Origin of the sequence: Paraburkholderia phenoliruptrix, assembly GCF_902859825.1 — a bacterium.
GTDB lineage: Bacteria > Pseudomonadota > Gammaproteobacteria > Burkholderiales > Burkholderiaceae > Paraburkholderia > Paraburkholderia phenoliruptrix.
The window spans coordinates 1-56,970 of record NZ_CADIKB010000036.1 but is presented as its reverse complement, the minus strand read 5'-3'; the positions used below and the strand labels follow the sequence as shown (position 1 = coordinate 56,970).

Below are 56,970 nucleotides of genomic sequence, written 5' to 3'. Positions count from 1 at the left end.
AGTTCATCGGCTGCACGAATGTGCTGATGGAAAACTACTGCACGAACAACACCCCTTTCTGGCAGCACCATCCGACCGACTGCAAGAATGTGGTGATTCGCGGCGTGACGACCAACAGCATCGGTCCGAATAACGACGGCTTCGACCCCGACGCGTGCGATAACGTGCTGTGCGACGGCGTGACCTTCAACACCGGCGACGACTGCATCGCAATCAAATCCGGCAAGGACCTCGACACGCAATACGGCCCCGCGCAAAACCACGTCATCCAGAACTGCACGATGAACAGCGGCCACGGCGGCATCACGCTCGGCAGCGAAATGGGCGGCGGCGTGCAGAACATCTACGCGCGCAATCTGCAGATGCTGAATCAGAACTGGGCGACCAATCCGCTGAACATCGCGATCCGCATCAAGACGAACATGAATCGCGGCGGCTTCGTGAAGAACTTCTACGTCGACAAGGTCACGCTGCCGAACGGCGTCGCGCTGAAGGGCGGCGGCTACGGCAGCGCGCTGCTCGCCGGCAGCCCGATCAACAGCACCGTGCCGCTGGGCGTGGTGAGCGCAGCGGCGGCCAATCCGTCCGCGGCCCAGGGCGGCCTGATCACGTTCGACTGCGACTACCAGCCGGCCAACGACGCGATCAGAACGCGGCCCGCGGTCGTGCAGAACGTCAACATCTCGAACGTGCAGGCGAGCAACGTGACGCTCAACGGCGTCACCGGGTCGTGCTTCCAGGCAATCGTCGCGCAAGGCCCCGTCGCATTCGACTACAACGGGCCGACGCCCGCGCCGACGATTCCGCCCATCACCGGCGTGACCATCTCGAACTGCAATCTAGGCACGGCGGTGTGCGCCGGACCGGCCACGTCGACCACACCCGGGCAGATCTACGCGTACAACGTCAACGGCATTACGTTGAAGAACGTGGTGATCGGCTCGACGACGTACAACACGAACGTGGTGGATCTGCGGTAAGCGTGAAACGCGGCGGGGGTGCGCCCCGCCGCGTTTTCAGATGGCTGTCGCGGCTAACGCAGCGACAAAAAAACCGCTCCGGGGAGCGGCTTTTCTGACAACCAGAGCACGAAGCCCTGCGCAAGCATCAATCGTCGAGCAGCGACAGATCGCGCACCGCGCCTTTGTCGGCCGACATCACCAGCTTCGCATAAGCCTTGAGCGCCGCCGACACCTGGCGCGGACGCGGCTTGGCCGGCTTCCAGCCCTTCGCGTTCTGCTCTTCGCGGCGGCTTGCAAGCTCGGCGTCCGACAGCAGCACGTTGATCGTGCGGTTCGGAATGTCGATGCGGATCTTGTCGCCGTCGCGCACGAGGCCGATCGCGCCGCCCGCCGCCGCTTCCGGGGAGCAGTGGCCGATAGACAGGCCCGACGTGCCGCCGGAGAAGCGGCCGTCCGTCAGCAGCGCGCACGCTTTGCCGAGCCCCTGCGACTTGATGTAGCTCGTCGGGTAGAGCATTTCCTGCATGCCTGGTCCGCCCTTCGGACCTTCGTAACGCACGATCACGACGTCGCCCGCCTTCACCTTGCCCGCAAGGATGTTCTCGACTGCTTCGTCCTGCGACTCGGTCACATGCGCCGTGCCTTCGAACACCAGAATGCTCTCGTCGACACCGGCGGTTTTCACCACGCAGCCGTCGAGCGCGATGTTGCCCGTCAGCACTGCAAGGCCGCCTTCCTTCGAGAAGGCATGCTCGTACGAGCGGATGCAGCCTTCCGCACGGTCGAGGTCGAGGCTCGGCCAGCGCGTGTTCTGGCTGAACGCCACCTGCGTCGGAACGCCGGCGGGACCCGCCATGTAGAAGGTGCGGACGGCTTCGTCCTCAGTACGGACGATGTCCCAGTGATCCAGCGCGTCTTTCAGCGTGGGCGCGTGGACCGTCGGCACGTCGGTGTGCAGCTTGCCCGCGCGATCCAGCTCGCCGAGGATCGCCATGATGCCGCCCGCGCGATGCACGTCTTCGATGTGATACTTGTTCGTATTGGGCGCCACCTTGCACAACTGCGGCACCACGCGCGACAGCCGGTCGATGTCGGCCATCGTGAAGTCGATCCCGGCTTCCTGCGCAATGGCCAGCAAGTGAAGAATCGTGTTGGTGGAACCGCCCATCGCGATGTCGAGCGTCATGGCGTTTTCAAACGCCTTGAAGCCGACTGCGCGCGGCAGCACACTCGCTTTTTCCTGTTCGTAGTACTCGCGGGCCAGTTCGACAATGCGGCGACCGGCGCGCTTGAAAAGCTGCTCGCGGTCCGCGTGCGTGGCGACCACCGTGCCGTTGCCCGGCAACGAAAGGCCGAGCGCCTCGGTGAGGCAGTTCATCGAATTGGCCGTGAACATGCCCGAGCACGAGCCGCACGTCGGGCACGCGGAACGCTCGACTTCGGCGACGTCCGCGTCGGAATAGGCCTTGTCGGCGGCAATCACCATGGCGTCGACCAGGTCGAGCTTCTTGAATTCGATCGTGCCGGTTTTCGGATTTGCGAGGCGCGTCTTGCCCGCTTCCATCGGGCCGCCCGACACGAAGATCACGGGAATGTTCAGGCGCATTGCGGCCATCAGCATGCCGGGGGTGATCTTGTCGCAGTTCGAGATGCACACCATCGCGTCCGCGCAGTGCGCGTTGACCATGTATTCCACGGAGTCCGCGATGATGTCGCGGCTCGGCAGCGAATAGAGCATGCCGTCGTGGCCCATGGCGATGCCGTCGTCGACGGCAATGGTGTTGAATTCCTTGGCGACGCCGCCGGCAGCCTCGATCTCGCGCGCGACGAGCTGGCCGAGATCTTTCAGGTGCACGTGGCCGGGCACGAACTGGGTGAACGAATTGACCACCGCGATGATCGGCTTCGAGAAATCTTCGTCTTTCATGCCGGTGGCGCGCCACAGCGAGCGCGCCCCGGCCATGTTGCGGCCGGCGGTGGAGGTTTTGGAACGGTATGCGGGCATCGTGGTTGTTGAATGAATATCGCTTGAAAGAAGCGGGCCAAGGGAGTGACGGCCCCTCGAGCGCCCGTGCGAACAACCTTTTGAGCCGCGCCGCGGGCAAAGCACGCAATTATCCCACAGCGTATGAGGGTGTGCGGGTCCGTGCGTGCCGCGGCTGCGTGGTCGGGCAGTTGGGTAGTTCGCGCCGGATCATGCCGGCGCAACGCATCATCCTCTGCTACTTCGCGGCGACCGTGCCATTGGCCTGCGACCAGCGCGGCTGTGCGGTCTTGTCCGCGCTCTTCGCGAGCAGGCACACCACACAGGCCGCGATGATGTCGAACACCGCGAGCAGCACGAAGAGCGGGCTGTAGCCGACCTGCGTCACGAGCACGCCGAAGAGCGCAGTGAACGCCGCGGCGCCCAGATAACCGGCCATGCCGCCCATGCCCGTCGCGGTCGCGACTTCGTTCTTGCCGAACATGTCCGACGTGATCGCGTACAGCGCGCCCGACAGCGTCTGGTGCGCAAAACCGCCCACGCACAAGAGCGCCACCGCCACGTAGGGACTCGCGACGAGGCCCACGCACGCCGGTCCGATCATGCACAGCGCGCCGACCACGAACACCATCTTGCGCGACGTGAAAAGCGACACCTTCGCGTACTTGTGGAACAGCGGGCTCAGATAGCCGCCGAGCACGCAGCCGATATCCGCGGCGAGAAACGGCATCCACGCATAGAGCGCGATCTCCTTCAGGTTCATGTGACGCTCGGTCATCATGTAGAGCGGGATCCACGCGTTGAAGGTCTGCCATGCCGGCTCCGACAAAATGCGCGGAATGCCGATCGCCCAGAAGTCGCGGCTCTTCAGCATGGCGAACCAGTTGCGCCTCGGCGCGCCGTCGTCGCTGTGCTTCGCTTCCTGGCCGCTCAGAATGTAGTCGCGTTCGGCATCGCCGAGCATTTTCTGGTTGCGCGGATGCTTATAGAGCACCATCCACACCACGCTCCACACAATGCCCGCCACGCCGACGATCACGAAAGCCAGCTGCCACTGGCCGTGCAACAGCGCCCACACCACGAGCGGCGGCGCGAGCAATGCGCCGATCGACGACCCGATGTTGAACCAGCCGATCGCGACCGAACGCTCCTTGGCCGGAAACCACTCGCTCGTGGCCTTCACGCCGGCGGGAATGCCGGCCGCCTCGGCAATCCCGAGCAGGCCGCGAAAGAACGCGAGGCTGCGCCAGCCCGTCGACCAGGCCGCGGCCGCGCACGCGAGTGACCACGCCAGCGCGAAGGCGGCAAAACCGAGCTTGGTGCCGACCGTGTCGAGCAGAAAGCCCGCGACCGGCTGCATGAATGCATAGCAGAGCTGCCACGCGACCACCACGTGAGCGTATTGCTCGGTGGTGATGTGGAGGTCCTTCATCAACGTCGGTGCGGCCACCGACAGCGTATTGCGCGCCAGATAATTGATGATGAGCCCGGCGGCGACCAGACTGACCATCCACCAGCGGATGCCCTTGATCTTCATGCTACGTCTCCTGGTAATGCTTTGAACTGTCTTCAGACCGGCTGCGTGCCCGCTCCGCTGCGCACGCCGCCTTCTTCACGCGAATAGTCGATGCCGACAAAGCCGCCGCCCTGGAAGCGCTGGCCCAACGCATCGAGCGGATTGGGGCGGGCCAGAATTTCTTGGGCGTAGTCTTCGGCGTTCTGCTTCGGCTGATAGCCGAGGCGCGCGGCGCCGCTGTTGTCCCACCAGCTGCGCGTATTGGCCGAGACGCCCCACACGGTGATGAAGCCGAGCTCATCGGCTTCGATGCAGCGGTCGAGGAAATGCATCAGATCGGCATGGCCGAACCAGGTGCTCAGATGGCGCGGTTCGGTCGGGCGCTTGAGGCAACTGCCGATGCGCACGCACACGCTCTCGATGCCGTGCTTGTCCCAGTACATGCGCGCGAGCGCTTCGCCCCACACCTTGCTGAGGCCGTAAAAGCCGTCCGGGCGCAGTTCGCAGTCGAGGCTCAGACGCTCGGTCACCGGATACATGCCGATGGCGTGATTCGAACTCGCGAACACGATGCGCTTGACGCCGTGCCGCCGCGCGCCCTTGTACACCTCGACGAGACCGCGCAAATTGTTTTCGATGATCTCGGGCAGCGGGCGCTCCACGCTGGTGCCGGCGAAGTGGATCAGCACGTCGACGCCGTCGAGCAGCCGGTCGACGACCGCCGGATCGCGCAGGTCGCCGTGCATGACGTCCTCGCCATCGACGAGCGGCGTGAGCGGCTTCGAGCCGGCCGCCGAGCGCAGCGGCGTGCCGCGCGCAATGAACGCGGCGCGCACGACCGAGCCGAGCTGGCCGCCGGCGCCACTGAGGGCGATCTTTTTCATAGGGGTTCCTTTACTGCACCGGCTTCCGGGCGAGGTCGACACTTGTCGCAGCTGACCGAGAGGTTCGCGATAAAGCGTTAGTTGTACGATAACGTACTATCAACTACGCGCGAACGGATTTCAACTAGGCATTTACCCGAAGTCGAGTTCCGCATTTCAACCAGCCTCTGCCTAAATCCTGCGGCTGATGGCCTCCATAATTATGCGATGTCATATAACATCAGGCATCAAGCCCTGCCTCCGCGAGGCAGCGCGGCGCTCGGCTTGCAGCGACTGCGCGAATCGCCCTGCACAAGCCCCGTCGCCCGCCTCGACCAGCGTTTCCAAGCCTTGCTGCGACGCGGTCGATTGCCGCACTTGTCGCCTGCCGGGCCGTCATCGCGCTATCTCACGCAGTAAGCAAAAGCTGATACAGATCAGCTATTTGCGACGCAAAAATCCCGAATCGGCGCAAACAACGCGGTTTTTTGACGCACGTCGCGGCGCAGCATAAACGCCCGTCTTCCCCTAATCTTCGGCCATCTGCGAAACGCAGTGCGCACCGACACCGGTCGACGCGCGTAGTCCGCAACGAGCGGCATCACGCCTTCACGATCATGAACTCCGCAATATCGGCATTCGACCTCGCCCGCATCCAGTTTGCGTTCACCGTCTCCTTTCACATTGTTTTTCCCGCGCTGAGCATCGGCCTCGCGAGCTTCATCGCCGTGCTCGAATGGCGCTGGCTCAAAACCGGCAAGGCTTACTACAAGGACCTGTGCCTGTTCTGGTCGAAGATTTTCGCCGTCGCGTTCGGCATGGGCGTCGTCTCCGGCGTCGTGATGAGCTATCAGTTCGGCACCAACTGGTCGGGCTTCTCGAGCTTCGCCGGGCCCGTCACCGGACCTTTGCTGATGTACGAGGTCATGACCGCGTTCTTTCTGGAGGCCGGCTTCCTCGGCATCATGCTGTTCGGCTGGCAGCGCGTGAGCCCGCGCGCGCACTTCGGCGCGACGCTGATGGTCGCGATCGGCACGCTCATTTCCACTTTCTGGATTCTCGCGTCGAATAGCTGGATGCAGACGCCGCAAGGCTTCGAAGTCGTGAACGGCCAGGTCGTGCCGCTCGACTGGTTCAAGATCATCTTCAACCCGTCGTTCCCGTACCGGCTCGCGCATATGGCGCTCGCGGCGTTCATCGTCGCGGCGCTCGTCGTGGCGGCGGTGGGCGCGTGGCATCTGCTGCGCGGACGGCGCGATCCGGCCGTCAGGAAAATGTTCTCGATGGCGCTCTGGCTGCTGCTGATTCTCACGCCGATCCAGGCGTTCGTCGGCGATCAGCATGGTTTGAACACGCGCGAATATCAGCCGGCGAAGATCGCGGCCATCGAAGGTCTGTGGGACACCGAGAAAGGCGGCACTGCGCTGAACCTCTTCGGCATTCCCGACATGCAGGCGGAAACCACGCGCTACGCGGTCTCGATTCCGCACCTGGGCAGCTTGATCCTCACGCATAGCTGGGACGGCGAGATTCGCGGCCTGAAGGAGTTCCCGCCGCAAGACCGGCCGAATTCCACGGTGGTGTTCTGGAGCTTTCGCATCATGGCCGGCCTCGGCGTGCTGATGATCGCCATGTCGGTCGCCGCGTGGCTGCTGCGCCGCCGCGGCCGCCTGTTCGAATCGAAGGGGTTCCAGCGCTTTGCCCTCGCCATGGGCCCGAGCGGCTTCGTCTCGCTGCTGGCCGGCTGGGTCACCACGGAAGCCGGCCGCCAGCCGTGGGTCGTGTACGGCGTGATGCGCACGTCGCAAGCCGTGTCGCCGCTCACCGCGCAACAGGTCGGCATTTCGCTGATGGCCTTTGTGGTCGTGTACTTCCTCGTGTTCGGCACGGGCATCTATTACATGCTCAAGCTGATGCGCTCGGGTCCGGCGCTGCCCGGACAGACGCCGCACGGCGTGCCGGCCCCTACGCCGGACCAGACCGCGCGCCGCCCCTTCTCCGCCGCCGATCAGATGATCGACGCCGCCTAACCCAGCCCTCTCTCTTAGCCAGGTATCACCATGGACGTCACCGTAGTCTGGGCCGCGATCATCGCGCTAGGCCTTTTCATGTATGTCGTGCTGGACGGCTTCGACCTCGGCATCGGCATCGTCTTTCCGTTTTTTCCGGACGAGAAGGAACGCGACCTGATGATGAACACCGTCGCGCCCGTCTGGGACGGCAACGAAACCTGGCTCGTGCTGGGTGGCGCCGCGCTCTTCGCCGTGTTCCCGATGGTGTATTCGACGGTGCTCTCCGCGCTTTATCTGCCGCTCATTTTCATGCTGGTCTGCCTGATCTTTCGCGGCGTGTCGTTCGAGATTCGCGCGAAGGCCAATCGCACCAAGCACCTGTGGGACCTCGCGTTCATCGGCGGCTCGGCGGGCGCCGCGTTCTTCCAGGGTGTCGCGCTCGGCGCCTTTCTGCAGGGCATTCCGGTGATCGACGGTGCCTATGCCGGCGACGCCTTCGGCTGGCTCACGCCGTTCAGCCTGCTCTCGGGCCTCGGGCTGGTGGTGACCTATGCATTGCTCGGCTGCTGCTGGCTCGTCGCGAAGACCGAAGGCGACCTGCAGCGCCGTCTGCATCGCGTGGTGTGGCCGCTGACGGTCGTGCTGCTCGGCTTCATCGCGACGGTGAGCCTGTGGACGCCGCTGCAGGACGCGAACATCGCGCAACGCTGGTTCGACGACGGCCTCTTCTACCGGCTGCTGCCCGTGCCGTTCCTCGTGGCGGGCTGCGCGTTCTTCATGCGCCGCGCGGTGCGCGAGCGGCATCACAACACGCCGTTCGCGCTCGCGCTCCTGCTGGTGCTGCTCGGATATGCCGGCTTGCTGGTGAGCCTGTGGCCGTATGCGATTCCGTCGAGCGTCACGCTGTGGGAAGCAGCCGCGCCGCGCGCGAGCCAGACCTTCACGCTGGTCGGCGCGGCGGTGATTCTGCCGATTATCATCGCCTATACGACGATGGGTTACTGGGTCTTTCGCGGAAAGGTGCGCCATGGCGACCAACATCACTATCACTAAGTCCGCGCGCAAGCTGCCGGGCTGGCTCTGGTTCGTCGCGCTGTGGTGCTTCGGCGTGGGCTCGGCGATGTCGCTCGGTTACGCGTTCAAGCTTCTGATGAATGCGACGCTCTTTGCGGTGAAATAGCGGCAGGGCGGCCAGCGCGTGGACGCGCAGGCACAGATCAGGGGCGTTTCGATCCGCCCGGCATAACCTTTCGCGGCAGCCCCGCGCCCGCTTGAAAAACGGCGCGCGCGGCTCGTCTACGTAGCAAGCCGGAACGATGCGCGAGAGAGACCACTCTTCACACGACAGACAAAAAACGTGGCGCCGGCGATGCCACAAGCAGAGAATGACCGGCGCGGCAGCCGCAAGGCCCGCCGCGCCAACCGATCGGCTTAAGATCACGGGGTAGCCGGCAATGATGCGATTCACGACAATAGAAGCACAACGGGGCCTGGCAACGGCGGTAGTCCACAACACGCAAGCTCGACTCGTGGAGACATCATGAAGTTTCTTGTGGCGGACGACCATGAACTGATCCGGCAAGGCGTCAAGGGCATGCTCCGCGGCCTCGACGCCGACGCCCAATTCGACGAAGCCGACAGCTGGGAAACCCTGGCCGCGGCCGCGCGGCCCGACGCCGATCACGATCTCGCGATCGTCGATCTGCATATGCCGGGCATGAGCGGCGCGTCGTCGCTGGAAATACTGCTGAAGGCCAATCCCGCGCTGCCGGTGGTCGTCCTGTCCGCCGAGGAGTCGCCGGACGAGATGCGGGCGGTGCTGGCGGCGGGTGCGCTCGGCTTCGTGCCGAAGCGCCAGCCCGCCAGCGTGATGCTGAAGGCGATCGAACTCGTGCTGTCGGGCGGAGCCTATGTGCCGATGGAGGCGTTGAGCCTGCTCGGCTCGCGCGAGGCCCAATCCGCCGACGCCTGCGCCGGGCAGACCGGCGCAGGCTCGCCCCAGCAGGCCCCGACAGGCAGCGCAGGCGCCGTCACGCTCGCCGAACCCGTCGCGCAGCTGCAGGCGTTGCAGCCGCATCAGCAGCATCTGCTGGAAAACCTGTCGCCGCGTCAGCAGGACATCATGCGGCTCGTGCATCGCGGCTGGACCAACAAAATGATCGCGCGCGAACTCGGCGTGGCCGAGGGCACGGTCAAGGTGCATCTGTCCGTGATTTTTCGGGCGCTCGGCGTGCACAACCGGTCGACGGCCATCGCCGTGGTCAACGGCTGGCTCGAAGCAGGTAAAACGCTTTAGCGGCTGGGCAATGTGCAGTTGACTGCCTAGGGTGCTGCCGGTGGCGCAGGCTGCGGTGCTGCCTCCCGTGCTGCCTGGGCGGAAAGGCCACCGCCTAACCCGCACCCGCGCGCCTACGCCTCCCGTGGCGACGCGCTTTCCTGGCCATGCCGCGCTTCCCGTTGCGCCGCGAAAGGCGGCGCGCCCGCCACGTCGCGAGAAACGTCTTTTTCCATGCGGCCTGCTGCGCCGGCTGCGTCCGCCATCTGGGCGACGGAGCTTTCGGGCGCCGAAGCCACCCGTGTCTTGTCCCGCTCGGCCTGCTGCCACAGCATGTCGAGCGTGCGCCGCAAGCGCGCCGCCGTGACCGGCTTGTGCAGCACCGGAATGCCTTGCAACGCGAGCGCCGCCAGTTCCGCCGACGCCATATCGCCCGTAATCAGCAGCGTCACGACGCCCTCGTGGCCGGAGCGCGCGAGCTTGTTGCGCACCGCCGTCAGCGCCTGCGCGCCCGTGCGGTGATTGGCCAGCTGGTAATCGCAGAGCACGGCGTCGGGCAGGAAACCGTCGTCGAGCGCAGCCAGCGCGGCGGTTTCGTCGCGCGCGCCGCGCACCGTGCAGCCCCAGCGGCCGAGCAGGCTCGACAGACCTTCGAGAATCGACGGTTCGTCGTCGATGCACAGCACGCGCCGCCCTTGCGCCGCCGGAGCGCCCGCCACCGTTTCGTTCAGGCTCGCGACGACGCCGCTCGCCTCGCCGGCCTGCACCGGAAAGCGGAACACGGAGCCGCGCCCGGGCGCCGAGCGCAACTGCAGTTCGCCGCCGAGCAGGCCGACGAGGCGCTTCACCGTCGGCAGGCCGAGGCCGTGCCCCTGGCGCGCATCGCGCTGCGGGTTCGCGACCTGATAGAACTCTTCGAAAATACGCTCGTGCTCCTCAGGCGGTATGCCGATGCCCGAATCGCGCACCTCGATATAGCCGCCCGTGCTTCGTCCGGCGCGCCGGAAACCCAGCCAGATCGCGCCTTCCTCCGTATAGCGCACCGCGTTCGACAGCAGATTGCTCAGCACGCGCTCGAGCAGCACGGGATCGTCGTGCACCACAATCGACGTCGGGGCGATGCGCAGCGCCAGCCCCTTCGCCGCCGCCTGTGGACGATACTGGCTGCCGACGCGCTCGAACAGCTCCGAGAGCCGGAAATCCAAACGGATCACCTGCGTGACGCCGCTTTCGAGCCGCGCGAGATCGAGCACCTGGTTAAAGAGCTGATTCAACGCCTCGACGTTATAGACGATGTGTTCGGCCGTTTTCGCATGCTGCGCGGGCGTGGCGGCCGGCTCGTTGAGCGAGGCGGCCAAGAGGCCGATCGCATGCAACGGCTGGCGCAAATCATGACTTGCCGCCGCGAAAAAGCGTGTTTTCGCGAGGCTCGCCTCTTCCGCGACATGCTTTTGCACCGCGAGCGATTCCGCGAGGTATTGCTGATCGACGCGCGCCTGCACGACCTGCTGGAACAGCTTGCGGTAGCTGAGCGCGTAGACGTTGATTGCGCAGAAAAAGAATGCCAGCACAATGGCAAGAATCGTGCGGTCAAACGTATGTACACCGAAATGCAGCACGATCGACGGAAACAGCAGAAAGGGAATCGCCGTGGCGAAATTCAGGAGGTCGAAGCCATTCGACATGAACACGCCCGCTGCGAGCGTGACGAGCATCACCGTATGCAGCAGCGGCAAATCGCTTTGCGGGCTCTGGAACGCAAACCAGATCGCGAGGCCGGGCGCGCTGTACAGCAGCACGCCGCGCAGCGCGTGCAGATTGATCCAGCCGCGCGGCGACAGCAGATGCGGATAGCGGCGGTTGCATATCCATAGCGCGAGACCTGCGCAATTGGCGGCGGCATAGAAGCCGAAGCAGGCAATGAAGAGCGGCGGTGACGGAATGGCGGGCCAGTAAATGGCCAGCAGCACCGCAATCGAAAACCAGTGCGAGAAGAACGCGATCGGGTCTTGTGCGTACAGCACGCGCACCAGGTCTTCGTCGATTGCATGCTGGATCGGGTCAGCCCGCATCGCGCGGTCTCCTTGTCGGGCACGGCAAATTCGGTGATGGGGCGCGGGAGCCGGGCGCTGGCGCAAAGCGCGGCCCGGCGTAGTGCGCAAGAGCTTGCACGCTTTTACTGCAATGCGGCCGCGCGCGGCCGCCGTTCTCATCAGACGAATGACAGGCCTTATGCCGGATGGTTTACCCGGCAGTTTACCCATCAGCTAACACTTAATCCATATAGGCGAAGCCCACGCCCGCGACCATACTGCCTTCACGAACAGCGCGGCCACCACGTCTTCAGCTTCCACTCTTCGCCAGCAGTCCGGCTCGCCGCGCTTCCCACGCTACCGTCGCCTTACCCGAATGGAGGCTTTCATGGGCGCAGTTCCGAGCCACGAGTTCGTCCGCAATCTCGACGACGCGATCCTGCCCGATCTGTGGCGCCGCCGCACGCAGCTGTCGGCCGACGAAATGGTGTCGATGGTCGAACTCGTCAGACGGGCCTTGCGCACTTACCATCCGCTCGAATTGCAGGCGCTCGGCGAAGACAAGGAAGAACTGGTCGCGCAGTTCATTTATTCCAAGGTGCTGCGACTCGCCCCCGGCCACACGGAAACGCATGCATGCGCCGACAGCGCGCCGTCCAATGGCTACGCGCTCTGCGCGTACTTTCGCCGCTACCTGATCGACTGCCTGCGCAGCGCCGGGCATCAACGCAATGTGTCGATGGAAACCGACGGCATGGCGCAGGAAATCGATTTGCACGCCCAGGCATTGGAAGACCCCGTGCAAAGCGTGCTGCTGCAATATGGACTCGACGAACAGCGGGTGCGGCTCGCGGCGCGCGCATTTATCGAAAGTCTCGACGAGCCCGAACGCATCGTGCTGGCCGGCAGTCTCGGCTGGTGCTCGGAAGGCAAAGGCGGACTGTCGGCGGTTGCGGCTCAGCATCGGGTGCCCTCATATCACTATCGCGCCGTCAAACTCGGCGTCACCATGAAAAAGACGGCCACCGCCGAGGATTTTTCCAATACCAAGATCGGCCGCTGGCTCACGGACGTGCTCGGCATCGACATCGACATCGACAATCGCAGCGCCATTCTGCTCGCGCTGAATCTGCTCGCTGCCGAGTCGACCGATAGTGAAATGAATGAAGCGGCCGCGTAAGAACGCGCAAAACGACCCTGCCCAGCGATAAAAAACGCGAAAAGTCGCTCAACGCCGCAGCGCATCCTGTCGATGCGCCTTTTTTTGTTCCCGCCCACCGGCTAGGATAAAAAAGCCGCGGCAGCGCGCCGTCTTCCTTCCGACGCCCGGTCCCTTCCCTGCATCGATTCCTGACGAGGTGGTCGCGTATGAACCGCTTATCGAGCGCCGTGACGGCGATGAAATCGCACTATGAAGTGGTCGTAATCGGTTCAGGTTATGGCGGCGCCATTGCGGCGAGCCGCATGGCCCGCGCGGGCCGCAGCGTCTGCGTGCTGGAGCGCGGGCGCGAGTTCATGGCCGGCGAATACCCGCGCACCCCGTTTCAGGGCGCCGAGCAGATCCAGTACAACACGCCCGCCGCGCAGATCGGCTCGCCGCTCGCGCTGCTCGAAGTGCATGTGAACGACGACGTCAACGCGGTGGTCGGCTGCGGCCTCGGCGGCACCTCGCTGATCAACGCGAACGTTGCGTTGAAGGTGGATCCGCGCCTGTGGGACGACGCGCGCTGGCCCGCTGCGCTACGTGCGGACGAGGCGGGACGCGACACCGGTTATCAGCGCGCATGGGACATGTTGCAACCCTCGCCGGTACCGGCCCGATTCCGCGAATTGCCCAAGCTGCTTGCGCTCGCACGATCCGCCGAGGCGCTCGGCATGGCGGAGCGCTTCAGCACGCCGCCCATCACCGTCACTTTCGAGGATCGCACAAACGCGGCCGGCGTCGCGCAGAAAGCCTGCACCGGATGCGGCGACTGCAACTCGGGCTGCAACTACGACGCAAAGAATTCGACGCACATGAACTATCTGCCCGACGCCGTTGCGCACGGCGCGCAGATTTTCACGGGCGCCGCGGTGCATTCGGTGACGCGCAATGCCGCTACCCAAACGTGGCAAGTCGGCTATCAGCTGGTGCGCCTTGGCCGCGAGAGCTACGACGCGCCGGACCTGTTCGTGAGCGCGGACATCGTGATCGTATCCGCGGGAACGATCGGCTCGACCGCCTTGCTGCTGCGTTCGCGCAATGAAGGCCTGAGCGTGTCGGGCATGCTCGGCGAGCGCTTCACCGGCAACGGCGACGTGCTCGCGTTCGCGTACAACACCGACGACACCATCAACGGCGTCGGCTGGGGCGCGCATGTGGAGGGCGATATCCCGCCGGTGGGGCCGACCATCACGGGGTTGATCGATCATCGCAATACCGTCGACGTCAAAGACGGCTTCGTGATCGAAGAAGGGTCGCTCGCCGGGCCGGTCGGCGCCGCGCTCGTGGGCATGTTGGGCGCCGCTGCGCCGCTCGCCGGCGTGGACGTGTCGGGACCGCGCACGGCGGACCGGCAGCTCGCCTACGACGCCCGCGTCGTCGAAAGCTTCCTGCACGGTCCGTACCGCGGCGCGCTCAATCACACGCAAAGCTACCTCGTGATGGCGCACGACGACGAAAGCGGTCAGATCAGCGTCAACGACAAAGGACGGCCGCGCATCGCATGGGAGAACGCCGGCAAGCAGCCGATCTACGAAACGGTCGAAGAGACGCTGAAGAATGCGACGGTGCCGCTCGGCGGCAAATATCTGCGCGATCCCATTTCCAACGACATCTTCGGCAACCGCACCGTGACCGTGCATCCGCTCGGCGGTTGCCCGATGGGCGAAGACGCCGAACACGGCGTGGTCGATCATATGGGCCGCGTTTTCAGCGGCATGGCCGGCACGGCCGTGCACGACGGCATGTACGTGATGGACGGCGCAGTCATGCCGATGTCGCTCGGCGTCAATCCGCTGTGGACGATCTCGGCGCTCGCCGAGCGCAATTGCGCGCTGCTCGCCGCGTCGCGAGGCTGGACGATCGACTACGACTCGAAGGGCACCGCCGCCGCGCCGCCCCCACAAAAAATCGGCCTGCGCTTCACCGAAACGATGGTCGGGCATTACACGCCGACCGGGGCAAGCAAGGACGCGGCAAGCCCGATGGCGTTCACGCTGACCGTCGAGTCCGACGAGCTCGCCGATATGCTCAGTGATCCGAACCATCTGGCGCGAACCGCCGGCACACTCACCTGCCCCGCCCTTTCCGCGCAGCCGATGACGATCACCGACGGCACCTTCAATCTGTTCGTGGCCGACCCTCAGGATGTCGACGAGCGCAACATGAACTACCGGATGACGCTCAACTCAGCGGAAGGGAAAACCTACTATCTAAGCGGTCAGAAGATCATCACGCGCACGTCGCCGCTCGAACTGTGGGAGCAAACCAATACCCTTTATGCGCGCGTTTTCGACACGCCACACGCCGACGCGGCGCCGCTCGGCAGCGCGACGCTGATCATCACGCCGGAAAATTTTCTGAAGCAGCAGCGCACGCTGGAAGTCACGAACGCGCCGGATCTGGCAACGCGTCTCGAATGGACGCTCAAATTCGGCAAGTTCTTTGCGGGCGTGCTGTTCAGCGAGTACGGCGGCATTGCCGCGCCTTTGCAGTACTACGATCCCGACGCCAAGCCGCGCCTGAAGCGAGCCTTGCGTGCACCGGCGCCGCAGGTGTTCTTCTTCGACACGCCCGACGGCACGCGTTTGCGGCTTACGCGCTATGTCGATCCTGCGCGCAAGAACGCACGCCCCGTGTTGCTGATTCACGGCTCGGGCGTGTCGAGCCGCATCTACTCCACCGACCTGATCGACACCAACCTCGTCGAATATCTGTGCGCCGCGGGCTACGACGTCTGGCTCGTCGATCTGCGCGTGAGCATCGAAATGCCGAGCGTGCTGGTGCCGACCAACGTCGATAAAGTCGCGCTCGAGGACATTCCCGCGGCCGTCGCGAAGATTCGCGAAGTGACGGGCGCCGCCGCTATCCAGGCGCTCGGCCATTGCATGGGCGGCCTCGCGTTGAGCATGTCGTTGATGGCGGGACTGGAAGGCGTACGCTCGGCGGTGATCTCGCAGGTCGCCGTGCATCCGGTGCCGCCCACGCTCGGCCGTATCAAGGCGGGCCTGCACATTCCCGACATCATGCAGCACCTCGGCGTGACCGACCTCAACGCTTACACGCAGGACGAAAAGTGGCCGCACAATCTCTTCGACGAGGCGCTGCGGCTCTACCCTGTCGACCACGACGAGGGCTGCGGCAATCCGATCTGTCATCGCGCGACGTTCATGTACGGGCTGCTCTACGAGCATGCTCAGGTGAGCGAAACACTGCATTCGAACCTGCAGGAACTGCTCGGGGTGCATGACGTCGGCGTGTTCAGGCATCTGGCCGCGATGGTGCGTGCGGGCAACGTCGTCGACGTCGACGGAAACGATGTCTATCTGCGCGGAGGGCATGGCATGAAAGGCCTTGCCGGCATGCGCATTCCCATTGGCTTCATTCACGGCGACCGCAACGAAACCTATGTGCCGAAGAGCACCGCGCTCACCTATCAAATGCTCGTCGACGCCTTTCCCGAGCAACCTTACGAGCGCTATCTGATTCCGGGCTATGGACATATCGACTGCATTTTCGGCAAGAATGCGGCGGTCGATGTCTATCCGACTATCGCGCGCTATCTGAACGCGCATTGAACTCGCGCTCTTCAGAAGAGCTTGCCCGGGTTGAGGATGCCGCGCGGATCGAGCGCATGCTTGATGGCGGCCATCGCGGCCAGTTCGGCGGACGAGCGCGAGATCGGCAGGAATTCGCGCTTGAGCAAACCAATGCCGTGTTCCGCCGACACCGACCCGTGCAAGGGCCCGAGCATGTCATAGACGAACGCGTACACCGCATGATGATCGACGCCGGGAATCGAGTGGCCATCCACGGTGACATGCAGATTCGAATCGCCGATATGACCGAAGAAATACGATTCGTTGCCGGGCCAGCGCGCGTCGAGCGCCGCGCGGCAACGCTCGACGAAAGCACCGATCGCGCCAATCGGCAGACTCACGTCGAAGTTGATCGGGTCCAGCCGCACCGGAAACTCGGCCGTGCATTCGCGGATCGCCCATAACGCGCGCGCGTCCGCCACCGATTGCGCAATCACCGCGTCGCGCATCGCCCCTTCGTCGAGCGCGTCGGTGAGCGCCGCGGCAAAACGTTCGCCGCTGTCGCTCGCATCGAAGCTCGCGTGTTCGATCAGCGCGTAAAGCGGATGCGCGCCGTCGAACGGCGAGCGCGTGCCCGTCAGCTTCACGCCGAAATCGTAGAAGTCCGGCCACATGACTTCGAATGCGCCGATGTCGTTGCCGAAGCGCGTCGACAAACGCCGCAGCAGGTTCACTGCTGCATCGTAGCCGTCGAGCGCGACGAGCGCCGTATGACGCGCGGCGCGCTGCGGATGAAGCCGCAACACCGCGCGCGTGATGACGCCAAGCGTGCCTTCCGAACCGATGAACCAGTGCTTCAGGTCGTAGCCGGTGTTGTTCTTGACCATCTTGCCGAGCGAGCTCAGCACGTCGCCATTGGCGAGCACGACTTCGAGCCCGAGCACCTGGTCGCGCGCGGTGCCGGACTGGATCACCCGATTGCCGCCCGCATTGGTCGCGAGATTGCCGCCGATTTGGCACGAGCCGCGCGCGCCCAGGTCGAGCGCGAGTTCGAAGCCGGCTTCTGCAGCGGCTTCCTGCGCGGTTTGTAACGTGGTGCCGGCGCGCACCGTGAGCGTGGCCGAAGCGGAGTCGATTTCCTCGACACCGCTCAAGCGCTCGAGTGACAACGCGATGTCCGTGGCGCGCGCAATCGCACCGCCTGCGAGTCCCGTCATGCCGCCTTGCGGCACCACCGGCTGATAGGCCGCGTGGCAAACGGCGAGCGCACGCGCCACTTCGTCCGTCGTGCGCGGCAGCAGCAAGGCAGCGGGGCGCGTGGGCGCGTGGCGCGTCCAGTCGGTCATCGCGCGTTCGCCGATCTGCTCGCCGACGCGCACGGCATCGTCGCCGAGAGCATCGCGCAGCGCGTCGAGCGTGGCCGATAGCGGCGCCGTACAGGGTTGCGCGGTCGCGTCGTTGTGGAGCGTCATCCGATCTTCCTTGCTGGGTTCAGGTGGTTTGCGCGGCGTGCTTCTTTCGATAACCCATCGAATCGTTGATGCGCCCGAGAATATAGTCGCCGGCCGCCACCGGCTCATACTTCACGCTGTCAGCACTCGCGCCGAGATCGCGCGGGTCGACCATGGCGCCATAGGTCGGATCGTAGAACGTCGCAATCGAATAGCGCTCGCGCCCGGACGCATTGATCACGCGATGCAGCGTCGAGCGAAAGCGGTCGTTGGTCCAGCGCGCGAGCAGATCGCCGACGTTCACGACGAAACTGCCCTCCACGGGCGGCGCATCGACCCATGTATCGTTGGCGATTTCGCGCACCTGCAAACCGCCCACCTGATCCTGCCACAGCAACGTGATGCAGCCGTAATCGGTATGCGGCGCGACGCCGAACTGATCCTCGTCGGACTGGGGCGGTTGCGGCGGATAGTAGACCATTTGCGTTCGCTGCATCCGCTTCGTATAACGCGACGCGAAAAAATGCTCGTCGACCCCGAGACTCACCGCGACCGCGCGCAGCAGATCGGCGCCGCATGCACCCACCGCTTCATAGTAGCCGTACAACGCGGGACGCAGCTGCGGCATGAAATCCGGCCAGTTATTCGGCCCGCGCAGCGCTTGCCCTGCGAGCACGTCCGGATCGTCCTCCGGCAATTCGAGCCCGATGCTGAAAAACTCCTTGTAATCGGGCCGTTTTGCCTGATACATGGTGGCGTCGCCAAGTGCATTGAAACCGCGATGCCGGTGATTGACCGCCGCGCGGCGCTTGGTTTCCACCGGAAACGCGAAGAATGTCCGTGCGGCTTGCGCGGCGGCGTCGATGATTGACTGCGGCACGCCATGATTGACGATGTAGAAAAACCCGATGGTCGTGCACGCCTCGCGAATCTGCCGTGCCACGTCGTGCAGCGCCTGTGGATCGCCCGCGCGGACGCCGGCAAAGTCGATGAGCGGGATACGGGTCACAGGCATCGCAATACTCCGGTAAGAGAGTCCGACGGGTGGACGGGAGCGCCAGGTCATTGCAGTGGTATATACCGCCAAAAGCGCACTCGCAAGTGAACATGCGACGCCCGCATGTAAGGGCTTTTCTCTACCCGTGCGTTTATTTATTTCGCGGCAGATCTGCGGTATATACTGCCTCGCATGACTCGCGCCGAGCCGCCGCTTTAGCCGCCCGCGCTTCACGTGTGCGACCTCGCTTTGCCAACTGGAGAATCTCATGAGCATCCTTGCAGGCTGGAAGTGTCGTTTGGTCATGCTGGCGTTGTGCGCCGCAAGTGTCGGCGCCCATGCGGAAGACCAGCTCGCCAAAGTGAAGAAGGCCGGCGAACTGGTGGTCGGCACGGAGATGCAGTTCGCGCCTTTCGACTTCCTCGAAAACGGCCAGCAGGCGGGCTTCAACAAGGAGCTGTTCGCCGAAGTCGGCAAGGAACTCGGCGTGAAGGTGCGCTTCATCGACCTGCCGTGGCCGAGCGTGCTGCCGGGTCTCGAAGCAGGCAAGTTCGACATGGTGGGCGGTCCGCTTACCGTCACGAAGGCGCGCATGGAGCGCTACACGTACACGCTGCCCATCGCGGACGCGACAGACGCGCTCCTTAAACGCGCGAACGACTCGTCGCTCAAGCAATCGTCGGACATTGCGGGCAAGACCGTGGGCGCAGGCAAGGGCTCCGCGCAGCTCGACCAGCTGAAGGCGTATGTGGCCACCTTGCCGAAGCCGCCTGAAATCCGCGAATACGTCGACAACAATCAGGCATACGCCGACCTCGCCGCCGGCCGCATCGCCGCCGTTGCGAACTCGATGACCAACATCGCCTATGTGGCCAAGCAGCGCCCGGAAACCTTCGCGGTGGTGCAGCCACCGTTCGGCGCCAAGGTCTACTTCGCGTACTGCATGCGCAAGGACGCGGACAGCAAGCCGCTCGCCGACGCGTTCAATGCGGCGCTCGTGAAGATGCACAACGACGGGCGCCTCGCCGCGTTGCAGAAGAAATGGTTCGGCGTCGCGATGGACGCGCCCACCACCCTGCCCACGCCGAATTATTGACGCGCTCGACCGCGACGTCGAGCCCCTATTGACGCTTTCGACAGCACATCAGCGAGGGCGACGCTCATGTTTAGCACGACCGTCTTCCTGCAGGGCATGCCGCTGCTGTTGCACGCGGCGCTCGCCACGATCGGCGTGTCGCTGACCGGCCTTTTTATCGGCTTCTTCGTGGCGGTCGGCGTGTGTGCTGCACGGCTGTCTGGCAATCGCGCGGCGCGCCGGTTCGGCGGCGCGTATGTGTTCTTCTTTCGCGGCGTGCCGATGCTCGTGCAACTGCTGCTCGTGTACTACCTGCTGCCGTTTGCGGGCATCAACGTCTCCCCGCTTGTCGCGGCGGTCAGCGCGGTGTCCTTGTGCTCCGCGTCGTATATCGCCGAAATTCTGCGCGGCGGTTTTCTCAGCATTCCGCCGGGTCATATCGAAGCCGCGCGCATGCTCGGCCTCTCGCCCTTCGACACGCTGCGGCGCATTCTCGTGCCGCAGGCGTTTCGCCTGACGTTGCCGTCGCTCGTCAATGAAATGGTGCTGCTGATCAAGGCTTCGTCGCTGATTTCGGTGGTGGGCGTCGCGGAGTTGACGCGCACCGCGCAGAACATTGCAGCCAGCACGTATCGACCGCTCGAAGCGTATTTGGCGGCCGGCCTGATCTACTTCGTGATCTGCGGCGCGCTCGCGCTCATCGCGCATGCCGCCGAATACCGCCTGAAGCACGCCTGAAGCGCGCCTGATCGACCGGAGCCCCGCGATGCAACAGTTCGACCCCACCGTCATCACGCACAATCTTCAGCCGATTGCCGCCGGGCTCGCGACCACGCTCGGCACCTGGGCCGCGGGTGTCGCCATCGGCATGCTGATCGGCTTCGTCATTGCCGTGCTGCAGCTTTTTTGCGGACGCTGGGTGCGCGGCCTGTTGCGCTTCTATATCGAGCTCTTTCGCGGCACGCCGTTTCTCGTGCAGCTGTTCCTGCTCTACTACGGCGGTCCGTCGGTCGGCCTCACACTCGAGCCGATGACAGCCGGCGTGCTCGGACTCGGCATGTATGGCAGCGCCTATTTCGCGGAAGCTTTTCGCTCGGGATTTCAGTCGGTGCCGCCCGGTCATCTGGAAGCGGCGTCCTGCCTCGGCTTGACGCGCACGCAAGCGGTACTGCGCATTCAGATGCCGCAAATGCTCGTGCTGATTGTGCCCGCGCTTACGAATCTGATCATCGTGTTGAGCAAAGAGACCGCGGTGCTCTCGATCGTCACCGTGCCCGAGCTGACCTTCGTGCTGACCGGCATCGGTTCGGCGACCTTCGCTTTTGTCGAAACGCTGCTGATGCTGTGCGTGTGCTATCTCGCGCTCGTCGAACTGACTTCGCGCGCGGGCATGTGGGCCGAAGCGCGCATCGCCCGTTTCATGGCTTAAAGGAATCGGACCACATCATGAACGCCATTGCCGACATGCCCTCTTCCGCGTCCACCGTTGCCGACGGCGAGCGCGGCGCGCCGTTGATCGAGGTCCGCGATCTGCGCAAGCGTTTCGGCGATGTGGAGGTGCTGCGCGGCGTCGATCTGCAGATAGCGCGCTCCGAGGTCGTGTGCATCATCGGCCCTTCGGGCTCGGGCAAGAGCACCTTGCTGCGCTGCCTCGCCGCGCTCGAAACCTACGATCACGGCGACGTGCGCATCGAGGGCGAACTGCTCGGCTACAGCGAGCGCAACGGCCGCCGCGTGCGGGCGTCGCAGGCGGACATCAACCGGGTGCGGCGCAACATCGGCATGGTGTTTCAGCAATTCAACCTGTGGCCGCACATGACGGCGCTTGGCAACGTGATGGAAGCGCTGCTGCGCGTGCGGCATCTTTCGCACGACGAAGCGCGCCGGCGTGCCCATGCGATGCTGGAAACCGTGGGCCTGTCGCACAAGGGCGATGCGTATCCGGCGAAGCTCTCGGGCGGCCAGCAGCAGCGCGTCGCGATTGCGCGCGCGCTCGCCATGGAGCCGCACATCATGTTGTTCGACGAACCCACGTCCGCGCTCGATCCCGAGCTCGTCGGCGAAGTACTGCAAGTGATGAAGCAACTCGCGCGCGACGGCATGACCATGGCCGTCGTTACGCACGAAATGGGTTTTGCCGCGCAAGTGGCCGACAAGGTCGTATTCATCGACGAAGGACGCATTGCCGTGCAAGGCAAACCGCGCGAAGTCTTTCACGACGCCGGGCAGCCGCGCTTGCGGCAGTTCCTGCAGAACTACTTCGACCGCAATGCTTTCTGGGCGCGCGGCCCCGACGACGGGGCGCCCTGAGCGCGCCTTACGCTTCGCACTCCGCACGAACCGTGAAAAGGGGCCGCCGATGTCCGCCATGCTTCGCAGCAAAAGCCACCCTGCCGGCGAAAGGCCGCGAGCCGCCGCGGCTAAAAGCGTGCGCGCCGCGGCGCAGGCGCCGGCTGCGCGCTACGAGCAGGTCAAGCATCACATTCGCGGCATCATCGAATCCGGCGCGCGTCAGGCGGGCGATCGCCTGCCTTCCGAGCTCGATCTGGTCGCCACGCTCGGCGTGTCGCGCATGACGGTGAACCGCGCGCTGCGCGAGCTCTCGCACGAAGGGCTTGTCACGCGCGTATCGGGCGTCGGCACCTTCGTCGCGCAGGCAAGGCCGCAATCCACGCTTCTGATGATCGCGCATATCGGCGACGAAATCCGTTCGCGCGGCCACGAATACAGCTACCGCACCGTGCTGCTGCAGCGCGAGACCGCGTCCGTCGTGGTGTCGAATGCGCTGGGGCTCGCGCCCGGCGCCTCGGTCTTTCATGTGATTTGCGTGCACCGCGAAAACGGCTTGCCGGTGCAGCTGGAGGATCGCTACGTGAATCCGGCCGTCGCGCCTGAGTTCCTGCGACAGGATTTCTCGGCGATCCGGCCGTCGGAATATCTGTATGAAACAGTGCCCGCGCACGACGTCGAACATATTGTCGACGCTCACCTGCCCACTCAGGCCGAAGCCGAACTGCTCGACATTCGCGCGGACGAACCGTGCCTCACGCTCGTGCGCCGCACGTGGACGAGCGGCATTGCGGTGACCTTCGCGCGGTTTGTGCATCCCGGTTCGCGTTACCGGCTAGGTTGCCGCTTTTCGCCGGATCTGTCGCAACGGCAGGGCTGACGCCAACTAGCGAGCGGCGCGGCAGCCGCCTCGCCGGCCCGCTAGACATTTCCCGCCAGATGAAAACGCGACGCCGGATGCCACAACTGCACCGACGTCGCGACATCGTCACCCACCCACGTGCGACGCCAGAGCAACAGACACGGCTCGCCGATCTCCATCGACAGATGACGCCGCACGTACGCGTCCGGCTTTTGCGCATAGATGCGGAATTCCGCGCGCTGAATCGGCGCGAGGCGCACCATGTAGTGATTCGGTGTCTCGACCGTGAAGTCCTGTTGCAGATAGTCGGGAAACACCTTCGGATTGACGTAGCGATCTTCGTACTGGATCGGCTCGCCCTCTTCGCTGTGGACAATGCACGAATGAAACGCCGGGCCGCTCGCGAGGCCGAGCGCTTCGAGCGCGCGCGGATCGTCGCTCGGTTCGAGCATCAACACGCGCGCCGAATGACGATGGCCGCGCGCGGCAATTTCGTCGGCGATATTGCGGATTTCCAGCACCGTCGATTCGTAGCGCTGCGGCGCGACGAACGTTCCTGAACCTTGCACGCGCGTGAGCACGCGTTCGGCAGTCAGCTCGCGCAGCGCGCGCGACACCGTCATGCGCGCGACGCCGAATTCTTTCACCAGTTCGGCTTCGGACGGAATCAGCCCGCCCGGCTTCCAGTCGCCTTCGCTGATGCGGCGGATCACGTAGCGCTTGATCTGCTCGTACGCGGGCATGGCTTTCGCGGGCGTCTCCTTGCATGCGGCGCGCCGAGTCGCGCCCGCGCCGTGCTCGCCATCTGGCTGCGCCGGGTTGTGCCCCGCTTCGTGAGTCTCTGTAATTGTGTTCACTCCGACCTCGTGGGTGGGTTGGGTGTCGTAGCCGTCGTGCCGCTCGTCCACCCGCTGAAGTCCCGGCTCGCCGACGGATAGTCCGCGCACCGGCTCCATTCGAATCAGGCCGCGTGCGCCGCGCTGATCGTACTATTTGCGCTGTTCGCCGCTGCCGGGAAGGCCTCGGCAGCGCTCACGCCGGCGATGGATGCGCCCGCAACGAACTCTGCGCCGCTGTTCGTCGTGGCGTCAGGAGCAGCATGGCGAATGTCGTCAGGCGGCCCCATCTTACCCGGAGTAGGCAGCGGCGGCGGCGCCTCGCCCGCGATCATGCCGAACGCGACGCTCATGTCCTCGGCGAGAGGACGGTCATCGCGATAGGTCGGCACTTTCTGGCGGACGCGTTGCCACAAGGCATGCGTATGCGGCGCGCGCGGCGCATCGGTGGCTTGCAGATCGTACGCTTGCGCCGCGGCCAGCAGCTCGATCGCCACGATGCGTCCCGCGTTGTCGACGATCTCCAGCGCCTTGAGCGCGGCGGGCGTCGCGTGACACAAATGGTCTTCCTGCAAGCCGGACGTGATGCCGCCGTCGAGACTCGCGGGCAACGCGAGGCGCCGGTTCTGCGCAACAAGCGAAGCCGCCGTGTACTGCGCGATCATGAAGCCTGAGCAGGTGCCGCCCGGTTCCGCGAGAAACGCGGGCAAGCCGCTCACAAGCGGATTGACGAGGCGGTCGAGCCTGCGCTCGGCCATCGCGGCGACCTGCGCGATGGCGGTGGCAAGGCTGTCCATCGCCAGCGCAATGGATGCGCCCACCGCATGCGCCTGCGAATACACGCGCGGCTCCTCGGGCGTGCCGGCGACGATCGGATTGTCCGTGATCGACGCGAGTTCGCGATTGACCACGTCGGCGGTGGCGGCGAGCACGTCGCGCGCGGCGCCGTGCACATGAGGGATGGTGCGCATGGAAAGCGGGTCTTGCGTGCGCTGGCCGACCACCGCGGCAAGAATGCCGCTGTCGGCGAGCGCCGTGCGCATGCGCTCGCCCACCAGGTTGAGGCCCGGCGAAACGCGCAAGGCAAGCGAGTCTGCGTCGAATGCGGCAAGCTGGCCGCGCAGGTTCTCGAAGCTCATGGCCGCGACCACATCGGTCCAGTCGAAGAGGCGCACCGCACGCGCGAGCGCCAGCGCCGCGAGGCCCGTCACGCACGGCGTTCCGTTGATGAGGCTCAAGCCCTCTTTCGCCTCCAGCACGAGCGGCTCGCGGCCGAGCAGTCGCAAGGCGTCGCGGCCCTTCAGCCGTTCGCCGCGAAAGCGCACATAGCCCTCGCCGATGCACACGAGCGCGATATGCGCCATATGGCTCAGATAACCGACTGAACCGAACGCGGGCACTTCCGGCAGACAATCGGCATTGAGCAACGCGACGAGTTGATCCGCGACGTCAAGACGAACGCCCGAGTGACCATGCGCAAAATTGTTGACCGCCGCGGCCATGATCGCGCGCGTCTCCGCGACGCCGAGCGGCGCACCCACGCCGACCGCGTGACTCATCAGAATGTTGCGCGAAAGCGTGCGCTGTTCGGCCGGCGACACGATCACATCGCACAACGCGCCCACGCCGGTATTCACGCCATACGCGCGAATGCCGCGCTCGACGATCTGTTCGACGAGCACGCGCGCCGCCGCGATGCGCGCGCGGGCGTCGGCGGAAAGCTCGAGCGGCTCGCCGGCGGCGACCGCTGCCACCTGTGCCCAGTCGAGAGGACGATCGGAACGGATCACGGCCATGATGGTGCTCTACACGATTAGGGGTGTTAAACGCTGTGCGTCATAACGCGGCGTGCCGGGAAGGCGCGCGTCAGTTCGTCGTGCGGTCGTGATGACTCGACACGAATTGCCGGAAACGCTCCGACTTGCACTCGACGAAAACCTCGTCGGGCGAGCCGTCCGCTTCCACCTGGCCCTGATGCAGGAACATCACGCGATTCGACACGTGACGCGCGAAACCCATTTCATGCGTCACCACCAGCATCGTGCGGCCTTCCTCGGCAAGCGAGCGCATCACGCGCAAGACTTCGCCGACCAGTTCGGGATCGAGCGCGGAAGTCGGTTCGTCGAACAGCATGACCTTCGGATGCATGGCGAGCGCACGCGCGATCGCCACGCGCTGCTGCTGGCCGCCCGACAGATGCGCCGGATAGTGGCCGCGTTTTTCCGCGAGACCGACTTTGGCGAGCAGCGCCTCGGCTTCTTCCACCGACTCCGCGCGGCTACGCTTGAGCACGCGCATCGGCCCTTCGATCAGATTTTCGAGCACAGTCATATGCGACCAGAGATTGAAGTTCTGAAACACCATGCCGAGTTGCGAGCGCACGCGGTCCACCTGGCGGCGGTCGCTCGGTTGCAGCTTGCCGTCGCTGCGGCGCTTCATTTTCAGCTCTTCGCCGGCGAGCGCGACGGAACCGTCGTCGGGCGTTTCGAGCAGATTCAGGCAGCGCAGAAAGGTGCTCTTGCCCGAGCCGCTCGCGCCGAGAATCGAAATCACGTCGCCTTGATGCGCATCGAGCGAAATGCCTTTGAGCACGTGATGATCGCCGAACGATTTGTGAATGTTCTTGACCGACAGTGCAACGGGTGCCGTAGCGTTCATGGAATTCTCCAGGTTCATCCGGAATGGCCGGCGCTCAGGGCGCGGCACGGCGTGCTTCAGTGGTGGCGGACACCGGGCGGCTTGGCGCGGCCGGCCGCGGCGCCGCGCGCAGATGCCGCGACAGGCGCGCCTCCAGCAGGCCGAGCGCGCGCACGATCACGAAGTTCAGGAACAGATAGATCAGCGCGGCGCAGATGAAAACTTCCGTCGTGCGATAGGTTTGCTGAATGATCTGCTGCGCGACGCCGGTCACTTCCCACACGGTGACGAGACTCGCGAGCGCGGTGGATTTGACGAGCAGCACCGCTTCCGTCGAATACGCCGGCAAGCACTGGCGCAGCGCAATCGGGCCGATCACGCGGCGCAGCAGCGCGAAGCCCGAGAGGCCGATCGAATAGCCTGCCTCGATCTGCCCGACAGGCACGGCCATCAAACCGCCGCGAATGATTTCCGCGGTGTAGCCGGCCGTGCACAGCGCAAGCGACAACACCGCGCACAGGTACGGTTCGCGCAGCACCGGCCAGAGGAAGCTCTCGCGAATCAGGCCGAACTGGCCCATGCCGTAGTACACGAGGAACATCTGGATCAGCAGCGGCGAGCCGCGAAATACGAGGATATAAGCGCGTGCAAAGCGATTCGGCAGCCAGTGCGGCGACACCCGCATCGTGACGATGACGAGCGACAACAGTCCGCCGAGAATCAGCGAGCAGAAGAAAAGCCCAAGCGTGGTCGGCACGGCGGCGAGCAGTTGCTTCACCGTGTCGAGCAGAAAGTCGAAGTCGAAATTCATAATGCCGTCGCCGTCAGTTGCGCGCGAAGTTGCGCTTGAAAGACCGGCCCACGCGCGCCTCGGCGTGGTTGAAGACCCGGTTCGAGATGCTCGTCATCAGCAGATACAGCGCGCCGCCCACCACGAAGAACGTGAAGTACTGATGCGTGGAGCCCGCCGCCACCTGGCTCGTGCGCAGCAACTCCGCCAGACCCGTGACCGAGATCAGCGCGGAATCTTTCAGGCTCAGCTGCCAGACATTGCCGATGCCCGGCAACGCGAAGCGCAGCACTTGCGGAATCAGGATGCGGCGCGCCATCGTGAGGGTCGGCATGCCGATGGAACGGGCCGCTTCCAGTTCGCCGCGCGACACCGCGAGCACCGCCGAGCGATACACCTCGGCCTGATACGCGCCGGAAATCATGCCCACGGCGAGCGCCCCGATAACGAACGGCGGCACGCCGACAAAGCCCTCGGCGCCAAACCACTGGCCGACCGTGGTGACGAGCGTCGAGCCGCCGAAGTAGAACAGGTAGATGACGAGCAGTTCGGGCACGCCGCGAAACACCGTCGTGTAGATGTCGCCGACCACCCGCAACGCGCGCAGGCGCGACAGTTTGGCCGCCGCGACCAGCGCGCCGAACCCCGCGCCGACCGCGAGCGCGGCGAGCGTGAGCGCGACGGTCATCAACGCCGCGAGCAGCAACACGCCGCCCCAGCCTTCCGGCCCGAAGCCGAGCACCTGTATCAGAGCCATTGCCTACCTCTCATTCATGACGGCCGATGAAACAGCTGCACACGCAAGCTCGCGCCCGCACGTGCAGCGTGACTCCAACGCCGCGTAAGTCAGGGCGTGACGTCGGTCTTGAACCACTTGGCGGACAGCTTCTTGACGGTGCCGTCGGCGAGCGCCGCGCTGATCGCGGTGTCGAATTTCGCCTTCAGATCGGCGTCCTGTTTGCGGAATGCGAGGCCTTCGCCCGGGCCCCAGATCGGGCCGCCGATCTTCGGACCGGCCATGATGATCGACGAGGTTTCCTTCTTGTCGACGTTCGCTGCGTAGTACGTCACGTCGTCGAACGACGCGTCGATGCGGCCGTTCGCCAGATCGAGATCGCGCTCCGGCGAGGTCTTGTAGACGCGGATGGTGGCGATGTCCTTGAAGCCGTCGTTGATAAACTTCGTATAGACGGTGCCGGACTGAATGCCGATGGTCTTGCCCTTCAGCTGCTTGCGCAGCGCGTCGACAGTCGGCTGATCGGCTTTCGGGTCGCCGGAGAGCTTGACGACGGCGGCGCCGGGTGCGGCCTTCGGCAGCACCTTCGCGTCGGCGACGGCAAACGTGGCCGGCGTGGCGGCATACGGCTTCGAAAACGCGATGATCTTCTCGCGCTCCGGCGTGATCGAGATGGCGTCCATCAGCACGTCGAACTTGCCGGCTTGCAGCCCCGGGATCATGCCGTCCCAGTCTTGCGCAACCAGATTGCATTGCAGCTTGATGCGCTCGCACAGATTCGCGACCAGTTCGGGTTCAAAGCCGCCGAGCTTGCCGCCGGGCAAGGTCAGGTTCCACGGTGCATAGCCGCCTTCCAGCGCGATGGTCACCGTCTTCCATTCCTTTGCTTGCGCCGGCGCTGCGAGGATTGCCGCCGCGCCGAGCATGGCGCCGATCAATGCTTTTGCTGCCGTGGTGCGTTTCACTTTCACGTCGAAACTCCTTGATTGAGGAAACCGTCGAGCCGAATGTTTAATCGCCGCTTAATTTGTATAGACAAGTCTGCATGAGTCAAAAAGCCGTCGCAAGCAGATTCGTGCAAAATTGCGCCAATCATCGGGTAAGCCCCTAGGGATCGCGGCAGGACAAGGCTTTCAGGGAAGTTTCCGAACGCTGGCGAAGCACCGCGTACGTCGGCGCGATGCTTCGGCGCGGTGCATTTTGTCTAGACAGGTTCACGCATGCGCCGCTCGGGTGCAGGCGGCCCGGCGCGTCTACCAGATGAGAGGAATGAAGCGATAGCGCACACGCGCCATGTAACCCGTATAGCCGTCGAGCTGTTCGGCAAGCAGCCGTTCTTCGCGCACTGCGCGCCAGCCGAGCCCGAGCACCATGACCGGAACGAACGCGAGGCCCCACCGCGAACCCAGCAGCAGAGGCGTCCCGACGAAGAACAGCAGCGCCGCCGAATACATCGGATGACGCACGTAGGCGTAGAGACCGCTGTCGATCACCTTATGGCCGCGGCTCGCCTGAATCTTGACGACCGGCGCCGCATAGCTATTGGCCGCAAACACGAAGCGGCACATGACGATAGAGACGAGCACGCAAAGCGAGCCGAGGCTTACGAGGGCCACCGGCAGCGGTGCGGGAGCGCGAAAGCGCATCGCATCGAGCCCCATGACGACGAGCCAGCCGCACCAGACGCATGCCACGGCCGCCATGAAGAACCGGTCCCAACGGCTTTGCTGCTTCTGCACGAACGGCGCGAGACGCTCGGCGAGCAAGCCAGGATCGCGCCGTGCGAGCCACAGGCCGATCCACAGGCTCAGCGCGCCGAGCTCGATCAGATACCACCAGGCGGCCGGCCACGCGAGCGTGCCGGCCGCGCCGAACAGCAGCACGCCCATGCTCGCGAGCCACAGCACCGTTTGCACGACGAGGCGCGCGACCATGGCCGTTGCAGGTCAGGCCGGATCCGCCTGAGTGCGCACGCGGTTGAATATCTCCGCAACGTCGATGTCGCCGGTATCCAGACCGAAGCGATCGCGCAGACAGGCCGCGAGCTCCTCCGCGTTGGCGAGGCGCGCTTCGCAAAGCAGGCTGCCATTCGCCGCGCGTTCGCTCAACTGGTCGTTGAGCAGCGTGAGCCGCGCCTCGGCCAACACGCGGCACACGATCAGATTGCTTGCGAAAATCACATCCGGCGACGTGGACGTGTACCAGTTCGAGGTTTCGTTATCGATCCATTCGACCGGCTGCAAGTCGAGACGATAGACAGGCGACCACCTTTCATCACGTCCCTGCACTTCGAGGTAAACCGCGTTGTGCGAGGCGTCCGCGAGCCGGAAAGTGCCGAGATCCGTGCGTTGCGCAAGACCGGGAGACAGGCGCAGCGGCGAGGTCAGCGTGACGCTGCCGAAACCCACGTCGGCGATCCATGCTTCGTTATCCAGATCAATACGCAAAGCCAGGTGTGTGCGGGGCGTGACGGCGCTATGATCGCGGCCCCACAGCACGCGGCCGAGCAGCGGCGTGACCTGGAAGCCCAGTTCCATGAGCACGTGGGCGAGCAGCGTGTTGTGCTCGAAGCAGTAGCCGCCGCGACGATCGACGACGAGTTTTGTTTCGACGGATTCGAGGTCGAGCTTCACGGCCCGGCGCGCGAGCGGGCTCAGGTTTTCAAACGGAATGGCGCGTGGGTGCAGGCGATGAATGGTCTGCAGCACCTCGAGCGTCGGCGCGCGCGGTCCCGTGTAGCCAATGCGCCTGAAGTAGTTGTCCAGATTTAACGTATGTGACATCGGAATGGTCCATTGTTATGAATTTCGCCGTCTTACTGCGTTACTGCGTTACTGCGCGCCGCCGAGTGCCGACTTGGCAATAGACGGCACGCTGATACCGTGGCTCGATGCAAACTGTACCGCGGAACTGAGGGTGGACATGAGCGACTGCAACTGCCCCGGCGCCGACTGCGCGATATACGACGCGCTTTGCATGGTCTGCGGATTCATGCCGGCCTGCAGCAGCGACGAAGGATTCATCTGCCCGATACTGCCGAGCCCCGACTGCATGCTCGAATACTGGCTCACTCCCTTGGCGAGCGACGAGAGGCCCTCGCTGAACGCCTGCTTGTTCACCGGCGTTTGCGCGCCACCGCCCGCGCGGCTCGCGAAGGCCTGCGTCAACGTTTGCGACAGCGACTGCTGTGTGCTGCCTACCTGTGTCAACTGACTCACGGATGGCGTGCCGCCACCGGCGAGCAGGCCGGCCGCCTGTTGCGCCTGGCCGGCGGCGCTGCTCAGACCCATCGCCGAGGCAAGCGTCGACTGTCCGCTCAGCACCTGCTGATTTGCGCCCACGTAGGTTTGCAGCAGTTGCGACAGTCCGCCGGGCGACGCCGCGCCGCTCGCCTCTGCCGCACTATCGCCGCCGCCAATGCCGAACTGCTTGAGATTCAGTTGTGCGTTCGCGGTGCCGCTTGCGAACCCCGCAACAGCGCCGGCACTGGCCAGCAACGAAATGAGGAGGGCGCGCTTTTTCATGATGTAACTCCTTGTAAGGGGCTGCTAAAACTCGTGCGATTTCGACAAGCCGTATCGCCAGGCGTTCGCGCAAAAACACGAATTTGTCAGCTTGCAACGCGATGCGCGCGGTGTCGGTCCACTTCCGTTGACGCCCACAAGCCGCGTGGGTACGATCACGCGCATTCCGCAGTTCCTCGCGAACCCATCCCCGCCTATCCGCTTGCCCGCCCGTTAAACAGCCATTTAACGGCGCGAAATGCCCGGGCAGTCGATAACAACTTGAAAGGCTTTTCATGAAGCTCGTCCGATCCATTCGACGCGTCGCGCCGTTGCCTGCCGGTCGCGGCCTCACGTCGCAGAGCGGCAGGACCGCCCGGCACGCGCGCCTGCTGTCGCTGCGCCGCACGGCGCTATATACCGCGCTCGCATGGGCTTCGCTGTACGGCGCAGCCATGGCGCAGACCGGCGCCGGTTCGGCCGCCGACGGCAAGCCGGCGAACGACGCCGATGCGAACAGGACATCGGCGAGTGAAGCGGGCTTGTGGGGCCGCGAGCAGCTCTTCGGCGACATGGGCGGTCTGCGTCCATGGCTCGGCCAGTATGGCGTGACATTCGCGCTGACCGAAACGAGCGAACTGCTTGGCAACCTGCGCGGCGGCCTTGCGCGCGGCGTCGCATACGACGGCCTGACCACCGCGACGGTGCAACTGGATACGGACAAGGCATTCGGCTTGCCGGGCGGCCAGTTCAACGTCAGCGCCCTGCAGATTCATGGGCGCAATCTCAGCAGCGACAAACTGGGCACGTTGAACACCGCAAGCGGGATCGAAGCGGACGACGCGACGCGTCTTTGGGAGCTGTGGTATCAGCAGTCGTTCCTGAACAAACGCATCGACGTGAAGATCGGTCAGCAGAGTATCGATCAGGAGTTCATCTCCAGCACCTACTCCGCGCTTTTCCTCAACACGATGTTCGGCTGGCCCGCGCTGCCTTCGTACGACATGCCCTCGGGCGGCCCCGCGTATCCGCTGTCGGCGCTCGGCGTGCGCGTGCGCGGACAGATCACGCCTTCGTTGACGGCACTCGCGGGCGTGTTCGACGGCGATCCGCTCGGCAACAATCCGAACAACCGCAGCGGCACCAACTTCAATCTGCATAACGGCACGCTTTTCATCGGCGAGCTGCAGTATGCAATCAATCAACCTGCCGACAGCAGTGAAGGCGCGACGCAAGGGCCGGCCCGGGTTGGCCTGCCGGGCGCGTACAAGATCGGCATCTGGTACAACAACGGCCGCTTCGCAGATCCGCGCTACGACGGCAACGGTGTGTCGCTCGCGAGCCCCGCGTCGACGGGCGTGGCGGCGAACCATCGCGGTGACTACAGCTTCTACGCGGTGGCCGACCAGATGATCTGGCGCCCGAACCCCGGCGAGGCGCGCAGCCTCGGCGTATTCGCGCGGGTGATGGGCGCGCCCGGCGACCGCAACCTGGTGAGCCTCGCGGCCAATCTCGGCGTCGTGTTGAAAGCGCCGTTCGCCGGCCGCGACAATGACAGCGCCGGTCTTGCTCTGAGCTATATCAAGGTCGGCAGCCACGCGCGCGGAATCGATCAGGATAACCTGGCAATGAGCGGCGGCCCGTACGGCGTTCGCACCAGTGAAACGGCGCTCGAGGCGACGTACCAGTATCAGATCGCTCCCTGGTGGATGCTGCAAGCCGACGCGCAATACACGTTCAATGCGGGCGCCGGCCAAAATCCCAACGATCCGACGAAGCCGCTGCGCAACACGTTCGTGGTCGGCCTAAGAACGAATATCGCGTTCTGATGCCGCTCGCGGGGCCACCGCACGCGCGAGCGGCGCGAGCCGTCAAGAAGCCGCTGTCACGAAGCCACCGCCACGGATCCGCGCGGCTGGGCCCGCACCGATAGGTCCTGGACCATCTGGGCAGCCAGGTAATCGCAGGTGGGCCGGTCCGACTTCGCGCTGCGCGCCACCACGATTTCGAGCGGCTCGATGGCCGGCAAGCCCTGCGCCTCGCCGAGAATGGCCAGCCGCGACGGCACGCTGCAACGCGTGAGCGCAACCACCGACAACCCGGCATCCACCGTGGCCACGAGGCCCATCAGGCTCGCGCTGCTGAACGCCGCGCGATAGCGAATGCGGGCACCGTCGAGCGCGGCGAGCGTATGCTGACGCGCCACGCAACCGGGCTCGTACAAGCCGACCGGCAACGGCGACGCCGCGAGCACCGGCGTATCGACAGAAGCGCCCACCCAGACCATCGGCTCACTGCGCACGAATTCGCCGCGCATCTTGCGGTCGCGCGTGACAAACGCGAGATCGATCTTGTTGTCCGCGAGCATGGGCGCGAGCGACGTGCTTTGCGCACAGACGATTTCGATTTCCACGTGAGGATAGAGATTCGAAAAGCGCCGCAACACCGGTGACAGGAGCGACGACACATAGTCGTCCGGAGCGCCGAGCACCACGCGCCCCGTGACCTCGGGCCGCACGATCGCCGACCAGGCCTCTTCATGCAATGCGAGCACGCGCCTCGCGTATTCGAGCAGCGTGTTGCCCGGCCGCGTCAGCGAAAGATTGCGCGTATTGCGCGCGAAGAGCGTGGTGCCGAGCATGCTTTCGAGCCGTTTTATCTGCATGCTGACGGCCGCCTGCGAGCGATGCACGCTCGCCGATGCCTTCGTGAAGCTGCCCGTGTCCACGACCGCAACGAAAGTGCGCAGCAAATCCACGTCGAATTCGGGGTGCATGATTTATCAATTCCGCTGATGGAATTTCTAAATTTAATTCGTTTGTGCACGCACGGCAACCGGCGCAATACTGGGTGCAGTTCTTCGCTCACTCACTCAAGGAGACGCCCGGCATGTCCCTCACGCAACGTCAACAAGGCGCCATCACATTGGCGGCCGGCGGGCTGCTAATGGGTACGCTCGGCATGTTCGTCGAGGAAGCGCGGCTCGGCGCGTTGACGCTCGTGTTTTTCCGCTGTCTTTTCGGCTTCCTGTCGCTCGCTGCGTATTGCGCATGGAAAGGCTTCTTCACGCGGGCGCATTTCACGCGACGCACGCTCGCGCTTGCGCTCGTCTCCGGCGTGCTGATGGTCACGCAATGGGTCGGTTTTTTCGATGCCATCCACCGCACGAGCATCGCGGTGGCGACCGTGGTGTTTCATGTGCAGCCGTTCTGGGTCGTGCTGATGGGCGCCGCTCTTTTCCACGAGCGGCTCGGCGCGGACCGGCTCGGCTGGATTGCGACGGCCTTCGTCGGGCTCGTGCTCGCCTCGGGCGTGGCCGCTACAGCCAATCTGCAGGGCCACACGAGCTATCTGATCGGCGTCGGCGAAGCCCTCGCCGGCTCCGTGCTCTACGCGAGCGTCACTTTGATCGCCAAGGGACTCGGCGATTTACGCCCGCATCTGCTCACGCTCATGCAATGCGCGGTCGGCGTGGTCTGCCTGCCGTTCATCGCGCCGCTGGTGGCGCCGTTCAGCACCGCGCATATCGAGCCGATGCAGTGGTTCTGGATTGTCGGCATGGGCGTGCTGCACACCGGGCTTTCGTATGTGCTCATCTACGGGGCGTTGCCCAAGCTGACCACGCCCGTCATTGCGGTGCTGCTGTTCGTCTACCCGCTCACCGCCATTGCCGTGGATGCCATCGTGTACGGTCGCGCGCTTTCACTGCCGCAACTGGCCGGCATGGCATTGATCGTGACGGCGAGCCTCGGCGTCAATCTCGGCTGGCCGCTTCTTTCGCTGCTGATGCCGCGCGGGCGCGCACGACGCCACGCCGAGTAAGCCGCGGGCTGGGCTGGGCTGGGCTGGGCTGTGCGATAGCTCGCGGTCGCGCACCGTCCCCTTCACGAAGTGCCCGCGTTTTTCGGGTTTGCCCGCGTATAAATCGCGTCGTTTTATATATAATATTCTAACTATGAACGATGCAACGTCCCATCCCTCCGCCGTCGATACGCCTTCGCGCGCCCCGCTCCTGCCCGCTGCGGCGCCGCGAGAAAGCACATCGCGCGTCATCGCCGAGGCGCTGCGCGAGGCGATCATCGACGGCACGCTCGCGCCCGGCGCGCCGCTGCGCCAGGACGCGATCGCGCGCCATTTCTCGGTCAGCGCGATTCCGGTGCGCGAGGCGCTGCGCCTCCTGGAAACCGAAGGCTGGGCAAAAGTCGCCGTGCACAAGGGCGCGACGGTGGCGCCCTTATCGGCGGATGAAGCGCGCGAGATCTATGAGATTCGGTCGGCGCTCGAGAGCCTTGCCATCGGCCTCGCCATTCCCAGACACACGCCTGCCACGCTGCGCGAATGCGCGGCGCTCTGCGATGCGGCCGAACGCGAACCCGACCCGTCACTGTACGTCGCGCGCAATGCCGCGTTTCACATGAGCCTGTATGCACCGGCCGCGCGTCCCCAGCTCGAAGACCTGATTCGCGTGTTGCATCGCCGCGGCGAACGTTACCTGCGCCTGAAGTTCGGCCTGCCGTCGTACAAGGGCGAGTCCGATGATGAGCACACCGAACTGCTCGACGCCGTGCGACGCGGCGACGTGCCGACGGCTCAGGCGCTCGTCGCCGGGCATCTGCTCGGCACGGGCGAGTTGCTGCACCGTTTCCTGACCGAACGCGCGCAGGCGGAAGCCGCGCTCGCGAACCGACCCAAGCCGCGCGGCCGCCCCCCGCGCACCACCACCGGGAGTTGATGAGCCGATGAACGCACCCGCCGAAACATCCGCCGCACGTTCGTGGACCACGCGCCGTGACGAAAAAATGCGCCGCCTGGCCGCCATCGCGCCATGGCTCGAAGACGGCGTGCTGCCGTCGGCGCGCATCGTCGATGCGCTCGAAACGCTGATCCGGCCCGGCGACCGCGTCGCGCTCGAAGGCGACAACCAGAAGCAGGCCGATTTCCTGTCGCGCTCGCTCGCCAAGGTCGATCCGCAAAAGCTCCACGACGTGCATCTGCTCATCTCGAGCATCAGTCGTCCTGAACATCTGACGCTGTTCGAGCGAGGCATCGCGCACAAGGTGGACTTTGCGTTTGCCGGGCCCCAGAGCCTGCGCGTTGCGCAACTGCTTGAAGACGGGCAACTGGAGATCGGCGCGATTTATACCTATGTCGAGCTGTACGCGCGCATGTTCGTGGACCTGACGCCGCACGTCGCGCTGCTCTGCGCGGAAAAGGCCGACCGCCACGGCAATCTCTACACGGGTCCGAATACCGAGGACACGCCGACCATCGCCGAGGCGGCCGCGTTCCGTCATGGCATCGTGATCGTGCAGGTCAACGAAATCGTCGACGAATTGCCGCGCGTCGACATTCCCGGCTCGTGGGTCGACGTTGTCGTGCAGGCCGACCGGCCCTTTGCCGTTGAGCCGCTGTTCACACGCGATCCGCGCCATATCGGCGACCTGCAGGTGCTGACCGCGATGATGGTGATACGCGGCATTTACGAGCCGTATGGCGTGAGTTCGCTGAACCATGGTATCGGCTTCGACACGGCGGCGATCGAATTGCTGCTGCCCACCTACGGCGAGTCGCTCGGTCTCAAAGGCAAGATCTGCCGGAACTGGACGCTCAACCCGCATCCCACGATGATTCCGGCGATCGAATCCGGCTGGGTCGACAGCATCCATTGCTTCGGCAGCGAAGTCGGCATGGAAGCGTATATCGAGGCGCGCCCCGACGTGTTCTTCACCGGCAACGACGGCACGCTGCGCTCGAACCGCGTGCTGTGCCAACTGGCCGGGCAATATGGCGTCGACCTTTTCATCGGCTCGACGCTGCAGATCGACGCGGACGCGAATTCGTCGACGGTAACCCGCGGCCGCCTCGCGGGCTTCGGCGGTGCACCGAACATGGGGCACGATCCGCGTGGCCGGCGTCATTCGAGCGAGGCATGGCTCAAGCTGCTCAAAGACCAGGGGCCGGTCTCGCGCGGCCAGAAGTTGGTCGTGCAACTGGCGGAGACGTACAAGAAAGGCGGCGAGCCGACTTTCGTCGACGAACTCGACGCGGTCGCGGTCGGCGCCAAAAGCGGCATGCCGATTGCGCCCGTCATGATCTACGGCGACGACGTGAGTCACGTCGTGACGGAGGAAGGCATTGCGCATCTGCACAAGGCCGAGGGCGTCGACGAGCGGCGCGCGGCGATTGCGGCCGTGGCCGGCGTCACGCCGATCGGGCTGCGCGCGAAGCCGGAGAAGACGGCGGAGCTGCGCCGACGCGGCATCGTCGCGTATCCGGAAGATCTCGGCATTCGACGCGGCGAAGCGAAGCGTTCGCTGCTCGCGGCACGCAGCATTGACGATCTGGTCACGTGGTCAGGCGGTCTGTATGCGCCGCCGGCACGCTTCAGGAGCTGGTGATGAACGCCGCCGCCCTGCTGGAGCGCGATGAAGCGGCGTGCGCGGCAGACGACCATGCCGCGTCCGCGCCCACTTGCATCGCACCCCGCCCGCACCATCTGCCGACCGACGCGGAGCTTGCCGGCTACGCCGTCACCGCGCTGATCGAGGAAGCGGAGCTCACGCCCAAGCCCGCGCTCGTCGACCAGCGCGGCAGCGGCGCGCATTGCGACCTGGATCTGTCGATCATGCGGCGTTCCGCGCGTTCGCTCGAGCCGACCTTCGCGGCCCTCGCGCGCACGGGCCGCCGACGCGGCGAACCGTCAGCGCTGTTGCGTACCGAGCTCGCGCAGATCGGCCGCGCCGGCGAACAGGAGATGCTGCGCGCGACGGGCGGCAGCAACGCGCACCGCGGCGCCATCTGGATCGTCGGACTGCTGGTCGCGGGTGCGTCCTTGGCCGAGACCGCGCTGCAACTCGACGCCGCGTCGATCTGTCGGCGCGCAGCGCACATTGCCTGCTTCCCGGACCGCTTTGCCGCGGTCACCCACAGTCACGGCGAACGCGTGCGGCAGCGCTATCACGTGGGCGGTGCGCGCCGCGAAGCGCAAGAAGGTTTCCCGCATGTGATTGCGACCGGCTTGCCCGCATTGCTCGCGGCGCGCGCGCGCGGCATTGCCGAAGACGCCGCGCGCGTCGACGCCCTGCTCGCGATCATGACCTCGCTCGACGACACCTGCCTGCTGCATCGCGCGGGTCTGGCCGGCTTGCATGCCGGTCAGCACGGCGCGTGGCGCGTGCTGCAGGCCGGCGGCAGTTCGTCGCGAGCGGGCCAAGCAGCGCTTGCCGCGCTCGAGCACGAACTGCTGTCACTCAACGCATCGCCCGGCGGCGCAGCCGATCTGCTCGCCGCCACCCTTTTCCTCGACATGCTGGCGCGTCGCGGCGCCGGCGGGAGTTCAGCCACATGGAACATCTGACCTTCGACTATCCGGCGCAACGCGCCGTTACGACCCGCGCGCACGTCGGCGTGGTGGGTTCGGGCGATCTGGAAGTGCTGCTTTCGCCCGCCGTCAGCGCCGACACGTTGACGGCGCACGTGGTGGTGCGCACGAGCGTGGACGGCTACAGCCACATCTGGAAAAGCGTGCTGGACCGCTTTTTCACGCGCTACGACGGCGCTGCGCAGATCGAGATCAACGACTTCGGCGCGACGCCTGGCGTCGTCGCGTTGCGGCTCGCCGAAGCAGTGGAAGCCGCCGAGCAGGGAGACGACGCATGAGCACGCTCGCCACACCGCACGCTGCGCCGCTGCTGCGCGAGAGCTTCATCGAGTTGCCGGCGCGAGAGCGCGCCCGCTCGCTGCTGGACGCGGGCACCTTCCGCGAATTGCTCGGACCGTTCGACCGGATCGAGTCGCCGTGGCTGCCGTTGCAAGGCGTGGTGTGCCAGGCGGACGACGGCTGCGTGATCGCGCGCGGCACCATCGCCGGAGAACCCGCCGTGGTCGCGGCCATCGAATCGGCGTTCCAGGGCGGCAGCATCGGCGAAGTGTCGGGCAGCAAGATCGCCGCCGCGCTGGAAATGGCCTTGCGCGATTGCGAGCGCGGCAAGATCGTGCGCCCCGTCGTGCTGCTCGAAACCGGCGGGGTGCGGCTCCAGGAAGCCAACCTGGGTCTCGCGGTGATCGCGGAGATTCAGGCGGCCATCGTCGCACTGCGTCGACATGTGCCGGTGGTCGGTGTGATCGCGGGCATGGTGGGCTGCTTCGGCGGCATGTCGCTGGCGGCCGCGCTCTGTTCGTACCTTGTTGTGACGAAGCAGGGCCGGCTCGGCATGAACGGGCCGGAGGTGATCGAGCAGGAAGCGGGCATCGACGAACTGGACGCCAGCGACCGGCGCCGCGTGTGGCAACTGATCGGCGGCGAACAGCGCGTGGCGAGCTCGCTTGCGGACCGGCTCGTGGACGATGACGCGGAGGCGGTGCGCGCCGCCGTGCATGCCGCATTCGCGCAAGGTGTGCCGCCCGCGCATCGCAGCGAACAGGTCGACACGTTTTTGCAGCGGCTCGCGCGGATCGATCCGGCAAACGTCACGCCCGAGAGCATGCGCGAAGTCTATTCAGCACAAGCTGCCCACTCTCAGCCGCGTAAGGAGCAAGCATGAGCGACATTCCACTGAGCCGCGGCGCGCGCTGGTTTCATGCGCTCGCGGGCGAATCCCGCGGCGCGGCCCCCGTTTGGAGCGCCGACGCGCCGCTCGGCGGCGAGCGCGCACGCTTCATCACGGTCGTGCCCGATCCCGGCAACCGCTTTCCGCGCGCGACCGACAACGTGGTCGGGCTCGAGCAGGGCTGGCAGCTCGCGCGTGCCGTGCGCGAGGCCATCGTGGACGATGCGGGAAGCGCCACACGTCGTCCGATCGTCGCCATTGTCGATGTGAAGAGCCAGGCGTACGGTTATCGCGAGGAAATGCTCGGCATTCATCTCGCGTGCGCCGCGGCGGTCGACGCGTATGCGTCGGCGCGCGACGCGGGACATCCGGTCATCGCGTTGATTGTCGGCCCCGCGATGTCCGGTGCGTTCCTCGCGCACGGCTATCAGGCCAACCGCATCGTCGCGCTCGATGCGCCAGGCACGATGGTGCACGCGATGGGCAAGGAAGCCGCCGCGCGCGTCACGCGCCGCACGGTCGAGGCGCTCGACGCGCTCGGCGAGACCATCGTGCCGATGTCTTACTCGATGGCCTCGTTTGCGAAGCTCGGGCTGCTCGACCAACTGATCGAAGGGATCGACGCCGACGCGCCCGACGCGACGCAAATCGCGCGCGTGCAGCAGGTGTTGTGCGAGCAGATCGCGAGTGCGCGTGAGGGCAGCCGCAAGCTCGCGCGCCGGCTCGAATCGGCGGCCGCGCAGAAGAACCGCGCGGCGTCCATCGAAGTGCGGCGGCGTCTCGCCGAACAATGGGATGCCGTGTGATGCCCGTCTGCGCCGCACCGCCGTTTGCAAGCGAGCTGGCCGTGTCCTGCGACGAACGCTGGCGCGCGCATGATTTGCTGCGGCTGCGGCGCCTCGCTGCATTCGACGGCGACCCGGCGTGGGTTCGCGACGCGTTCGAGCGCGCGCCCTATGCCGTCGTGCGGCGTGCGCTCGTCGCCGAGGGCATCGTCGCAATCGGTGTGCGCGGCACGGGGCGCTCGCAACGGTACGGCACATGGGCGGCATCGACGGATGTTGCGGAAGTCGTTTCGCCCGAAGCGCTGGTGTGCAGCGCGCCACCCACCGGGCGTGCCGGGTTGCCCGCCTTCGCTGCGCTCGCCGCGTTGCAGCGCGACGCAGGCAGCATATTGAACACGATGGTATGGGGCCCCGCCGGCAGCGCCGGGTTTGAGCTGGCCACACGAACAGCCGCCGTGACGCCATCCAGTGATCTTGACCTGCTGATTCGGACACCACAACAGTTATCGCGTGACTGCGCTGCGGACTTGCTGACCCATCTGCAAGCGCTTGCGCGCGAAACCGGCACTCGCATCGACGCGCAGCTGGAAACGCCGGCAGGCGGCGTTGCGCTCGCCGAGTGGGCGTCAGGCAAGACACGCGTGATGGCGCGTCATGCAAGCGGTCCACGACTGCTTGCGGACCCCTGGTCCGCCACTCATCGCACGGCTAGCTGATGCTCGCGTTGCTCTTCCCCGGCCAGGGCGCTCAAACCGAAGGCTTTCTGCATAGGCTGCCGACGCATTCCGCCGTGCGGGCCACGTTGGACGAGGCGTCGCAAGTGCTCGGCACGGATGCGCTCGCACTCGACACCGCCGATGCATTGCGCTCGACGGTTGCCGTGCAATGCGGTCTGACGATTGCAGGCGTAGCCATCGCCCGTGCGCTGGCGGAGGAAGGACTCGCGCCGGACATGAGCGCCGGTTTGTCGGTAGGCGCGTACCCGGCAGCGGTAAGCTGCGGCGCCCTCGCCTTCGACGATGCGCTGAAGATGGTTCGCCGCCGCGCCGAACTAATGGAGGGCGCGTATCCATCGGGCTACGGGCTTGCGGCGGTCTCCGGCCTGACGGAGCACGAGGTCGCCACGCTGGCCGCGCGGCGTATCGAGGAAGGCGAGCCGCCCGTGTATATCGGCAATGTCAACGCGCCGCGCCAGATCGTGGTGGCGGGCGCAGACGCGGCGCTCGACAGTTTTATCGACCGAGCACTCGCGGCCGGTGCACGCAAGGCGACGCGCCTCGCGGTCAGCGTTCCTTCGCATTGCGAACTGCTCGCGCACGCGAGCGATGAACTCACCGTCTACGCGCGTTCCATTCCGTTTCGTGCGCCACACGGCGTGTATATCGGCAATCGCGGCGGCCGGCCGCTGTATACAGCCGATGCGATTCGCGACGACCTCGCGACCAACATGCGCTACACCGTGCGTTGGTTCGACGCGCTCACCGTGATGCAGGAAATGGGCGTGCGCGTCGCGATCGAGGCGCCGCCAGGCCAGGTGCTCACCGACATCGCCCGCGAGCACTATCCGGAGATGGTCGCGCTCGCCGCGAGCACGCTCGCGTTCGAACGCCTCACGGCGACGGCGCAGCGGCGCCTCCAAAGCGAATAGCCGGGGCGCGCTTTCTGTACCGGCTTTTCTAGCGCTTCGCGATCAACTGTCGCCCCATCGCTCGCGCATATTGCTCGCATGCGTTGCGCGCGACGCGCGCCGCCGCAAGCACGCCGACATCCGCGTCGTCGCGGTAATACATCGCCACGTTGATGGCAGGCGGCAGCGGTCGCACCTGCAAATGCCCCAACTCCCCGCTCGTCAGATACGGCTCGACAAAAAGCGCGGGCACTGCGGCGATGCCATAACCGTCGCGCAACAGTTTGACGATGACGGCGACTGACGGCATGCACGTGACCTGCGTGTCGGCGAGGGGCACGCCAGCGCGTCGCGCAAGCGTCTGCACGATGGCCTCGACCGCGATTTGCGGCGCAGTGCCGCGTCCGAACGTGAGCACGGGTTTGCTCAGCAGCACCCCGACATGTTTTGCGCGACTGGCGGGAATGAGGTCGCTGCGCGCGATCCAGCGCACCGGATAACTGGCGAGCAACGCCGACACCATCGACGTCTCCTCGTCCCCCGCTTCTTCCACCTGAATCACGAGGTCGAGTTCGCCCGCGCGCAAACGCGGCCCGAGCACCGCGCTCGAATCGACAGTCAGATCCACCACGATGCGGTGGTACTCGAGGTTCAGCATGCGAATGTAGTCGGGCAGCCAGCTATGCACGACCGTTTCGATCACGCCGAGGCGCAGCCGCGTCGCGAGTTGCGTCTCGTCCTGAGCGGCAAGTTGCAGCGAGCGCGTAGCCTGCACGACGGTGCGCGCGTGCGCGAGCAGCCGCTCGCCATTTGCTGTGAGCCGGAATTCGGGCGCGTCGCGCTCGATCAGTTCGACGCCCAGCTCCGATTCAAGGGTCTTGATACGCAGCGAGATCGCGGCGGGGGTGGCGTGCATCGCAGCCGCAGTCGCGCGAAAACTGCTGAGTCTCGCCAGCGTGAGAAACGTTTCTACAAAGCGGGTATTCATTGCATCAGGTCTCGCACGAGCGGACGGCGCGGGATTGTCGCCGGAAAAGCGCTAATTGGACGTTAAGTTTAATTTAACAAAACGCAAGAAAAACTCGCTGGATGGATATTTTTGGCGTTACTAACCTGCAAACGCATCACCGTTCGGTCTCCGTCAACGTCAATCGAGTCGTTCATGTCCTACACGCCATCCGAGTTCCGTCAGCAGATCCGCAGCGGCCGCTTGTCGGGCCCGACCGCGGGCTATTGCGGCGATTATGCGCAAGCCAATCTCGCCATTCTTCCGCAGCAATATGCTGATGATTTCCTGCGTTTCTGCACGCTCAACCCGAAGGCCTGCCCGCTGCTCGGCGTTGGCGAACCGGGCGACTGGCGCGTGCCCTCGCTCGGCGCGGATCTCGACATTCGCAACGATGTGCCGGCGTTTTACGTGTATCGCCATGGCGAACGAGCCGAGGAAGTGCGCAGCCTCAACGAACTGTGGCGTGAAGATCTCGTGGTGTTCGCGATCGGTTGCTCATTTTCATTCGAGGAGATGCTGCGCCGCGAAGGCATCGGCCTGCGTCACATCGAACAGCAGCTCAATGTGCCGATGTACCGGACGCGCGAGCCCAACGTGCGCGCCGGCGTGTTCGGCGGAAACCGCGTCGTCTCGATGCGGCCGATGAAGGCCGCCGACGCGATCCGTGCAATTCAGATCACGAGCCGCTTTCCCGCCGTGCACGGCGCGCCGGTGCATATCGGCGATCCTGCGCTCATCGGCATTCGCGATCTCTCGCGGCCCGATTTCGGCGATGCGGTGACAGTGCACAGCGATGAACTACCCGTGTTCTGGGCGTGCGGCGTCACACCACAAGCGGCGATAGAAAGCGCGCGCCTGCCGTTCGCAATTGCACACAAGCCGGGGCACATGCTCGTCACCGACATTCCGAACACCACGCTCGCCGTGATCTAACGCGGCGCCATTTCATACAGGTCGCGCGCCAGCACGCGCGTCATCACAAGACCGGAGCTCAAGCATGGAAACCGAAGCGCAATTGACCGCCGACGCCGAACGCTACGGCACACCCGACGCAGGAAAAGGTCCATTCGCATGGTATCGGCAGATCTCCGCTGCCGAGAAGCGCGCGTTCTGGAGTTGCAAGATCGGCTACGTGCTCGACGCAATGGACACGCAATTCCTGAGCTTCGTAATTCCGACGCTGATCGCGACGTGGGGCATCACGCGTGGCGACGCGGGGCTGATCGGCACGGTTACGCTATTGAGTTCCGCGGTGGGCGGATGGGCGGCGGGCGTGCTGTCGGATCGCGTCGGCCGGGTGAAGACCTTGCAGATCACGATTCTCTGGTTCGCAATATTCACGCTCGCCTGCGCACTCGCGCAGAACTTCTCGCAATTGCTGTGGGCGCGCGGCTTGATGGGACTCGGCTTCGGCGGCGAATGGACGGCAGGGGCCGTGCTTATCGGCGAAGTGATTCGCGCCCGCGACCGCGGCAAGGCGGTCGGGCTCGTGCAGGCCGGCTGGGCGATCGGCTGGGGCGTATCGACGCTGCTCTTCATGGCCGTGTTTTCGCTCGTCCCCGCCGACTATGCGTGGCGCGTGCTGTTTGCAATCGGCATCGCGCCTGCGCCGTTCGTGATCTGGATTCGACGTTTCGTTGACGAGCCCGAGGTGCATCGTCGGCAAAAGGAAGCGCAGGAGACGGCGCAGACGCGCCCTTCTCTATTCGATATTTTCCGCCGCGACATCGTGTGGACGACGTTGCGCGCGTCGATTCTCGCGACCGGCGTGCAAGGCGGCTACTACGCAGTGACCACCTGGCTGCCGACGTATCTGAAGACCGAACGCCACCTGAGCGTGATCGGCACCGGAGGTTACCTGGGCGTGGTGATCGTCGGATCGTATTGCGGCTATCTGACGGGCGCGTATGTGAGCGACCGTATTGGACGCAAGCGCGCATTCATCGCGTTCGCTCTGGCTTCATGCGCGATTGCCTCCATCTACACGCAGCTTCCGTTGGACAACGTGTCGATGCTCGTGCTCGGTTTCCCACTCGGCTTTTGCGCATCCGGCATTTTTTCCGGCATGGGCGCGTTTCTGACCGAACTGTTTCCCACGCGTATCCGCGGATCGGGCCAGGGCTTCTGCTACAACTTCGGGCGGGCCATAGGTGCAACGTTTCCGTTCCTCATCGGCTATGTGTCGCAAACCATGACGCTCGGCCACGCGATCGGCGCCTTCGCGGCGGCGGCATACGGGATCGTGATTCTCGCGGCGCTTACGCTGCCGGAGACGCGAGGCCGGGCGCTCGACCAGTAAAGCCCCCTCCGCGAGGGAAAGCGGCCCGCACAGTGCGTTCGGGCCGCCGTTGCGAAGCGCTGGTCACGCTTGTCCGGGGGCGCGGCCTATTACGTGCGAATCGGATGCTGTTGAAGGCTCGCCATGCGCGCGCTCGCGTCCCGAAGTCACCACAGCGCCTGTGCCGCCGGGACGCCTCACCGACTTCGCATGCCGTTCGATCAGCCGCTGCAGCAAACAGAAAGCGCACAGCAGCGCGCCGATCACAATGCGGGTCCACCACGAGCTCAGCGTGCCGTCGAACGTGATCAGCGTCTGGATCGTGCCGAGAATGCCGACGCCGAACAACGACCCGATCACATAACCGACGCCGCCCGTCAGGAGCGTCCCGCCGATCACGGTCGCGGCAATGGCGTCGAGCTCCATGCCCTGCCCTTGCAAACCATAACCGGACAGCACGTAGAAGGTGAAAACGGCACCACCGAGCGCCGAGCAGAAGCCGCTCAGTGCATACACACCAATGCGCGTATGCGCGACCGGGAGCCCCATCAGCAAGGCCGAGCGGGCATTGCCGCCCACCGCGTAGACATTGCGGCCAAAGCGCGTGAAGTGCGCGATGTAAATGGCGAGCACCAGCGCAACGAACGCGATCAGCACATTCGCGGTGACGGAGCCGACGCCGATATCGAGCCGGAATGCCGAGATGGCGCGAAAGGTCGGATCAGTGATGGTGATGGATTGCGTCGTGATCAGGAAGCACAGGCCGCGTGCGAAAAACATGCCGGCGAGCGTCACGATGAACGCCTGCAGCCGGAAGAAGTGGATCAGCGCGCCTTGCACGGCGCCGAATACGGTGCCCATCAGCAGGACGATCGGCAGGATGATCCACACCGACATATGCAGGCGCTCGGACAACACCGCTTCGACGATCGTTGTGAGTGCAACGATAGAGCCCACCGACAGATCGATGCCGCCCGACACGATCACGAACGTCATGCCGATCGCCACAATCAGCAGGAACGCATTGTCGACGAGCAGATCGAGCAGCACCTGCCATGAGAAAAAGCCGGTGTACATGACGGAGCCAAAGCCGAACAGCGCGCAGAACAGCAGGATCGTCACAGCAATGGGTAACGTGCGCGGGTCGACAATATGCGCGCACGCGGAAAAAAACCGTCTCATCGCGCCACCCCGCGTTGCCTGATGATATGCATACCGAACGAAACCGCTAGCGCTCTTGCCGCAGGCGATTGGATCACACTGACCGCCAGCACCACCGCTGCTTTCACGACCAGCGTCGCTTCGGGCGGCACGCCGATGGAATACGTCGTATAGGTGAGCGTCTGGATGATGAGCGCGCCGAGCACCGTTCCCGCCAGACTGAAGCGGCCGCCGAGGAGCGACGTTCCGCCGAGCGTCACGGCGAGAATCGCGTCGAGCTCCAATAACAGGCCCGCGTTGTTGCCGTCCGCGCTACGCACGTTCGAGCTGATGAGAATGCCGGCCATCGCCGCGGTCAGTCCCGAGAAGCCGTACACCGCAAAAACCAGTGCTTTCGAGCGCAAACCGACGAGGCGAGTCGCAACGGGATTGACGCCGATGGCTCGAATGAAGAGCCCCAGCGCCGTTCCTTCGACGAGCGCGGCCGTGGCCAGCACCGCAAGCGTCGCGATCCATACCGAGCACGGTACGCCGAGCCAGTATCCGCCACCGACGAACAGATAGCCGGGCGCGCCGATCGGAATGATTTGCCCTGCCGTCAGCAGTTGCGCGATGCCGCGGCCCGCGACCATCAGAATCAGGGTGGCAATGATCGGCTGCATGCCGACAAACGAGACCAGCAGGCCGTTCCACATGCCGCTCAGCACGCCGACGATCAACGCGGCCAGCAGCGCCTCTGCGATCAGGCTGCCGCTCGCCACCGACTGCGTGGCGAGGATCGTGGCCGCCGCCGCGCCGGCGATTGCAACCACTGCGCCGACAGAAATGTCGATGCCGCGCGTCGCGATGACGAGAGTCATGCCCGTCGCGACGAGCACGAGCGGCGCCGCACGGTTCAGCACGTCGATCGGCGCGCCGAACAGATGGCCGTCGAGCATGCGCAGCGACAGGAAATGCGGATTGACCCACAGATTCAGCGCGCACAGCAAGGCCAACGTCACGCATGGCCAGATCAGCGGACGCTCGACGCCGTCACGCGCGAGCCAGTTCGATAGCTTCATTCGCCGCTCCCCGCGATGAGTCGATAGATATTGTCTTCATTCGATGCCGTGCCTTTGACCTCAGCGATCTTGCGGCGGTCGCGCAGCACGGCCACGCGATGACTCACGCGCAGCACTTCGCTGATCTCAGAGGAAATGAACAGAATGCTGAGCCCGTTCGCGCACAACGCGAGCAGGCGATCCATGATGTCGAACTTCGCTGCGACGTCGATGCCGCGCGTGGGCTCGTCGAGAATTAGCAGTTTTGGATCTGTCGCCAGCCAGCGCGCGAGCAGCGCCTTTTGCTGATTGCCGCCTGAGAGCAGGCCAATAGGCTGCTCTGCATCGGAGGCCTTGATGCCGAGCCGCTCGATCCACACATCGGCCAGTTCGCGCGCGCGCTGCCGGCTGATCTTGCGCCACCAGCCACGCCTTGCCTGCAGCGCCAGCAGGATGTTCTCGCGAATCGACAGGTCCGCGACGATGCCCTCTTTCTTGCGATCTTCGGCGCAGTAGGCAATGCCGTGGCGCACTGCGTCGTGCGGCGAGCGTAGCCGCACGGGCTTGCCGTCGACGAGCATCGTGCCGCTGTCCGCCCGGTCGGCGCCGAACAGCAGCCGTGCGGTTTCGGTGCGCCCCGAGCCAAGGAGGCCCGCGAGTCCAAGTATCTGACCACGCTGCACGTCGAGATCGATTGGCTGCAGCGTGCCGCGCTTGCCGACACCGCGCAGTTCGATAAACGCGGGCGCCGTGCTTTCGCTTTGCGCTTCTTCGCCGGCATCGGATGCTTCATGAGCGGCTTCGCGCAGCCGCTCGCTCATGCGCTCGTGACCGACCATCTTCGAGACCAGCAGATCGGCAGGCAGATCTCGCGCGAGGTATTCGCCTTCGCGCTCGCCATTGCGCATGACCGTGATCCGGTCGGAAATGGCATACGTCTGCTCAATGAAGTGGGTGACGAACAGAATCGCAATGCCGGATTGCTTAAGATGCCGAAGTATTTTGAAGAGTTGCGCGACTTCGCTATCGTCGAGGCTCGACGTAGGCTCGTCGAGAATCAGCACGCGCGCATCGACGGAAAGCGCTCGTGCGATCGCCACCATCTGCTGGACTGCGATCGGATACGCGTCGAGCGAGCGCGTGACGTCGAGCGCGATATCGAGGCGCGCGAGCGCGGCTTGTGCGCGGCGTTTGATGTCGGGCCAGTCGATCGCGCCGAAGCGCCGCGGCTGCCGGCCCGCGAAGATGTTTTCGGCGACCGAGAGGTTTGGACAGAGATTCACTTCCTGGTAAAGCGTGCGCACGCCCGCCGCCTCGGCTTCCTGCGGCGATGCGAACGCCACGATCTCGCCCGCGAGGCGGATCGTACCGGAATCGGGCGCGAGCACGCCCGTAAGCACGTTGATCAGGGTCGATTTGCCGGCGCCGTTCTGGCCCATCAGCGTATGAACTTCGCCGGGGAAGAGTCGGAAATCGACGCCCTGCAGCGCCTTGACGCCGGGAAATGTCTTGCTGATGCCGGTCGTGGCGAGGATTGGCTCGCGTGCGTTGCCGTCGTCGGAAGTGGCGGCGGCAGCGGATGCAATCGAGTTCGCGGCCGGCGGATGGGATTCGGAAGCGGGATGCGTCATAGACCTCGCTCGAGCGGCGGTGCGTTGATGTCGTGGTGCTTTCGTGCCGGGGGTGCCTACAGGACCGGGTTCGGCAAGCTCCAGCATCGGTGTGAAAAGAGACCGTCCGCTGCCCAAGCAATCGGACGGTCAGGCACCGCTGGAGAAACTTTACCCGCTGCTTCGCCTGTTTGCGCCTCGTGCTGCGCCATTCGATCCAGCAGGCAGGTTAACTTATTTATAGGGATGACTAATTAATCGTGCTTAGTACTTACGCGTCGGCAATGTCTGTGCTGCGACGCTCATCGGGAACACGGTCTCTTCCGTGAGGATGCGCTTCGGCAACGGCTTGCCGGCCACGACGTCTTTGACTGCCGACATCAGTTGCGGTCCGAGCAGCGGACTGCACTCCACGTCGACGTTCATCTTGCCCGCGGCCATCGCCTGGAAGCCACCCTTAGTGGCGTCGAACGAAACGACAACGACGTCCTTGCCCGGATGCATGCCCGCCTCTTCCATGGCCTGGATCGCACCGAGCGCCATGTCGTCGTTATGCGCATAAACCACGTTGATCTTGTTGCCGTAGCTCTTGATAAACGCTTCCATGACCTGCTTGCCGCCGGCCAACGTGAAGTCGCCGCTTTGCGACGCGATGATCTTGAACTTCGGATCGCTCTTGATCACTTCGATCAGGCCAGCGTGCCGGTCGTTGGCAGGCGCGGAACCGACCGTTCCCTGCAATTCGGCGATGTTAATGGGCCCTTGGGCGTCCTTGTAGTGGTCGGCGAGCCACTTGCCACCGCGGCGGCCCTCCTCCAGGAAGTCGGAGCCGATCATCGTCACGTAGAGCGAGGTATCTTTGACGTCGATATTGCGGTCGGTCAGGATCACCGGAATCTTCGCAGCCTTCGCCTCACGCAGCACGGGTTCCCAGCCGGATTCGACGACTGGCGAGAAGGCGATCACATCGACCTTTTGCGCGATATAAGAACGGATCGCCTTGATCTGGTTTTCCTGCTTTTGCTGCGCGTCTGAGAACTTGAGCTTGATCTTGGCGTCGGCGGCAGCGGACTTCACCGACTCTGTGTTGGCGGTTCGCCAGGCGCTTTCCGCGCCGACCTGCGCGAAGCCCAGCGTGATCTGTTTGTCCTCTGCGTGTGCGCCGGGCGTTGCCAGCGTCAGCGCGCCGAAACCCGCGCACATCGCGAGCGCGCCCAACGCACGACATGCGGCGCGTCGTGTATTCGCCATGACTGTCTCCTGATCGTTGTTGTGTAGGCGATCCACCGGATACGCCGGCCCTTGCGGCCATCGCGATGTATGGATCGTGATGTAGCGTAGTGTGCGGGGCGTTAACAGTCCAATCATATGATTCGCGTCGCCAATATCAATTTTGATATAGGACGCGGGATGGGCGGTGTTGTTGTGAACCTTCCAGGTGCTGGGAGGGCTTTCGGCCGGCTTCGGGTTGACATCAGAGGCGCGGCTGAGTCGCAAACCCGGTCCACGCGGGTTTTTATGCGCTTACTACAACAAGCGCCTCCAGCCGGCGAAGCCAGAGACGGATGGCGGTCATCAGCCCGATGCGCGGCCGGTCTGCTCCCGGGGCGTGACGAAGCGGAACGTAAGATTGATGCGCTCGCCGCTCACGCGTGGTTCTTTCGGCACCCGGTGCCGCCACTCCGCCTGCGTTTTGCCTTTCATCACCAGCAGACTGCCGCCTTTGAGCGAAAAGGACTGGAGGGCGCCGGTCCTGTTGTGCCGCAAGTCAAAGACGCGCGCTGCGCCGAGGCTCACGGAGGCAATCACCGGTTCGGGCCCAAGCTCCGGCTCGCGGTCGGCATGCCATCCCATGCTGTCCGCGCCGCTCCGGTAGCGATTGAGCAGGACGCTGTTGAACCGGGCATTGCACGCGGCCTCGGCAGCGGCCTTGAGTTCGAGGACGGCTGGCGTCCATGGGCGCGGCAGATTGCGGATGCCGGAATAGACATACACTGCATCGGGATCGCCCTGCCATGCCGTCAGCCGCGGCAGCGCGACCCGGCCGCCGGGCGTGCCCATCGTGTCCTGCCGCCATTCGACTTCCCCGATGACCCGGACAAGGAGCTGATCGGCCTTTTCCGGCGGCAGCCAGTCGGGATACCAGTCGACGTCGGGCGCCGGAACGTCATCGAAGAGATCGGTCATAAGTTTTCTGCCTCGGGAAAGCGCTGGGCGGGCCCGCCGGTACGTTGACTATTATGGCGGGGTCGGGCGGCGGGTTACTGAAGCGGCTTATGGTTTTCGTTGGCTTTCTTCGCGGTCCTCGAGGTTGGGGACGTATTTGCGCTTTGTCAGTGCTGGGGAACGCGTCCGTTGGAGAGTTTCATGTCCCGGAAATCAGCGCCACCGCCCTTTCCCCTTTTTAAACTTGACCGGACAATTATCATGCCCCTTTCAGACCACGCACTCGACGAACTGTTTCGTCATGCGCGCACCCACAGTGCCTGGCAGCCGAAACCCGTCGATGACGCGGTGCTCGAGCAACTTGTCGAGTTGACGCTACTCGGCCCCACCTCGGCCAATTCAAGTCCGGGACGTTTTGTCTTTGTCAAAACCGCAGCCGCCAAGGAGCGGCTGCGGCCGGCGTTGTCAGCGGGCAATGTCGACAAAACGATGGCGGCACCCGTGACAGTGATTGTCGCGATGGATATGGCGTTCTATGAGTACCTGCCGAAGCTCTTTCCGCACGCCGACGCCCGCAGTTGGTTCGCCGGTAACGACAAGGCGATTGCGGACACGGCGTTTCGCAACTCCACGCTGCAAGGCGGCTATCTGATTCTCGCGGCTCGGGCCCTCGGTCTCGACGCGGGCCCGATGTCGGGCTTCGACGCCGACAAGGTCGATCAGGCGTTTTTTGCCGGCACGACTATCCGGTCGAACTTTCTGATCAATCTTGGCTATGGCGACGCGTCCAAGCTATATTCCCGCAGCCCGCGCCTCAGCTTCGACGAAGCCGCCCGGATAGAGTAAAGCGCGGCTTCAACTGAAGATTGCGACGTAGAACACCACCACGCCGATGACTGCGCCGACAAAGCAGAAACTTTCTTGCGTGTCGTCGCCGTTTGAGCGAAGCCATGCGCCGACGACGCCGAAAAGCCCCGCTATCCCCAGCGCCACGCAAAGCATGACGACGTCAAACAGCGCGCTTTTCCCAAGCTCTGAGAAATCGATATTGCGCACGGCTAGATACAGACCGAGCGCCATCAGCGATATGCCGACGAGAGGCAGCATCACGTGGCTACCCTCGTACCCCACGTGATGTGCGCGGTGCGCAGAGTCGCCGTGGTGAAAACGATGACCTGGTCCGAGCAGCTTCATGATTGCCTCCTGCCTCGCCCACTGCAGGCGAATACCACAACTGAGCTGGTCCGCCGCCGCGTCAGCAGGCGTTGCAGCGACGCTTGGGGCGATCAGCTCACTTTCAGCATAGTCCACGTGTATCCGTAATTCAAAACCCATTTAATTGGGTTGCCCCGGAGGCTTTGAATATTGCACGGCTCCAGAGCACGCTAGTTGACACTGATTGCCATGCTTGCCTCATCGTCGCCGTGACGCAGCACGACGTGCGGGCCGCGCCGCTTGCGGACCGGGATTCTTGCACCGTCGGCACGCCGCTGCGCATGCCGGTAGAATGGTCCGGCCGTTAACCGCATTGCTGCGGCGACTGGCCGCCGCCGGCATTCCGCTCGCATTTCGCTCGCACTTCGGTCGTATCATGCCGGCCTTCATCCGCCCTGACTTTTCCTATGCGCCGCTCATCGTTTCTCGTACGCCTGATTGTCATCGGCATCCTGCTGCACATCTACGTCGGCTTCCGCCTGATTCCCGACATGCCGGTTAGCGTCACCGTGCGCTGGCTGTCGGGATTGTGGCTCGTACTGTCCGTCTTTCTCATTCCGCTCGGCATGCTCGCGCGCACCATCAAACGGCAGCCGTTAGGCGACCGGCTCGCGTGGATCGGCTTGCTGGCGATGGGCTTCTTTTCCTCCCTGCTGGTCCTGACCTTTGTGCGCGACCTCGCGCTTGCTTCGCTGATGACCCTCGACGCGATCTCGCCCGACATGATTGCTCTCACGCATTGGCGGACCGGCACGGCCGCAGCCGTGCCACTGCTCGCAATACTGTCGACACTCATCGGCCTCTTCAACGCCCGCCGACGCGCGCGAGTCGTGACAATCGAGGTGCCGATCGACGACTTGCCTGCCCCGCTCGACGGCTTTACGATCGTTCAGATCAGCGACATTCACGTGGGCCCTACCATCAAACGTCGCTATGTCGACGCGATCGTCGACGCCGTGAATCGGCTGAAGCCCGACCTCATTGCCGTGACAGGCGATGTGGTAGACGGCAGCGTCCCACAACTGACCCATCACACGCAACCGTTGTCGCGGCTCTGTGCGCGCCACGGCGCGTTTCTCGTTACAGGCAACCACGAGTACTACGCGGGCGCCGATGCGTGGATCGACGAATTCCGCCGCCTCGGACTCAATGTGCTGCTAAACGAGCACGTGGTCGTGCAGCACGACGGAGCGCGCGCCGTGATTGCCGGCGTGACGGACTATTCGGCCGGTCATCACGATCCGCTACATCGCAGCGACCCAATGGCCGCGATTGCGGGTGCACCCGGCGATGTGCTGATTAAGGTGCTGCTCGCGCACCAGCCACGATCCGCCGAAGCCGCCGCTGAAGCCGGCTTCACACTGCAACTCTCAGGTCATACACACGGCGGTCAGTTCTTCCCGTGGAATTTCTTCGTGCGGTTTCAGCAACCGTTTACTGCAGGCCTGGCGCGTCTCAATGGACTGTGGGTCTATACGAGCCGCGGCACCGGCTATTGGGGACCACCGAAACGGCTTGGGGCACCGTCCGAAATCACACGATTGCGTCTTGTGCCCGGGGAACCGGATTAAGCCGAGAACCCGGTGACGCAAACCGTCGCGCTTGAGAATCTCTGCGTTTTTTGTGCTCTAGAATCACTTGCACGCGAGCCGCGACGTAAATGTGCGGGTCATTGCGCGGGCGCCACGGCAACGTTGATTTTCGGCGCAAACGCCACCAAAACCTGCATCCCCGGTGTCACGTTGACGAGCTTCGCCGGATCGCGGCCTTGAATGTGAAACACAGAGCCGTTCGCCCCTTTCAATGCCATGACACCGGAAGCGTGATCGATTGCCTGCACTTGCGCGCTTACGTTCTGCTCAGGGTTCTTCTGCGCGATCGGTGCAACGACGGCAGCACTCGAGCTTTGCCCATCCGCTGCGCGGGTAACGCTGATCACGGCATTGCGCATCATGCGGATATGGACCTTTCCGCCTTGCGTAATCCTCTCAAGATCTCGCGTATCCGCCACCTCGAATGATGCCTCGCTGCCTTGCGCGTCGCGCACGGTTACCGAATGCTTGGCACGGTCCACAGACTTCACGACTCCTTCGGCCTGCAACGTGCTGCTTCCTTCAAAGGGCGCGGGAAGCCCCGCGGCGAGCGACCAGAACGGAGCGGCAGCGACGAACGCGCCGGCAACCATGCCCAGAACTTTTGCTTTCATACATTCCTTACTGACGTGGACGGCCCTGAGCGGGCACCGTGATGCGAACCGGGATTGTGTGCGCCGTGGCACAAAGCCATTGCCATTGCGCACTCAGATCCGGAAAGTGCAACCAGTGTCTTTTTAGTGATGGCCGCCGTCAATATTTGGAGTACGTATTACTTCGTCGATCGGTCTACGCTGCGCGTCGAATTTTCTCTAAACCTTACACGGGCGTGTCTACACCTGCCCTGCAGCAGATTCAGACAATGTTAATTCCGCATCCTGAATATGGACTGACGACGGACGTTCGACTAAGCTCTGTCACCGTGCATTGTTCACACTCAACCATGGAGCTTCGATTATGGAACACGGCATCATTGCGTGGCTTGTCATTGGCGCCATTGCGGGCTGGCTGGCCGGCGTGCTCGTCAAGGGCGGCGGTTTCGGCCTTATCGTCGACATCATTGTCGGTATTGTCGGCGCGTTCATTGGCGGCTGGCTCGCGCGCGTGCTGCATATTTCGTTAGGTGGCGGCTGGATCAGCTCGATCATCACCGCGGTCATTGGCGCGGTCATCCTGCTGTTTATTATCCGACTGGTCCGACGCGGTAGCTAAGCACGCACTAGTGTGCTCAGGCATCAGCGGCAATCTCTCTGATGCCTGCTTTACGCGTCACTAACTTGCGCATCGATTTGCAATGCCGCCACGTGGCATGCGATCCTGCGCAACAGCGCAGGATCGGCGGAAAATCTGTTACCGCGGTGAACGAACGTTGCCCTTTCTTTCCGACCTCTTCAGTTAGGAATGCTGATTATAAGACTTAAGCCCAAACATCGGCCCAGCCCTGCTTCCTCACGCCCGGTCGAAGTCCCGCTTTTTTGATCGCCATACGAGGCACCTAACGGCCTCGCTCCGCTGCGCGAGACGTTCAACGCCCAGCGAGCGTCAGTATGATGTATGAAGCGCCGACAAATCACTCCTGGACGGCGGCATGCGACGCAAACCAGGTATGAGTTCTTGTGATGGCGGCAAACGTAGATCGTGCGTACACGACCGAAAGGACGGAAATGCTGCGGCACGCTGACAACCGTAGACTCATGCTCACATATACGATCGAGCAGCGAGCATGAGACTGTTGCCTCTGTCTCTTCGACCCGCGGTGCTGAAGAGTATCTGACTCGTCTGCAATGGCGGTCATCGCATACATATGGCGATCTTCCGGTATTGCGCACGGCATGAGAGCCGACGTCGTGCTGACGCATGTTGTACGTCCGCGAGCGTGCTTTAAGGCAGTGGCAAGATACTGCCGTCAATCGCGTTATTGCCACGGAGCGCGGGCCGCGCCTCTCTTGCACCGTCGCACCCGTCGCTCAACATACGGTGTGCCCAGCTACCTATGCGAGAGGGCGGGCGATGCGATAAACGTCTGTGTGATGTAGTCCTGGCGGGGATTTTTCGAGGCGGAGATATGGGAGACTCGTTGCTTGGGTCTGCCAAGGGAGGTTGCGTGCGACAGGTATTGTTAGCGAAGACCGGCCGAACCGATACGCCAAATGAGGTGCTGCCTCGAAGCGCTGCCCGGATCTACTAGCCAATGGGTCGCAAGAATTGAGCGGTAGTGACTTAACTACGTTCGCCATCCGGCTGCCGTCAGCACGATGGGGCCAATCGTTTCCATAACGCTGTTCCCGCGGGCCGTAAACGCAGAAACCCCACCTTTGCGGGGTGGGGTATCTGACGGTGGTGGGGAGCCTGACGATTACCTACTTTCACACGGGTA

The 56,970-nt window shown here is 64.3% G+C and carries 51 protein-coding genes (1 of these 51 only partly in view); 27 read left to right on the top strand and 24 right to left on the bottom strand.

Annotation, left to right across the window (positions count from 1 at the left end; genetic code table 11):
* Nucleotides 1-980, top strand: partial view of a glycoside hydrolase family 28 protein gene (locus HV711_RS26465; protein ID WP_035480887.1) — the 3' end only. 1,024 nt of this gene lie to the left of the window's left edge; 980 of the gene's 2,004 nt are visible here — the last part of the coding sequence; the start codon falls outside the window, past its left edge; its stop codon occupies nt 978-980.
* A gap of 127 nt (nt 981-1,107) precedes the next feature.
* Here HV711_RS26465 and ilvD read toward each other — a convergent pair whose 3' ends face one another.
* From ilvD to HV711_RS26450, 3 genes are all read right to left on the bottom strand, one after another.
* A complete protein-coding gene (ilvD, locus tag HV711_RS26460; RefSeq protein ID WP_035480885.1) occupies nt 1,108-2,967 on the bottom strand; it encodes a dihydroxy-acid dehydratase in 1,860 nt (619 codons plus the stop codon).
* 217 nt (nt 2,968-3,184) lie between these two features.
* Nucleotides 3,185-4,483: an MFS transporter gene (locus HV711_RS26455; protein ID WP_035480883.1), complete on the bottom strand. Its 1,299-nt coding sequence runs from the start codon at nt 4,481-4,483 to the stop codon at nt 3,185-3,187.
* A gap of 32 nt (nt 4,484-4,515) precedes the next feature.
* A complete protein-coding gene (locus tag HV711_RS26450; protein ID WP_035480882.1) occupies nt 4,516-5,346 on the bottom strand; it encodes an NAD-dependent epimerase/dehydratase family protein in 831 nt (276 codons plus the stop codon).
* A gap of 596 nt (nt 5,347-5,942) precedes the next feature.
* Here HV711_RS26450 and HV711_RS26445 point away from each other — a divergent pair.
* From HV711_RS26445 to HV711_RS26430, 4 genes are all read left to right on the top strand, one after another.
* Nucleotides 5,943-7,355 carry a cytochrome ubiquinol oxidase subunit I gene (locus HV711_RS26445; protein WP_013592045.1) on the top strand — a complete coding sequence of 471 codons (1,413 nt, stop codon included), beginning with the start codon at nt 5,943-5,945 and terminating at the stop codon, nt 7,353-7,355.
* A 30-nt stretch (nt 7,356-7,385) separates the two neighbouring features.
* On the top strand, nt 7,386-8,390 hold the full coding sequence (gene cydB, locus HV711_RS26440) for a cytochrome d ubiquinol oxidase subunit II (protein ID WP_013592044.1): 1,005 nt from the start codon (nt 7,386-7,388) through the stop codon (nt 8,388-8,390).
* Nucleotides 8,365-8,517: a hypothetical protein gene (locus HV711_RS26435; RefSeq protein ID WP_013592043.1), complete on the top strand. Its 153-nt coding sequence runs from the start codon at nt 8,365-8,367 to the stop codon at nt 8,515-8,517. The genes cydB and HV711_RS26435 overlap by 26 nt, the downstream gene beginning before the upstream one ends.
* A 360-nt stretch (nt 8,518-8,877) precedes the next feature.
* Nucleotides 8,878-9,633, top strand: a complete 756-nt coding sequence (locus HV711_RS26430; protein WP_035480879.1) for a response regulator transcription factor — start codon at nt 8,878-8,880, stop codon at nt 9,631-9,633.
* A 113-nt stretch (nt 9,634-9,746) separates the two neighbouring features.
* On the opposite strand, the gene HV711_RS26425 is transcribed toward HV711_RS26430, so the two are convergent.
* Nucleotides 9,747-11,684 carry an ATP-binding response regulator gene (locus tag HV711_RS26425; protein ID WP_035480876.1) on the bottom strand — a complete coding sequence of 646 codons (1,938 nt, stop codon included), beginning with the start codon at nt 11,682-11,684 and terminating at the stop codon, nt 9,747-9,749.
* Nucleotides 11,685-12,033: 349 nt separating this feature from the next.
* On the opposite strand from HV711_RS26425, the gene HV711_RS26420 reads away from it, so the two are divergent.
* Both HV711_RS26420 and HV711_RS26415 read left to right on the top strand, forming a co-directional pair.
* Nucleotides 12,034-12,825: a hypothetical protein gene (locus tag HV711_RS26420; RefSeq protein WP_013592040.1), complete on the top strand. Its 792-nt coding sequence runs from the start codon at nt 12,034-12,036 to the stop codon at nt 12,823-12,825.
* 188 nt (nt 12,826-13,013) lie between these two features.
* Nucleotides 13,014-16,424: an alpha/beta fold hydrolase gene (locus HV711_RS26415; RefSeq protein ID WP_035480873.1), complete on the top strand. Its 3,411-nt coding sequence runs from the start codon at nt 13,014-13,016 to the stop codon at nt 16,422-16,424.
* 11 nt (nt 16,425-16,435) lie between these two features.
* Here the strand turns inward: HV711_RS26415 and HV711_RS26410 are convergent, their stop codons facing one another.
* The gene (locus HV711_RS26410; protein WP_035480870.1) at nt 16,436-17,857 is read right to left on the bottom strand and encodes an FAD-binding oxidoreductase; all 1,422 of its coding nucleotides are present in this window, start codon (nt 17,855-17,857) and stop codon (nt 16,436-16,438) included.
* 19 nt (nt 17,858-17,876) lie between these two features.
* Nucleotides 17,877-18,851 carry an isopenicillin N synthase family dioxygenase gene (locus HV711_RS26405; protein WP_013592037.1) on the bottom strand — a complete coding sequence of 325 codons (975 nt, stop codon included), beginning with the start codon at nt 18,849-18,851 and terminating at the stop codon, nt 17,877-17,879.
* A 250-nt stretch (nt 18,852-19,101) separates the two neighbouring features.
* Between HV711_RS26405 and HV711_RS26400 the strand changes: the two genes are divergently transcribed.
* The 5 genes from HV711_RS26400 to hutC (HV711_RS26380) all read left to right on the top strand — a co-directional run bounded on the left by HV711_RS26400 (nt 19,102) and on the right by hutC (HV711_RS26380) (nt 23,077).
* Nucleotides 19,102-19,929, top strand: coding sequence for a transporter substrate-binding domain-containing protein (locus HV711_RS26400; protein ID WP_013592036.1), 828 nt, complete (start codon nt 19,102-19,104; stop codon nt 19,927-19,929).
* A 66-nt stretch (nt 19,930-19,995) separates the two neighbouring features.
* Nucleotides 19,996-20,646, top strand: a complete 651-nt coding sequence (locus HV711_RS26395; protein ID WP_013592035.1) for an amino acid ABC transporter permease — start codon at nt 19,996-19,998, stop codon at nt 20,644-20,646.
* A gap of 28 nt (nt 20,647-20,674) precedes the next feature.
* Complete coding sequence (locus HV711_RS26390; RefSeq protein ID WP_014973250.1) at nt 20,675-21,337, top strand: amino acid ABC transporter permease; 663 nt, start codon at nt 20,675-20,677, stop codon at nt 21,335-21,337.
* Nucleotides 21,338-21,354: 17 nt separating this feature from the next.
* On the top strand, nt 21,355-22,218 hold the full coding sequence (locus HV711_RS26385) for an amino acid ABC transporter ATP-binding protein (protein WP_035480867.1): 864 nt from the start codon (nt 21,355-21,357) through the stop codon (nt 22,216-22,218).
* Between the two features lie 49 nt (nt 22,219-22,267).
* Nucleotides 22,268-23,077: a histidine utilization transcriptional repressor HutC gene (gene hutC / locus HV711_RS26380; protein ID WP_028361334.1), complete on the top strand. Its 810-nt coding sequence runs from the start codon at nt 22,268-22,270 to the stop codon at nt 23,075-23,077.
* Between the two features lie 41 nt (nt 23,078-23,118).
* Here the strand turns inward: hutC (HV711_RS26380) and hutC (HV711_RS26375) are convergent, their stop codons facing one another.
* The 9 genes from hutC (HV711_RS26375) to HV711_RS26335 form a co-directional block, all read right to left on the bottom strand.
* A complete protein-coding gene (gene hutC / locus HV711_RS26375) occupies nt 23,119-23,802 on the bottom strand; it encodes a histidine utilization transcriptional repressor HutC (RefSeq protein ID WP_175126359.1) in 684 nt (227 codons plus the stop codon).
* 218 nt (nt 23,803-24,020) lie between these two features.
* Nucleotides 24,021-25,691, bottom strand: coding sequence for an HAL/PAL/TAL family ammonia-lyase (locus HV711_RS26370; protein WP_035480863.1), 1,671 nt, complete (start codon nt 25,689-25,691; stop codon nt 24,021-24,023).
* A gap of 70 nt (nt 25,692-25,761) precedes the next feature.
* Nucleotides 25,762-26,553, bottom strand: coding sequence for an ABC transporter ATP-binding protein (locus HV711_RS26365; protein WP_013592029.1), 792 nt, complete (start codon nt 26,551-26,553; stop codon nt 25,762-25,764).
* A 34-nt stretch (nt 26,554-26,587) separates the two neighbouring features.
* Nucleotides 26,588-27,343 (bottom strand): ABC transporter permease, encoded by a 756-nt coding sequence (locus tag HV711_RS26360; RefSeq protein ID WP_028361331.1) that lies wholly within the window; start codon nt 27,341-27,343, stop codon nt 26,588-26,590.
* A 13-nt stretch (nt 27,344-27,356) separates the two neighbouring features.
* Complete coding sequence (locus tag HV711_RS26355) at nt 27,357-28,079, bottom strand: ABC transporter permease (RefSeq protein WP_035480860.1); 723 nt, start codon at nt 28,077-28,079, stop codon at nt 27,357-27,359.
* 89 nt (nt 28,080-28,168) lie between these two features.
* Complete coding sequence (locus HV711_RS26350) at nt 28,169-29,029, bottom strand: transporter substrate-binding domain-containing protein (protein WP_013592026.1); 861 nt, start codon at nt 29,027-29,029, stop codon at nt 28,169-28,171.
* Between the two features lie 282 nt (nt 29,030-29,311).
* Nucleotides 29,312-29,992: a methyltransferase family protein gene (locus HV711_RS26345; RefSeq protein WP_013592025.1), complete on the bottom strand. Its 681-nt coding sequence runs from the start codon at nt 29,990-29,992 to the stop codon at nt 29,312-29,314.
* A gap of 12 nt (nt 29,993-30,004) precedes the next feature.
* Entirely contained in the window at nt 30,005-30,841 is an 837-nt protein-coding gene (locus HV711_RS26340) for an arylamine N-acetyltransferase family protein (RefSeq protein WP_035480857.1), read from the bottom strand.
* A 48-nt stretch (nt 30,842-30,889) separates the two neighbouring features.
* The gene (locus tag HV711_RS26335; RefSeq protein ID WP_035480854.1) at nt 30,890-31,582 is read right to left on the bottom strand and encodes a hypothetical protein; all 693 of its coding nucleotides are present in this window, start codon (nt 31,580-31,582) and stop codon (nt 30,890-30,892) included.
* A gap of 275 nt (nt 31,583-31,857) precedes the next feature.
* Here HV711_RS26335 and HV711_RS26330 point away from each other — a divergent pair, with 275 nt between their 5' ends.
* Complete coding sequence (locus HV711_RS26330) at nt 31,858-33,390, top strand: carbohydrate porin (protein ID WP_035480851.1); 1,533 nt, start codon at nt 31,858-31,860, stop codon at nt 33,388-33,390.
* Between the two features lie 56 nt (nt 33,391-33,446).
* On the opposite strand, the gene HV711_RS26325 is transcribed toward HV711_RS26330, so the two are convergent.
* Entirely contained in the window at nt 33,447-34,337 is an 891-nt protein-coding gene (locus HV711_RS26325; protein WP_035480847.1) for a LysR family transcriptional regulator, read from the bottom strand.
* 113 nt (nt 34,338-34,450) lie between these two features.
* On the opposite strand from HV711_RS26325, the gene HV711_RS26320 reads away from it, so the two are divergent.
* The 9 genes from HV711_RS26320 (at nt 34,451) to mdcH (ending at nt 42,543) form a co-directional block, all read left to right on the top strand.
* Nucleotides 34,451-35,383 (top strand): DMT family transporter, encoded by a 933-nt coding sequence (locus HV711_RS26320; protein WP_028361324.1) that lies wholly within the window; start codon nt 34,451-34,453, stop codon nt 35,381-35,383.
* Nucleotides 35,384-35,516: 133 nt separating this feature from the next.
* Nucleotides 35,517-36,293 (top strand): GntR family transcriptional regulator, encoded by a 777-nt coding sequence (locus HV711_RS26315; protein ID WP_035480844.1) that lies wholly within the window; start codon nt 35,517-35,519, stop codon nt 36,291-36,293.
* Nucleotides 36,294-36,300: 7 nt separating this feature from the next.
* Complete coding sequence (mdcA, locus tag HV711_RS26310; RefSeq protein WP_013592018.1) at nt 36,301-37,959, top strand: malonate decarboxylase subunit alpha; 1,659 nt, start codon at nt 36,301-36,303, stop codon at nt 37,957-37,959.
* A complete protein-coding gene (locus HV711_RS26305; protein ID WP_035480842.1) occupies nt 37,959-38,918 on the top strand; it encodes a triphosphoribosyl-dephospho-CoA synthase in 960 nt (319 codons plus the stop codon). Before mdcA ends, HV711_RS26305 begins: the two co-directional genes overlap by 1 nt.
* A complete protein-coding gene (locus HV711_RS26300; protein WP_028361322.1) occupies nt 38,906-39,220 on the top strand; it encodes a malonate decarboxylase subunit delta in 315 nt (104 codons plus the stop codon). The genes HV711_RS26305 and HV711_RS26300 overlap by 13 nt, the downstream gene beginning before the upstream one ends.
* Nucleotides 39,217-40,104, top strand: a complete 888-nt coding sequence (locus tag HV711_RS26295) for a biotin-independent malonate decarboxylase subunit beta (RefSeq protein ID WP_035480839.1) — start codon at nt 39,217-39,219, stop codon at nt 40,102-40,104. The genes HV711_RS26300 and HV711_RS26295 overlap by 4 nt, the downstream gene beginning before the upstream one ends.
* The gene (gene mdcE / locus HV711_RS26290; protein WP_013592014.1) at nt 40,101-40,916 is read left to right on the top strand and encodes a biotin-independent malonate decarboxylase subunit gamma; all 816 of its coding nucleotides are present in this window, start codon (nt 40,101-40,103) and stop codon (nt 40,914-40,916) included. Before HV711_RS26295 ends, mdcE begins: the two co-directional genes overlap by 4 nt.
* Nucleotides 40,916-41,611 (top strand): malonate decarboxylase holo-ACP synthase, encoded by a 696-nt coding sequence (locus HV711_RS26285; protein WP_035480891.1) that lies wholly within the window; start codon nt 40,916-40,918, stop codon nt 41,609-41,611. Before mdcE ends, HV711_RS26285 begins: the two co-directional genes overlap by 1 nt.
* Complete coding sequence (gene mdcH, locus HV711_RS26280) at nt 41,611-42,543, top strand: malonate decarboxylase subunit epsilon (RefSeq protein ID WP_035480836.1); 933 nt, start codon at nt 41,611-41,613, stop codon at nt 42,541-42,543. The genes HV711_RS26285 and mdcH overlap by 1 nt, the downstream gene beginning before the upstream one ends.
* Before the next feature lie 28 nt (nt 42,544-42,571).
* Here mdcH and HV711_RS26275 read toward each other — a convergent pair whose 3' ends face one another.
* Nucleotides 42,572-43,510 carry a LysR family transcriptional regulator gene (locus tag HV711_RS26275; protein ID WP_035480833.1) on the bottom strand — a complete coding sequence of 313 codons (939 nt, stop codon included), beginning with the start codon at nt 43,508-43,510 and terminating at the stop codon, nt 42,572-42,574.
* Nucleotides 43,511-43,684: 174 nt separating this feature from the next.
* Here HV711_RS26275 and HV711_RS26270 point away from each other — a divergent pair, with 174 nt between their 5' ends.
* Nucleotides 43,685-44,464, top strand: a complete 780-nt coding sequence (locus HV711_RS26270; RefSeq protein WP_013592010.1) for a putative hydro-lyase — start codon at nt 43,685-43,687, stop codon at nt 44,462-44,464.
* A 64-nt stretch (nt 44,465-44,528) separates the two neighbouring features.
* Entirely contained in the window at nt 44,529-45,830 is a 1,302-nt protein-coding gene (locus HV711_RS26265; RefSeq protein ID WP_035480830.1) for an MFS transporter, read from the top strand.
* A 63-nt stretch (nt 45,831-45,893) separates the two neighbouring features.
* Here HV711_RS26265 and yjfF read toward each other — a convergent pair whose 3' ends face one another.
* The 5 genes from yjfF to HV711_RS26240 all read right to left on the bottom strand — a co-directional run bounded on the left by yjfF (nt 45,894) and on the right by HV711_RS26240 (nt 51,807).
* On the bottom strand, nt 45,894-46,991 hold the full coding sequence (gene yjfF, locus HV711_RS26260; RefSeq protein WP_035480828.1) for a galactofuranose ABC transporter, permease protein YjfF: 1,098 nt from the start codon (nt 46,989-46,991) through the stop codon (nt 45,894-45,896).
* Nucleotides 46,988-48,031 carry an ABC transporter permease gene (locus HV711_RS26255; protein ID WP_014973232.1) on the bottom strand — a complete coding sequence of 348 codons (1,044 nt, stop codon included), beginning with the start codon at nt 48,029-48,031 and terminating at the stop codon, nt 46,988-46,990. The genes yjfF and HV711_RS26255 overlap by 4 nt, the downstream gene beginning before the upstream one ends.
* Entirely contained in the window at nt 48,028-49,641 is a 1,614-nt protein-coding gene (locus HV711_RS26250; RefSeq protein ID WP_035480825.1) for a sugar ABC transporter ATP-binding protein, read from the bottom strand. Before HV711_RS26250 ends, HV711_RS26255 begins: the two co-directional genes overlap by 4 nt.
* A gap of 243 nt (nt 49,642-49,884) precedes the next feature.
* The gene (locus HV711_RS26245) at nt 49,885-50,823 is read right to left on the bottom strand and encodes an ABC transporter substrate-binding protein (protein WP_175126358.1); all 939 of its coding nucleotides are present in this window, start codon (nt 50,821-50,823) and stop codon (nt 49,885-49,887) included.
* Between the two features lie 372 nt (nt 50,824-51,195).
* Nucleotides 51,196-51,807 (bottom strand): alpha-ketoglutarate-dependent dioxygenase AlkB family protein, encoded by a 612-nt coding sequence (locus HV711_RS26240; protein WP_035480820.1) that lies wholly within the window; start codon nt 51,805-51,807, stop codon nt 51,196-51,198.
* Nucleotides 51,808-52,047: 240 nt separating this feature from the next.
* Here HV711_RS26240 and HV711_RS26235 point away from each other — a divergent pair, with 240 nt between their 5' ends.
* Nucleotides 52,048-52,632: a malonic semialdehyde reductase gene (locus HV711_RS26235; RefSeq protein ID WP_014973228.1), complete on the top strand. Its 585-nt coding sequence runs from the start codon at nt 52,048-52,050 to the stop codon at nt 52,630-52,632.
* Nucleotides 52,633-52,641: 9 nt separating this feature from the next.
* On the opposite strand, the gene HV711_RS26230 is transcribed toward HV711_RS26235, so the two are convergent.
* Nucleotides 52,642-52,980, bottom strand: a complete 339-nt coding sequence (locus HV711_RS26230; RefSeq protein WP_013592002.1) for a hypothetical protein — start codon at nt 52,978-52,980, stop codon at nt 52,642-52,644.
* Nucleotides 52,981-53,408: 428 nt separating this feature from the next.
* Here HV711_RS26230 and HV711_RS26225 point away from each other — a divergent pair, with 428 nt between their 5' ends.
* A complete protein-coding gene (locus HV711_RS26225) occupies nt 53,409-54,572 on the top strand; it encodes a metallophosphoesterase (protein ID WP_035476779.1) in 1,164 nt (387 codons plus the stop codon).
* A 98-nt stretch (nt 54,573-54,670) separates the two neighbouring features.
* On the opposite strand, the gene HV711_RS26220 is transcribed toward HV711_RS26225, so the two are convergent.
* Nucleotides 54,671-55,207 (bottom strand): hypothetical protein, encoded by a 537-nt coding sequence (locus HV711_RS26220; protein WP_035476777.1) that lies wholly within the window; start codon nt 55,205-55,207, stop codon nt 54,671-54,673.
* A 343-nt stretch (nt 55,208-55,550) separates the two neighbouring features.
* Between HV711_RS26220 and HV711_RS26215 the strand changes: the two genes are divergently transcribed.
* Complete coding sequence (locus HV711_RS26215) at nt 55,551-55,805, top strand: GlsB/YeaQ/YmgE family stress response membrane protein (RefSeq protein ID WP_014973224.1); 255 nt, start codon at nt 55,551-55,553, stop codon at nt 55,803-55,805.
* Nucleotides 55,806-56,970: the final 1,165 nt, after the last annotated feature.

Bases quoted from the DNA above. Each gene is read 5' to 3' on its own strand.
- ilvD (WP_035480885.1), bottom strand. From the start codon at position 2,967: ATGCCCGCATACCGTTCCAAAACCTCCACCGCCGGCCGCAACATGGCC.
- HV711_RS26455 (WP_035480883.1), bottom strand. From the start codon at position 4,483: ATGAAGATCAAGGGCATCCGCTGGTGGATGGTCAGTCTGGTCGCCGCC.
- HV711_RS26450 (WP_035480882.1), bottom strand. From the start codon at position 5,346: ATGAAAAAGATCGCCCTCAGTGGCGCCGGCGGCCAGCTCGGCTCGGTC.
- HV711_RS26445 (WP_013592045.1), top strand. From the start codon at position 5,943: ATGAACTCCGCAATATCGGCATTCGACCTCGCCCGCATCCAGTTTGCG.
- cydB (WP_013592044.1), top strand. From the start codon at position 7,386: ATGGACGTCACCGTAGTCTGGGCCGCGATCATCGCGCTAGGCCTTTTC.
- HV711_RS26435 (WP_013592043.1), top strand. From the start codon at position 8,365: ATGGCGACCAACATCACTATCACTAAGTCCGCGCGCAAGCTGCCGGGC.
- HV711_RS26430 (WP_035480879.1), top strand. From the start codon at position 8,878: ATGAAGTTTCTTGTGGCGGACGACCATGAACTGATCCGGCAAGGCGTC.
- HV711_RS26425 (WP_035480876.1), bottom strand. From the start codon at position 11,684: ATGCGGGCTGACCCGATCCAGCATGCAATCGACGAAGACCTGGTGCGC.
- HV711_RS26420 (WP_013592040.1), top strand. From the start codon at position 12,034: ATGGGCGCAGTTCCGAGCCACGAGTTCGTCCGCAATCTCGACGACGCG.
- HV711_RS26415 (WP_035480873.1), top strand. From the start codon at position 13,014: ATGAACCGCTTATCGAGCGCCGTGACGGCGATGAAATCGCACTATGAA.
- HV711_RS26410 (WP_035480870.1), bottom strand. From the start codon at position 17,857: ATGACGCTCCACAACGACGCGACCGCGCAACCCTGTACGGCGCCGCTA.
- HV711_RS26405 (WP_013592037.1), bottom strand. From the start codon at position 18,851: ATGCCTGTGACCCGTATCCCGCTCATCGACTTTGCCGGCGTCCGCGCG.
- HV711_RS26400 (WP_013592036.1), top strand. From the start codon at position 19,102: ATGAGCATCCTTGCAGGCTGGAAGTGTCGTTTGGTCATGCTGGCGTTG.
- HV711_RS26395 (WP_013592035.1), top strand. From the start codon at position 19,996: ATGTTTAGCACGACCGTCTTCCTGCAGGGCATGCCGCTGCTGTTGCAC.
- HV711_RS26390 (WP_014973250.1), top strand. From the start codon at position 20,675: ATGCAACAGTTCGACCCCACCGTCATCACGCACAATCTTCAGCCGATT.
- HV711_RS26385 (WP_035480867.1), top strand. From the start codon at position 21,355: ATGAACGCCATTGCCGACATGCCCTCTTCCGCGTCCACCGTTGCCGAC.
- hutC (WP_028361334.1), top strand. From the start codon at position 22,268: ATGTCCGCCATGCTTCGCAGCAAAAGCCACCCTGCCGGCGAAAGGCCG.
- hutC (WP_175126359.1), bottom strand. From the start codon at position 23,802: ATGCCCGCGTACGAGCAGATCAAGCGCTACGTGATCCGCCGCATCAGC.
- HV711_RS26370 (WP_035480863.1), bottom strand. From the start codon at position 25,691: ATGGCCGTGATCCGTTCCGATCGTCCTCTCGACTGGGCACAGGTGGCA.
- HV711_RS26365 (WP_013592029.1), bottom strand. From the start codon at position 26,553: ATGAACGCTACGGCACCCGTTGCACTGTCGGTCAAGAACATTCACAAA.
- HV711_RS26360 (WP_028361331.1), bottom strand. From the start codon at position 27,343: ATGAATTTCGACTTCGACTTTCTGCTCGACACGGTGAAGCAACTGCTC.
- HV711_RS26355 (WP_035480860.1), bottom strand. From the start codon at position 28,079: ATGGCTCTGATACAGGTGCTCGGCTTCGGGCCGGAAGGCTGGGGCGGC.
- HV711_RS26345 (WP_013592025.1), bottom strand. From the start codon at position 29,992: ATGGTCGCGCGCCTCGTCGTGCAAACGGTGCTGTGGCTCGCGAGCATG.
- HV711_RS26340 (WP_035480857.1), bottom strand. From the start codon at position 30,841: ATGTCACATACGTTAAATCTGGACAACTACTTCAGGCGCATTGGCTAC.
- HV711_RS26335 (WP_035480854.1), bottom strand. From the start codon at position 31,582: ATGAAAAAGCGCGCCCTCCTCATTTCGTTGCTGGCCAGTGCCGGCGCT.
- HV711_RS26330 (WP_035480851.1), top strand. From the start codon at position 31,858: ATGAAGCTCGTCCGATCCATTCGACGCGTCGCGCCGTTGCCTGCCGGT.
- HV711_RS26325 (WP_035480847.1), bottom strand. From the start codon at position 34,337: ATGCACCCCGAATTCGACGTGGATTTGCTGCGCACTTTCGTTGCGGTC.
- HV711_RS26320 (WP_028361324.1), top strand. From the start codon at position 34,451: ATGTCCCTCACGCAACGTCAACAAGGCGCCATCACATTGGCGGCCGGC.
- HV711_RS26315 (WP_035480844.1), top strand. From the start codon at position 35,517: ATGAACGATGCAACGTCCCATCCCTCCGCCGTCGATACGCCTTCGCGC.
- mdcA (WP_013592018.1), top strand. From the start codon at position 36,301: ATGAACGCACCCGCCGAAACATCCGCCGCACGTTCGTGGACCACGCGC.
- HV711_RS26305 (WP_035480842.1), top strand. From the start codon at position 37,959: ATGAACGCCGCCGCCCTGCTGGAGCGCGATGAAGCGGCGTGCGCGGCA.
- HV711_RS26300 (WP_028361322.1), top strand. From the start codon at position 38,906: ATGGAACATCTGACCTTCGACTATCCGGCGCAACGCGCCGTTACGACC.
- HV711_RS26295 (WP_035480839.1), top strand. From the start codon at position 39,217: ATGAGCACGCTCGCCACACCGCACGCTGCGCCGCTGCTGCGCGAGAGC.
- mdcE (WP_013592014.1), top strand. From the start codon at position 40,101: ATGAGCGACATTCCACTGAGCCGCGGCGCGCGCTGGTTTCATGCGCTC.
- HV711_RS26285 (WP_035480891.1), top strand. From the start codon at position 40,916: ATGCCCGTCTGCGCCGCACCGCCGTTTGCAAGCGAGCTGGCCGTGTCC.
- mdcH (WP_035480836.1), top strand. From the start codon at position 41,611: ATGCTCGCGTTGCTCTTCCCCGGCCAGGGCGCTCAAACCGAAGGCTTT.
- HV711_RS26275 (WP_035480833.1), bottom strand. From the start codon at position 43,510: ATGAATACCCGCTTTGTAGAAACGTTTCTCACGCTGGCGAGACTCAGC.
- HV711_RS26270 (WP_013592010.1), top strand. From the start codon at position 43,685: ATGTCCTACACGCCATCCGAGTTCCGTCAGCAGATCCGCAGCGGCCGC.
- HV711_RS26265 (WP_035480830.1), top strand. From the start codon at position 44,529: ATGGAAACCGAAGCGCAATTGACCGCCGACGCCGAACGCTACGGCACA.
- yjfF (WP_035480828.1), bottom strand. From the start codon at position 46,991: ATGAGACGGTTTTTTTCCGCGTGCGCGCATATTGTCGACCCGCGCACG.
- HV711_RS26255 (WP_014973232.1), bottom strand. From the start codon at position 48,031: ATGAAGCTATCGAACTGGCTCGCGCGTGACGGCGTCGAGCGTCCGCTG.
- HV711_RS26250 (WP_035480825.1), bottom strand. From the start codon at position 49,641: ATGACGCATCCCGCTTCCGAATCCCATCCGCCGGCCGCGAACTCGATT.
- HV711_RS26245 (WP_175126358.1), bottom strand. From the start codon at position 50,823: ATGTGCGCGGGTTTCGGCGCGCTGACGCTGGCAACGCCCGGCGCACAC.
- HV711_RS26240 (WP_035480820.1), bottom strand. From the start codon at position 51,807: ATGACCGATCTCTTCGATGACGTTCCGGCGCCCGACGTCGACTGGTAT.
- HV711_RS26235 (WP_014973228.1), top strand. From the start codon at position 52,048: ATGCCCCTTTCAGACCACGCACTCGACGAACTGTTTCGTCATGCGCGC.
- HV711_RS26230 (WP_013592002.1), bottom strand. From the start codon at position 52,980: ATGAAGCTGCTCGGACCAGGTCATCGTTTTCACCACGGCGACTCTGCG.
- HV711_RS26225 (WP_035476779.1), top strand. From the start codon at position 53,409: ATGCGCCGCTCATCGTTTCTCGTACGCCTGATTGTCATCGGCATCCTG.
- HV711_RS26220 (WP_035476777.1), bottom strand. From the start codon at position 55,207: ATGAAAGCAAAAGTTCTGGGCATGGTTGCCGGCGCGTTCGTCGCTGCC.
- HV711_RS26215 (WP_014973224.1), top strand. From the start codon at position 55,551: ATGGAACACGGCATCATTGCGTGGCTTGTCATTGGCGCCATTGCGGGC.